This window comes from Flavobacterium sinopsychrotolerans, from assembly GCF_900110375.1.
GTDB lineage: Bacteria > Bacteroidota > Bacteroidia > Flavobacteriales > Flavobacteriaceae > Flavobacterium > Flavobacterium sinopsychrotolerans.
The window spans coordinates 1-57671 of the sequence record NZ_FODN01000002.1 but is presented as its reverse complement, the minus strand read 5'-3'; the positions used below and the strand labels follow the sequence as shown (position 1 = coordinate 57671).

Sequence of the window (57671 nt, the reverse complement as noted above, 5' to 3'; positions counted from 1 at the left end):
AACATTTAAACTAGAAAACGAGCCGAAAATTCAAACTGGATTTAAAATTCCAGAGAATTATTTTGATGATCTTTCCATAAAAATAATGGAACAATTGCCTGCGAGTGAACCTAAAGTAATTTCCATTTTCAAAAAAAGAAAAAGTTTAATTTTGATGGCTGCCGCAATTTTGATCCTTGCATTGATGATTCCAATTTTAAATAATTTATCTACAACCAAAAAAGAACTGGATTCAACAACTTTAGAAAATTATATAACATATCAATCTAATGTAAATCAATACGATTTGATTAGTGTATTGGAAACCGAAGACATTACAAACATGAATACCAGTATTGTTTTAGAAGATCAAGCAGTCGAAGACGTTTTATCTACAAATTCAAATTTAGAAAATCTTATTTTAGAATAAATAATAAACATGCTTTTAAGCTATAATTAAAAACAAACAAAATGAACATTAGAAAATTATTACCAATATTATTGCTGTTTTCTTCCTTTAACTTTTACGCTCAAAGCGAAAGTATGAAAGAGAAAAAAGAGCAAATAAAATCTTTAAAAGTAGCTTTTTTCACCACTGAACTAGACTTAACGACCAATGAAGCAGAAAAATTCTGGCCTCTCTACAATACCTTTGATGACAAACAATTTGAATTAAGACATCAAAAAATGAGAGCATTTATGAAAAGAATGCGTGATGGCTCTTTAGATCGGATAACCGAAAAAGAAGCTAATAATTTTTTAGCTCAAATGGAAGATACCGAAGAAGAATTATATCTACTTCGAAAAAAATTCATGCAAAATTTGAAAGTAATTTTTCCAGCCGTTAAAATCTTAAAACTTAGAAAAGCCGAAGAAGATTTCAATAGGAAATTACTACAACAATATCGTAACAAAGGTCAAAAAAAATAATACCTTTTATTTTATTAGTTCAAAAAAAAAGAGACTCTGTATTCAAAATTAATACAGAGTCTCTTTTTATTTAAAATTGATACACAATTAGCGTAATCGTTCTAAAATCTTTTTATTTATGGCTTTCACCAAAGCCGGACCTTCATAAATAAAACCAGTATACAACTGAATTAAACTTGCTCCAGCCTCTAATTTCTCTAGAGCATCTTCCGCAGAATGAATTCCTCCTACTCCAATAATCGGGAAGGCTTTATTGCTTTTTTCAGATAGAAATCGGATCACTTCAGTAGAACGATGTGTCAATGGTTTTCCAGATAATCCACCCATTTCTGTTTTATTATCAGATTGCAATCCTTCACGAGAAATCGTGGTATTAGTCGCAATAACTCCCGCAATTTTAGTTTCCTGAATAATATCAATAATATCAAATAACTGCTCATCTGTCAAATCTGGAGCAATTTTTAAGAGAATTGGCTTTTGCTTTGGCCTTGCCAAATTCTTATTTTGCAATGTTTGTAACAATTGTGTCAACGGTTCTTTGTCTTGTAACGCTCGGAGATTTGGCGTGTTTGGGGAACTTACATTCACCACAAAATAATCCACATAATCATATAATGCATCAAAACAAATTTCATAATCTGAAGTCGCTTCTTCGTTTGGTGTCAATTTATTTTTACCAATATTTCCGCCTATCAAAACACCTTTGTTTTGTTTCAAACGTTCCACCGCTTCCTGAACTCCGCCGTTATTGAAGCCCATTCTGTTGATAATTGCACTGTCTTCTTTGAGACGAAACAATCGTTTTTTAGGATTTCCTTCCTGACCTTTTGGAGTAAGCGTTCCTATTTCGATAAAACCAAAACCAAAATTAGACAATTCTTTATACAACTTGGCGTCCTTATCAAACCCGGCAGCAAGCCCAACCGGATTTCTAAATTTTAAACCAAAAACTTCAGTCTCTAATCGTGTATCTTTTACTTCGTAAAGCAATCTAAAAAGACTACTAAAACCTGGAATTTTGGACAAAAATCGAATTAATGAAAAAGTAAAATAATGAACTTTTTCCGGATCAAACAAAAATAGAAATGGACGAATGAATACTTTATACATGGTTGTAGTGTTGTTGGTACAAAAATAGAACTATCTAATCGATAATTAAATATTTCAAAAAAAAATTATACATCAACATTCGATTTGGCTGTAGCCAAAGAAGAAATAACATCAATAAACGGTAGTTAAATAAAGTACAAAACCTCCTAAACAACAAAACACAATTCATTAATTATCAATAATTTAAAACAAAAAATTGCCGTTTTAAATACCTGCGCACAATATAAGAAATAATTTTTTAAATGATTTTTCTTATCTTGTAATAAAATAAATTATTGTCAAACATAAATTTTCATCAACTTAAAACACACGGCTATGAATATAAAATTATTTTTCACTGTAGTATTGCTTTCTAGTTTTCAACTTTTCTTTGCCCAAGACATTAAATCTGAAACTATAAAGTTAGCCACAAAAACTACCATAACTACGGTTACAACAATTAAAGACACGATAAAAGTGGCTCCAGAAGTTGCTGTAAAATTAACGACCAATGCAGAGAAAGAAGCATTGAAAAAAGAAGCTAAAACTCTTAACGACAAAATAAAAGAGGAGAAAAAAGCACTAAGAGAAGCTAAGAAAATTGAAAAAGAGCAAAAAGATTTTGAAAAAAAACAAAAAGCTTTTGACAAACGACAAGACAAGATTCTTTCAAGTGAAAAATCAATTAGTAAAATAAAAACAAAAATTTCAAACGAAGAAAGAAATTTAATCAAACTCAAAGAAAAATTTGAGCAGAAAAAATCAAAAGGAAAGCTTGGTTCTACTGAAATTGAAAAAGAAAATATCAAAATCAGTAAGAGACAAATAAAAGTAAATAAGCTGGAAGGAGATCTAGATAAAGCGGAAGAAAAGCTGCATAAAATGAGAGATTAATTTGAACCACCTTCGGGTGGTTTTTTCATATAAAAAGGTTTATTACACTCCAAAAATAGTATTGTTTATTGAGACTCAAACAATGCAATTATTATTTTTAATTTGCAAAATTTAGTTACCGTTTAACTTCAATATGCTCCTGAAAAAATGTTTATATTTGCATAAAAACAAATTAAAATGCAACATATAATTGACCGTTTCATCAGTTACGTAACTATTGATACTGAATCTGATCACAAATCAGAAAGTACTCCAAGTACAGCAAAACAATGGGATTTAGCCAATAAACTGGTTGAAGAACTTAAAGCAATTGGAATGCAAGACGTGACAATTGATGAGAAATCATACATCATGGCTACTTTGCCAAGTAATGTAACTCATGAAGTTCCTGTAATTGGATTTATTTCTCACTTTGACACTTCCCCTGATTTTACCGGAGCCAATGTAAAACCTCAAATTGTATCGAACTATGATGGTAAAGACATTGTATTAAATGCAGAAAAAAATATTGTGTTATCACCAAGTTATTTCAAAGATTTATTGCTTTACAAAGGGCAAACTTTGATCACTACTGACGGAACAACACTACTAGGTGCCGATGACAAAGCCGGAATCACCGAGATTGTGACTGCAATGGAATTCCTGATCAACAATCCTGAAATCAAACACGGAAAAATCAGAGTTGGTTTTACACCAGACGAAGAAATTGGTCGTGGTGCACATCATTTTGATGTAGAGAAATTTGGAGCGGATTGGGCTTATACAATGGATGGCAGCCAGATAGGTGAATTAGAATATGAAAATTTTAATGCGGCTGGCGCCAAAATCACTTTCAAAGGTAAAAGCGTGCATCCTGGCTATGCCAAAGGAAAAATGATCAACTCTATGTTGATTGCAAATGCCTTTATTAACGAACTGCCCGCTGGAGAAACTCCTGAAGAAACTAAAGGATACGAAGGATTCTTTCACGTGCATCATTTGACTGGAAGTATTGAAGAAACCGTTTTGGAATTAATCATTCGCGATCATAACAAGAAAAAGTTCGAAAAACGCAAAGAACTAATCGAAAAAATCACCAGAAAAATCAATAAGAAATTTGCAAAACAATTTGGTGAAGATATCGTTATCACGGAGATTAAAGATCAATATTACAATATGAAAGAAAAGGTTCTGCCTGTGAAACATATTGTGGATATTGCTGAAAAAGCAATGAAAGAAATAGGAATAAAACCGCTTATAAAACCTATTCGTGGTGGAACTGATGGTTCTCAATTATCGTATAAAGGATTACCTTGCCCAAATATTTTTGCTGGCGGACACAATTTTCATGGAAAATATGAATATGTTCCGGTAGAAAGTATGCAAAAAGCGGTTGAAGTAATTGTAAAAATAGCGCAATTGACAGCTAGAGAAGATTCATCTAAAAAATAAGCTATTTGGAATCCTCAAAGACGACTCATTCTTGTGATAAAAACAACAGTTGGTCAGAAGAATTAGAACTTCTAAAATCAATTATTGTCAAAACGGAACTCGTGGAAACAACCAAATGGGGTGGTATTGTTTATGTCTTGAATGGTAAAAACGTACTCGGAATTGGAGAATTCAAAAATTATTTTACAATTTGGTTTTTTAATGGTGTTTTATTGCAAGATAAAAAAAAGACCTTAGTTAATGCACAGGAAGGCGTTACTAAATCGTTGCGACAATGGCGTTTTTCATCAAAAAAAGAATTCGATGAAGCAGCAGTTTTAGATTATATTAATGAAGCGATTGCCAATGAAAAACAAGGAAAGAATAGTAAGCCTCAGAAAAAAGAACCTATTCTTTCTGAACTTCTTCAAAAGAAATTTGATGCTGATGCCAATTTAGCAGATGCTTTTCTAAAATTCTCTCCTTACAAACAATATGAATTCTTAGAATATGTTGAAACTGCAAAACGAGAAGAAACCAAACGTTCTCGGATTGAAAAAATTAAACCGATGATAAAAGAAAACATTGGTTTAAATGATAAATATCGATAAAATTAAGTCCCAATTCTGAAGCTCAGAGTTGGGACTTTTTAATTAAACCACATTAGAATAATACATTCTACGTTCATAATTATTTATACAATTTCTTTATTTTAAAAATAAAATACTTCCTTCCTTGCATACTATTTGTTGTAAACAGAATAAATTACCTGATTCGTTTTGAAAAACTTAACATTGACCAGTATATTAAATCACTACATTTACTTACAAGCACCTAACAATTTAGTAACACCAGAACAACTATTCGTTTAATTGAATAAAAGCTAAAACTATAAATTATGATACAAAAGAAAGAAGCAGAAACTGATCCAGTATCTCCAGCAAAACCTGAAATTGACAAGCCAATTAGAGCTCCAAGAACTAAAGTAGTTAAACCTGTAGCGGAACCCGTTGAAATTATTCAACCTGTAATTGAAGAAGTCATAACAGAAACTATTGAGATTACTACTATTGATCTAGAAGACAATGATAATAGTGACGTTTCAAATCAGAAAAAAAGTAAAAATAAGACTAAAAACAAAGTAAAAATGAAAGACAAAGACAAGAAAAAGGCTAAAAAAGCCGATGCAAAAGAGAAAGCAAAACAAAAAGCGAAAGCAAAAGCCAAAAAGGCAAAAAAAGCCAAAAAGGATAAAGCTAAGAAAGCAAAAGTTAAAGCCAAGATAAAAGCTAAAAAAGCCAAAGCAAAATCAAAAAAAGCGAAGAAGAATAAAAAGAATAAAAAATAAGGATATTTTTTATCCAAAAAAAGTCCCAATCCGAATAATCGGTTGGGACTTTTTTAATTCATTAAAATGAGAATTATTTTTTGTTCAATACAGCACTCATTTCCATCGAAATAGCAGAACGCTCCATTTTCAATTTTCCTGACATCGTTTCAACAACAACAGTTGTATCCGCTAACTCAGAAACTTTTCCGTGAAGACCACTTTTAGTAATGATTTTATCGCCTACTTTCAAGGTGCTTTCAAATTCTTTTTCTTGTTTTGCTTTTTTCTGTTGTGGTCTGATCATAAAGAAATAGATCACCACAAACATTAATATAAACGGTGCAAATTGAGTTAATTGTTCCATAATTTAAATTCTTTTTTTATTGATTAATTACATTAAACCACGACCAGCTTTAATGATTCTTTTACTGGCTTCCAGTTCTTTTACTAAATTGTCTAAAATTCCGTTGATAAAAATACTACTTTTTGGCGTAGAATATTCTTTAGCAACTTCTAAATATTCGTTAAGAGTTACTTTTACGGGAATGGATGGAAATTTCAAAAATTCACAGATTGCCATTTTCAGGATAATTGTGTCAATTTCGGCAATTCTTTCAGTATCCCAGTTTGGTGTTTTATCAAGATATTCTTTAGCTAATTCCGTTTCGTTTAAGACTGTTTTTCGGAACAAATCTTTAACAAAATCCTTATCCTCATTGTCTTTATACAATTTTGGCACTCTAAAATTATCATCTTCACCAGATTTAATGGCTTTCAATTGCTTGATAATATGTGTATTCACTAATGGAATATCATCAACCCAAGTTAACTTATCATCCTCTAAATATTCATATAATTTCTCATTTGGAACAATTACCTCCATGAATAAATCAACGATAAACTGTCTGTCTTCTTCAAATGTATTTACTGGATTATTCATGTAATCCGCATACAATTTACTTGCTTTTACGTCATTTAGAAGCAATAAAATATAATCGTCGTTTAAAGACCAATTATTGATTTTACGGTTTTCCAGCGCAATACTTAATGAATTGTTTTCGGCAAGGATTTGAAAGATTCTGTTTTTGATGAACTTTTCGTTGGGTTTACGTTCCTCAGGAGTTGCAAGATGTTTCAAACTTGATTTATGTAAAAAGACAGTCTCTGTTTTACAAATTTCAATCAAGGAAGAAAGCATTATAAGGTATAAATCTTGAATATTGTCGATACTGTAAAAAAGGAATTTTTCTTCTTTTTCCAGATTATCTGAACCGCTTTGATGCATCGCATAAATGGATTGCATTACTTTAACGCGAATGTGTCTTCTATTTACCACCTTGTAAGAACTTTTATTAATTAGTCTGCAAAAATAAGTATTTCATTTTTTAAAATAAAATATATAATCGCTTATTTTAAAGTTTTCAATCGGCAGCATTCAGTGAATGATAATAAATTGTTCACTGAATACTGATAACTGAGCACTATTTTTTATTTTTTACTATTTTCTATTTTTCTTTGATTGATGCGATTTTGAGCAATTGTCAAAGCAGCATGATGTGTTGTCATCTTGTTCGCAATAGCAAAGTCAAATATTTCTAATGTTGTGTTGTAAATATTTTCTGTTTTACGCATGATTTCTGCTTTGTCATAATGCGCTAATTCAGCATACACATTGATGATTCCACCGGCATTAATCAAGAAATCCGGAGCATAAAGAATGCCTCTTTCTTGTAAAATTGCACCGTGAACATTCTCATCAGCTAATTGATTATTGGCAGCACCAGCAATTACTTTTGCTTTAATTTTATAAACAGTATTGTCATTTAACGTTGCTCCCATAGCGCAAGGCGCATAAATATCAACATCTGCACTGTACAAGTCTTCTCCTCTGAAAATTTCTGCATGGTACTTCGTTCCTACTTCATTCAGTTTTTCTTCATTGATATCAGCAATAGTAACGATTGCTCCTTCTTTGGTTAAATAATCAACTAAAGTTTCACCAACATGACCAATTCCTTGAACCAATACTTTCTTGCCACTCAAAACATCAGAACCAAATTGTTGTTTTGCAGCTGCTTTCATTCCTAAATATACTCCGTAAGCCGTAACTGGAGATGGATTTCCAGAACCACCTCTGGATTCAGAAATTCCGGTAACATAAGGGGTCACATCTCTAACGATATCCATATCTGCGGTTTCCATTCCTACATCTTCAGCAGTAATATATCTTCCGCTTAAACCGTGCACAAATTCACCAAATTTACGCATCAACTCCGGAGTTTTTTGCGTTTTAGCATCTCCAATAATAACTGCTTTCCCTCCGCCAATATTCAATCCTGTAATCGCTGCCTTATAAGTCATACCGCGAGAAAGACGCAATACATCGTTTAAAGCTTCCCATTCGTTTGCATAATTATACATTCGTGTACCACCCAAAGCAGGCCCCATAACCGAATTATGAATACCAATAATTGCTTTTAAACCTGTATCTTTGTCGTTGCAAAATACAATTTGTTCGTGATCATCAAATGATAATTGACCAAAAACGGGATCCATTTTTTGAAGTTCCTTTCCAGTTGTGAAAGCTGCATTCATAGTGTAAGTTTTTATAGTGATAAATTATGAATTCGTCAAAAAGACAATCCAAATTTAAACAAAAAACAAATATGCATTGTTTTTTTGTTTAAAAAATATCAAATCAGCAATTTAACTCGCTAATAATTTATCACGGAAATTATTAAAAAGTAAAATTATTTTAAAAAATAAAATCATTTCAACACAGAATATCATAAAAAAATGAAAGAATTACGTTATTTAAATAAATACTTCGTCAAATACAAATACAGTTTCTTACTGGGAATTATTTTTACCATTATTGCACAAATATTCATGCTTTTCACACCCAAGTTGATTAGCAAATCATTCAAGGTTATTGAGGCTTTCGCCAAAGATAAAACTATAGCCAAATCAGTTATACACGAAGAATTAATTTCGAATATCCTATTGATTATTGCTACCACAATTATTGCCGGGTTTCTTACTTTCTTAATGAGACAAACCTTAATTGTGATGTCACGCCACATAGAATTTGACTTAAAAAACGAAGTATTCCGTCAATATGAGAATCTTTCGCAGAACTTCTACAAGCAAAATCGTACGGGAGATTTAATGAACCGTATCAGCGAGGACGTTTCAAAAGTAAGAATGTATGTAGGTCCAGCGGTGATGTACACCATAAATACCGTCATTCGTTTTGCAATAGTAATTGTCTATATGTATAATGTATCGCCAATATTGACTTTATACACATTGCTTCCTTTACCGCTTTTATCATACGCCATTTTCAAACTGAGTTCCGAAATCAATGTAAGAAGTACCATTTTCCAACAATATTTATCTAAAGTTTCCAGTTTTTCACAAGAAATATTTTCAGGAATCCGAGTGATAAAAGCCTATTCTTTGGAAAACCAACATCAAAACAACATGGTGAGTTTAGCCAATGAAAGCAAAAGCAAAAGCTTAAATTTGGCCAAAGTCCAGTCCTTATTTGGACCTTTAATGTTGGCGCTAATAGGAATCAGTAATTTAGTAGTAATTTATTTTGGCGGTTTAATGTATATCAACGGTTCTATAAAAAGCATTGGAACTATCGCCGAATTTATTTTGTACGTGAATATGCTTACTTGGCCCGTAGCATCGTTAGGTTGGGTTTCTTCTATGGTTCAAGAGGCCGAAGCTTCACAGAAACGTCTCAATGAATTCCTTAAAATTGAACCCGAAATAAAAAATAAAAACCTGAATAAATCAGTGATTGAAGGATCTATTTCTTTCGAAAACGTAAGCTATACTTACGAGGATACTAATATCAAAGCGTTGCAAAACATCTCTTTCACCGTAAAAAAAGGAGAAACGTTAGCTATTCTAGGGAAAACAGGATCTGGAAAATCTACCATTTTATCCTTAATTTCCAGAATGTATGATGTAACCGATGGAAAAATAACCATTGACGGAAGCGAAATAAGCAACGTCAATCTTTTTGATTTGCGAAACAGCATTGGTATCGTTCCGCAAGATGCGTTTTTATTTTCAGACAGTATTAAGAATAATATTATGTTTGGTAAAGAGAATGCGAGCATGCAAGAAGTGGAATCAGCAGCAAAAAGTGCCGTTGTTCATGATAACATCATGGGCTTTAATAAACAATACGAAACCGTTCTGGGTGAAAGAGGAATTACACTTTCCGGAGGTCAAAAACAGAGAGTTTCCATTGCCAGAGCCATTATTAAAAACCCTCCTATTTTGCTTTTTGACGATTGTTTGTCAGCCGTTGATACGGAGACCGAAGAAGCAATATTGAACAACTTACATGAAATTTGTAAAGACAAAACAACAATAATAGTAAGTCACCGTGTATCATCAGCTAAAAATGCTGATAGAATTATAATTATTGAAAAAGGACAAATTATCCAACAAGGTTCTCATAATCAATTGATAAATCAAGAAGGGTATTATGCGGCTTTGTATTTGAAACAACTTTCAGAAAAAGAAATGCTATAATTGTTGTATAATACATATTTTTTATAGATTTTTGGATGCTAGTTAACAACCATAAATTGATAGAAAGGATTATGAGAGAACATGACATGTTAGAAAAAGAAGAGATATTTTCTAAAGTTTTAAGAGCTGGGAGAAGAACCTATTTCTTTGATGTGAGAGCGACAAAAGCAGATGATTATTACATTACCATTACCGAAAGCAAAAAATTTACTGAAGAAGATGGATCATTCCATTTCAAAAAACATAAAATCTATTTATACAAAGAAGATTTTGCTGCTTTTGCAGAAATTTTAGGAGAAATGACTTCTTATGTTTTGAACCACAAAGGCGAAGAAGTAATCTCAGAAAGACACCAAAAAGATTTCAAAAAAGAATATGCATCTGAAAAAACAGATGATGAAATTATACCGCAAACATCAACTTTTACAGATATAGAATTTGATGATATTTAATTTTTAGTTACTTACTTACCAATAAAAAAGTCCAAAAGTCATTTGATTTTTGGACTTTTTTTATAGAAAAATCAATTTATATTTGATTCTATTTATACAAATTTACAAACTATCCAATCCGCAATCCGTTTTCTATTTTAAAATCGGGAGCCAGTAAAATCACATCACCTTCGGCTCCAACGGCTCCTAAAACCAAGCACTCGCTCATAAATTTCCCAATTTGTTTTTTAGGAAAATTGACCACGGCTACGATTTGGCGGTCTAGCAAAGTTTCTTTCTGATAGCGTTTAGTTATCTGTGCAGAAGTTTTTCGAATACCAATTTCGGAACCAAAATCTATTGTGAGCTGATAAGCAGGGTTCCTAGCTTCGGGAAAATCATTGACTTCCAGAATAGTTCCTACACGCATCTCCACTTTTTCGAATTCAGTCCAGGATAGATCCATTTAATTTAAATTTTAGTTTTGAAATATAAAGTTACATTTTACAAAATAAAAAAATTACTTTTTACAGAAAGATGTTTACTAAAGAAAAGTAACACTAAACAAATCTGACATGTTAAATACACGTTAAACGTATTAGAACTCAAAAAAATGAGTGTATTTTTGCAGTGCGAAATTTAATATTCATGAAAATCTTTCCAAATATAACACCAACTTGCACCTCTCTTTTTAAAGAGATTTTTGTGCTTGGTGCTAAGTTTTCGCATTCAAAAGCCTTTGTTGATTAGACCTTCGTCTATATAAAAACAAACTACTACTTCGAGACGAAGGTTTTTCTTTACACCATTTATTTAATCTGAAATTTTAAAAATTCTCTTTTTAAAATTCAATCCTAATTTAAAAACATGTTTTTAAAAAAATTAGCTGCGCACCAAATTATTTGGGCGTCAACCCTTTCGTTTTTAGTAATCAGCAGTGTATTGATTTATTTCAATTATCTTGATTATTTATTTTTGGCTATTCCTCTATTATTACTCTATTTACTAGTTTCGGATACTTTTCAATCCAAACACACGGTTAAAAAAAATTACCCAATTGTGGGTCGATTCAGGTATTTCCTAGAATCTTTTCGTCCGGAAATGCGTCAATATTTCTTTGAAGGCGAATTAGACGGAAAACCATTTAATCGCAGACAACGCACAATCGTTTATCAAAGAGCCAAAAATGTAAAGCAAACTATCTCTTTCGGAATGCAGGATGATCCAAACAGAATTGGTTATGAATGGGCGGCGCATTCTATTTATCCAAAAAGAGCTGACAAACAATTTTTCAGGACTACTGTGGGCAACAGCCAGTGTTTGCAACCGTATAGCGCCAGTATTTATAACATTAGCGCCATGAGTTATGGCGCATTGAGCAAAACTGCTATTTCTTCTTTGAATAAAGGAGCTCAAAAAGGTGGTTTTGCGCATAACACTGGCGAAGGAGGAATCAGCGATTTTCACTTAGAAGGCGGTGATTTAATTTGGCAAATCGGAACAGGATATTTTGGATGCAGAAAAGATGATGGAACTTTTTCGGAAGAATTATTTACAGAAAAAGCCAACTTCCCACAAGTCAAAATGATTGAGTTAAAACTCTCTCAAGGAGCCAAACCTGGACACGGAGGATTATTACCCGGCGAAAAAAATACGCCTGAAATCGCTAAAATCAGAAATATCCAGTCTCATGTAGCAGTACATTCTCCTGCGGGACATACTGCTTTTTCAAACAGTACAGAATTATTGCTTTTTCTAAAGAAATTAAGACACTTATCAAATGGAAAGCCAGTGGGATTCAAAATTTGCATTGGTCGCCAAGATGAATTTATTGATATCATTAAAGCTATGAAAGAAACAGGAATTGTACCTGATTTTATAACTGTTGATGGTGCCGAAGGAGGTACTGGTGCAGCACCATTAGAATTTATTGATTATATGGGAATGGCACTTTCGGATGCTTTGATTTTTGTTTCCAAAACCTTGCAACAATTTGAACTCAGAGATGAAATTAAAATTATGGCTTCTGGGAAAATCATCACTGGTTTTGATATCGCCAAAGCAATATCACTTGGTGCCGATGCATGTTACAGCGCACGAGGAATGATGTTTGCATTGGGTTGTATTCAAGCGTTGCAATGCGACAGTGGTAAATGTCCTGTAGGTATTGCAACCCAAGATAAAGCATTATACAAAGGATTAGATATTACCGAAAAAAGTGTTCGCGTTGCTCATTTCCACAACAACACGTTAAAAGCTTTTGCAGAATTCATTGGAGCATGTGGATTTGATTCACCAAAAGCGATTACTCCAGATGTTTTTTACCGAAGAATTGATCACAAAACCAATGAAAGCTTTGCTTCTCTATTTTTTAATGATTTTCAAAATAAAACTAAAACCGAAAAAATAAACTTAAATTAAATCGATATGAAACCAATTCCAGTTTTAACAATTACCGATTATAACATTCTTCGCGAATTGGTAAAAAATGCAAAAGACAGTACGAATATTAGAGAGATAGCCTTGCTTACACAAGAATTAGACCGATCAATTGTCAATAAAGAAGGTCTTTTTGACCAAAGTATTGTTCGAATGAATTCACATGTAATCATCGAAGAAGTGAATACCAAACAGCAAATGAAAATTCAAATTGTCATGCCTTCACAATCCAATATAAAGGAAGGAAAAGTTTCTATTCTGGCACCATTATGTGTCGCAATAATTGGCTTTAAAGAAAATGACGAAGTGGAATGGCAATTACCATCTGGAATTAAGACTTTAAAAATAATTACCGTAACGAATACTACAAGCAACTAATTCTCAGTCTTTTTTAAACACCTCATTTTATGAAGGTGTTTTTTTTATCTCGTTTTCTCTTGACTGAAGTAGAACTGTAAAATACATTCTATTTTTCAAAACCTCATCTAAGTTCATCATCTATATTTAAAGTTGTAAATCAAATATTTTACTGACAAAAATTAGCGTTTTAAATCTAAAACCAAATCCTTTTGCTTAACTTTAAAGCTGAAACTTTAAACTGGAAAAACTTCAATGTCAAAAACTGCTTCTAAAATGGTGCCGCTGGGTACAACCGCTCCTGAATTTTATTTGAAAGACACCAACTCCTCTGAATGGTTTTCTTTTGCAGATTTAAAAGGCGAAAAAGGAACATTGGTCCTATTCATTTGCAATCACTGCCCTTTTGTACACCATGCTCTTGAAGAAATTTCTATGATAGCTAATGATTATCGAGTGCAAGGCATCGGAATTATTGCTATTTCCAGTAATGATGTCGTAAACTATCCGCAAGACGCTCCCGAATTGATGACAGAATTTGCCTTTGAAAATAATTTTGAGTTTCCCTATCTTTATGATGAAACACAGGATGTTGCCAAAGCGTATGGTGCAACATGTACGCCTGATTTTTTCCTATTTGACAATCTAGACAAATTAGTTTATCGCGGTCAACTCGATGACAGCCGGCCTGGAAATGGCATTCCTTTAAGTGGAAATGATTTGCGTGGCGCCATTGACGGCGTAGTTTACAATCGAATTATTAATCCGAATCAAAAACCAAGTATCGGATGCAGTATAAAATGGAAGTAAATTCAATTACACAAAAACAACCCTGATTCCCAGCAGAATACTTTCGCATTTCTTTAAAAAACAAAAAAAGTTATAACTATTTAAACGAATTTTGTAATACTCTTTTTATCAAATCCCTCTAAATTTACAAAAGATGAATACTAAATTCATCTGGTAAATAGTAACTATTATGGAAATGAGTCAAATAAACAACATCGAATCGAGAAAAGAAGATAATACTGGCATAGACATGTATATTGAGACAGCGCCAAATGTAAAATTATATGTGAAAGATTATGGTCAAGGAAAACCTGTAATTCTTATTCATGGTTGGCCTTTATCTAATGAAATGTGGGAATACCAAATTGATACTTTAGTTCAAAATAATTTTAGAGTTATTGCGTATGACCGTCGTGGTTTTGGGAAATCTTCACAACCTTGGAATGGGTATGATTATGACACTTTGGCTGACGATTTAAAGGCCATTATTGAGCAATTGGATTTAACAGAAGCTACACTTGTTGGATTTTCAATGGGCGGTGGAGAAGTGGTACGCTATTTCAGTCGACATGGCGGAAAAGGAGTTTCAAAAGCGGTACTTATCTCTTCAGTAACCCCTTTTCAACTGCAAACCGATTCGAATCCAAATGGTGTTCCACAAGAAAAATACGACGGGATGGCGGAACAAATTAAAGCCGACCGAATTGGTTTTCTGGATAATTTTGGAAAAACGTTTTTTGGGGTGAGCTTTATCAGTAAACCAATCAGTACTCCTTTATTGGATTATTATAGAATGTTGTGCTCTTTTGCTTCACCACGTGCTACTTTAGAATGTGCCATATCATTTTCAACAACCGATTTTCGTCGTGAAATGGCATCCGTAAATGTTCCTACATTAATTATTCATGGGGATGAAGACAAAACAGTCCCTATTGAAATTACTTCTGAGATAGCGACAAAATTAATTCCGGATAATAAATTCATCGTCTATGAAGGAGCACCACACGGGTTATTTTACATTGAAAAAGATAAATTAAACAAAGATTTGGTTGAATTTTTAAATTCATAAATAAGCAGCACATTGAATTTTCAAATGGCTACAGCTTTAATTTAATCCACAAAAAATCCCAAAACTCACGTTTTGGGATTTCTTAATTTTATAAGGACTGTGAATAGTTTAAACTATTTTACTTCCATTAATTCAACGTCAAAAATCAAAGTGGCATTTGGTGGAATTGCTCCTCCAGCACCGCGGGATCCATAACCTAAATGAGAAGGAATAACGAAACGTGCTTTGTCACCTACTCGCAACAAGGCAATTCCTTCGTCCCATCCTTCAATAACCTGACCTTGACCCAATCTGAATTCAATTGGTTTTTTTCTTGGATAAGAAGAATCAAAAACTTTCCCATTCTCTAGTGAACCTTCATAATGAACAGCAACCGTTTTTCCGCTTTCTGCTTTTTTACCCTCACCTCTTTGAATGAATTGGTAACGCAAACCGCTTTCTGTTTTTTCGAAACCAGCCGCTAATTTTTCCATTTCAGCTTCTGCTTCTGCTTTTAAAGCTGCATCGCGTTTGTTACGAGATCCCTTGAAAGTAATAAAAGCTTCTATTGCATTCCAATTTTTAGCTTCTTCACCTTCTCTGATAATTTCTAAAGACTCTAAAATATCTCCTTGCTCAACAGCATCTACAACATCCTGACCTTCTACAACATGACCAAAAACAGTATGTTTATTATCCAACCATTCTGTTGGGATATGGGTAATGTAGAATTGAGAACCGTTTGTTCCTGGTCCAGAATTGGCCATAGCCAAAACTCCCGGACGGTTGTGTTTTAAACTTGGGTGAAATTCATCATCAAATTTATACCCTGGATCTCCAGTTCCAGTTCCTTGTGGACAACCCCCTTGAATCATGAAATCAGGAATTACTCTGTGAAATTTTAATCCGTCATAAAATTTAACCCCTTGTAGTTTTACTTTATTTTCTAAGTTTCCTTCTGCCAATCCTACAAAGTTCCCAACTGTGCCCGGAGTCAAGTCGTGTGTAAGTTTTACTAAAATAGCACCTTTAGTGGTGTTGAATTTAGCATATATTCCGTTTTCCATTTTTTTTAATTTTTGTTAAAGCGCAAATTTACGAATTAAATTAGACAATTTGAAAATTCTCATTAAATGGATTCAGTTAATTGAAGACCATTTTTTAGTGATTGTACTGAGCCATTTTAGCAAAAAAGACTGTAAATAATTCCCTCTTCTATTTGTAAAAACTAATTGTGTTTTACCCAAATAAGTTCGGAAGTCTTGTAACCAAGATCTTTCGCCGTTTTTAAATATGCTTCTTTTACCTCTTGTGGCATTGTTTTATCCCGTGAAAGCAACCACAGATATTTCAGACTTTTACCTGCAACCAAAGCATATTTATAGTCTGAATCAAGTCCAATAATGTTATATCCCGAATAAAATGGTCCAAAAAAAGAAACTTTTAATTTCCCTTCCTTTGAATCACCTGCAAGCTTCACTTTGCCTGTAGATGCTACATCTTTGTTCTTTATGTAATTATACCCTCGATTTACCACCTTAATCGTTCCATCCTCGTTTAATGAATATTCAGCGGTTGTATTGTTCAAGTTTTTTTCGAAAATAAAATCCAGCCGTGCAATTTCGTACCAGTTGCCTAAGTATTTATCTTGATCAAAATCTTGAATTACCACAGCGCCCTTAGGTATAGAGCTGCAGGAATTCATAACCAACAGACTTGCAGAGAGCAGTGTTAGACTTCCTAAAACTCGAATTTTATTTTTCATCATCTTTCATTGAATATCAAAATTCAGAAATAAAAAATTGTAAATCAATACAATTTAGAATACTTTAAGATTTACTAAAACAATACAAATCTCTACATTAGTCATAGCAGCTTTTGTTTGTGGTGCTATGCTCCCTAAGTCTTTATAATAACGAAAATATTCTAATTCAACTAAACCCTAGCCCAGATTGAAACAACATCCTTTTCTTGCTTTCTTTAAGCAAGAAAAGATAGCGTGTAAAGCTGGAAATAGCTCCTAAAGAAAAGTTTAATCGTTGATTTGGTTATTTGGTTATTTGAAAACCTTGCCATCTTTGTACCTTTGCAACTTTCAAACTAAGATTTAAAATTATGCGCATCGATATTGTTACCGTTCTCCCAGAATTATTGCGAAGTCCGTTTGAGGCTTCGATTATGAAACGTGCTATTGACAAAGGATTGGTGGAAGTTCATTTTCATAATCTGCGGGACTATACGACCAACAGACAGAAAAGCGTGGATGATTATCCCTATGGCGGTGGTGCCGGAATGGTGATGACGGTACAACCTATTGATGCTTGTATTACGCATTTGAAAAGCGAAAGAACCTACGACGAAATCATTTATATGTCGCCGGATGGGGAAACCCTAAACCAGAAAATGGCGAACACGATGTCGATGTATGAGAATATCATTATCCTTTGCGGACATTATAAAGGGGTAGATCAACGCGTACGCGATCATTTTATTACCAAAGAAATATCAATTGGTGATTATGTATTGAGTGGCGGCGAATTAGGAGCTTTGGTATTATCAGATGCATTGATCCGATTGATTCCTGGCGTTTTGAGTGACGAAACCTCAGCATTGACGGATAGTTTTCAGGATGGATTATTATCAGGACCTATATACACACGCCCGGCGGATTACAACGGATGGAAAGTTCCGGAGGTTTTGACCAGCGGGAATTTTGCCAAAATTGACAAATGGCGCGAGGATATGGCATACGAACACACAAAGAACAGACGACCGGATTTGCTAGAAGATTAAAAATTTGTTTAAAGTTTAAAGTTGGTATTCAAGAACTTCTAAACTTTAAACAAGAAATACTTTAAAATTTAAACTTTTTTATTTACTTTTGCGCCCACATTAGTTCAACCTCTGGCGAGATCCGTGAATGTTGATTTAATACAACCCATAATTAAAAAATATCATGGCAGATTTAATGAAATTCGTTCAAGACGAATTCGTAACAAGAAAAGAATTCCCAGTTTTTGCAGCTGGAGATACTATCACCGTTTACTACGAAATTAGAGAGGGTGAAAAAACTAGAACACAGTTTTTCAAAGGAGTTGTTATCCAAAGAAGAGGTTCTGCTAATACAGAAACTTTCACAATTCGTAAAATGTCAGGTGCTATTGGAGTAGAGCGTATCTTCCCAGTAAACTTGCCAGCTTTACAAAAAATTGAAATCAACAAAAAAGGTGCAGTTCGTAGAGCTAGAATTTTCTACTTCAGAGAACTTACTGGTAAAAAAGCTAAGATTAAAGACAAAAGAAGATAGTCAAATATCTCTTTACTATAAAGGTCCCAACAGTGTTGGGACTTTTTTTTGGTTCAAAACCAAGGGATTTAATATTATTCTTTAAAATTTATAGGAATTAAAAGCATTTCAAGCGCTTTCTATTTGATAATTTATAAGGAATATCATTTTCATATTCTCAATTTGAACAAGCAAAAACAATAATTTAATAATTCAATTTATCCTACTAAAAACTTAATGAAAACGCATTTTCTTTTACGATATCGTTTTATTACCTTTGTAGCTAGGTTTAAAAATAAGAATTACATATATCCATACACTATGACAAAAATTAAAGTAGCCAATCCAGTGGTTGAATTGGATGGCGATGAAATGACACGAATTATTTGGTCCTTTATTAAAGAAAAATTAATTCTGCCTTATTTAGATTTAGATATTAAATATTATGATTTAGGAATGGAAAGCAGAGATGCAAGCAATGACCAAATCACTATTGACTCTGCTGAAGCAATAAAAAAATACAATGTTGGTATTAAATGTGCTACTATAACTCCAGATGAAGACCGCGTTAAAGAATTTGGTTTAAAAAAAATGTGGAAATCTCCAAACGGAACAATCCGTAATATTGTAGGTGGAACCGTTTTCCGTGAACCAATTATCATGAAAAATGTACCTCGTTTAGTTCCCGGATGGACTCAGCCTATCGTTATTGGTCGTCATGCTTTTGGAGATCAATACAAAGCAACGGATACTGTCATCAAAGGAAAAGGAAAACTAACCATGACTTTTGTACCTGAAGAAGGAGAAACTCAAACTTGGGAAGTATACGACTATAAAGGAGACGGAGTTGCAATGGCAATGTACAATACTGACGAAAGTATTTACGGTTTTGCACATTCATCATTCCAAATGGCTTTGACAAAAAAATGGCCTTTGTATCTTTCTACAAAAAATACTATTTTGAAAGCCTATGACGGACGTTTCAAAGATATTTTTGAAGAAGTATATCAATCTACTTACAAAGCTCAATTTGTTGAAGCAGGTATCGTTTACGAACACCGATTAATCGATGACATGGTTGCTTCTGCAATGAAATGGAGCGGTGGTTTTGTTTGGGCTTGTAAAAACTACGATGGCGATGTTCAATCAGACACTGTTGCACAAGGTTTTGGTTCATTAGGTTTAATGACTTCAGTATTGGTAACTCCTGATGGAAAAACGCTAGAAGCGGAAGCGGCTCACGGAACAGTTACACGTCACTACAGACAACACCAACAAGGAAAAGCAACTTCAACCAACCCAATTGCCTCTATTTTTGCATGGACAAGAGGATTGGAACACAGAGGTAAACTTGACGAAAACCAAGCATTAATTAATTTTTGTCATGCTCTAGAACAAGTATGTATTGATACTGTTGAAAGCGGGAAAATGACTAAAGATTTAGCGATGTTAGTAAAACCAGAAGGTTTAACTGCAGCGGATTACTTGACTACCGAAGCTTTCTTGGCAGCAATAAAAGAAAATCTAGATGCTAAACTAGCTTAATTCTTTTTCTACATTATATTCAAAAGGCAACCCGAAACGGTTGTCTTTTTTTTATATTAGCAATACCTTAACAGTTGTTATATGACAATTGCTATTCAATTTAGTGTACTTTGCGTTTTTTCATTTCGATAAAATATAAACAATGACTCCAAAGAAAATTATTACCTTTTTAGTTGTATTACTGTCCACGCTCTCGTCTTTCGGACAAGAAAAATTTACACTAAGCGGAACTATTATTGACGCCAACAGCAATGAAACTTTAATAGGTGTCAACGTCGTGATTCCAGAGTTAAAAACTGGCGTAACCACCAATGAATATGGATTTTACTCCATTACGATACCAAAAGGAAATTATACCATTCAAATAAGTTATTTGGGTTATCTGACCATTTCCGAATCGATATCTCTCAACCAAAATATAAAAAACAATTTTAATTTATTCAGTAATGAAACCGCTTTACAAGAAGTAATTATTACTGATAATAAAACAAAAATTGACATCAAAAAACCAGAAATGAGCGTTAATAAACTCTCCATTTCGGCTATCAAAAAAATGCCAGTTGTGCTGGGTGAAGTCGATGTTTTAAAATCTATTTTGTTACTTCCCGGAGTTACAAATGCTGGCGAAGGCGCTTCCGGTTTTAATGTTCGTGGTGGTGGAGCCGACCAGAATTTAATTTTATTAGACGAAGCAACTATCTTTAATTCATCACATGTTTTTGGATTTTTCTCTGTTTTTAATCCAGATGCTATAAAAGATTTAAAATTATATAAAGGGGGAATTCCGGCTCGCTACGGCGGAAGAGCCTCTTCTGTTTTGGATATTTATCAAAAAGACGGCAACAGCAAAGGATTTCATGTCAATGGAGGAATCGGATTGATTTCCAGCCGTATTTTGGCCGAAGGACCATTGGTAAAAGACAAAGGTTCGTTCCTTATTGGCGGTAGAAGTTCGTATGCACATTTATTTCTGAAGCTTTCCGAAGAACAAAAAGACAACTCGGCTTATTTCTATGATTTAAATATGAAACTCAGTTATAAATTAAATACTAATAACAGTCTTTATTTATCGGGTTATTTTGGTCGCGATGTTTTCAGTCTGAACAAAAGTTTTACCAATATCTATGGAAATGCCACTTTAAACTTGCGTTGGAATCACCTGTTCTCTGAAAAGCTATTTTCTAATTTATCTTTAATTTACAGCGATTATTATTACGGTTTAGATTTGGATTTTGTAGGTTTCCAATGGGATTCCGGCATTAGAAACTATAATATCAAATACGATTTCAAGAATTATATTTCGGATAAATTCAAATTGAATTACGGTGTAAACGGAATTTATTACGAATTCAATCCGGGAACCATCAAACCATCTGATGAAAACTCCGGAATAAATTTTGCTCAATTGGATAAAAAATATGCTTTCGAACCTGCACTTTACATCAATGCTGATCATGAAATTTCCAATAGAATAGCATTTTCTTACGGACTTCGTTACAGTATGTTTTACCGTTTAGGACAATCTACCGTGAATATTTATGCCGACAATAATCCTGTAACATTCAATTCCGAGTTACAGATTTATGAAAAAGCAACTACAATTGGCACTAAATTTTACGAAAGAAATAAAGTTATGCAAAGCTATAATTATTTGGAGCCGCGTTTTTCTGTGGCCTACCAAATCAATGACGACCAATCTGTAAAAGCGAGTTATAATAGAATGGTACAGTATTTACAATTGATTTCGAATACCTCATCGCCTACTCCGTTAGATGTTTGGACGCCAAGTGATAGTTTTATAAAACCACAAATTGCGGATCAGGTGGCTTTGGGTTACTTTAAAAACTTCAACGACGACATGTATTCTCTTGAAGTAGAAACCTATTACAAAGAAGTGCAAAACCGGTTGGATTATATTGACGGCGCTGATTTGATTGCCAATAAAGCCATTGAACAAGTAATCCTGAACGGGCAATTAAGATCGTACGGTTTAGAAATCATGTTCCGAAAAAACGAAGGAAAATTTAACGGCTGGATTTCGTATACCTTATCAAAATCTGAGCAACAAACTCCAGGAAGAACATCAGTAGAAACGGGAATCAACAACGGTCAATGGTACAATTCCGTTTATGATAAATTACATAATGTTGCGATAACCACATCCTATAATTTGAACGAAAAATGGTCTTTCGGAGCTAATTTTGCCCTGCAAACGGGACAACCGGTGACGTATCCTGTTGGACAATATGACTACTTAGGAATCAATGTTCCCAGTTATGGATTGAGAAATGAAAATCGTCTTCCGGCTTACCATCACTTAGATATCGCCGCAACATTAACTCCAAAAAGCAACAAAGACCGCCAGTGGAAAGGCGAATGGGTTTTCAGTATTTACAATTTGTACAATCGGAAAAATGCGGCTTCTATCAATTTCAGACAAAATACAGATACCGGAAGCAATGAAGCTGTAAAAACTTCGATTTTTGGTGTAGTTCCGGCAGTGAGTTATAACTTTAAATTTTAATGGTAGCATTCAATAAGAGCTCAAAATAAAAACATGAAATCATGAAAAAAATAACACTATATCTGGTACTTTTAATCGCTTTTTTTTCGGCAAGCTGTGAAGATGTTGTCGAAGTAGATTTAGACAATGCACCACCAAAACTGGTTATTGAAGCAGCAATCAATTGGAAAAAAGGAACAACCGGAAATCAACAGAGAATAAAACTAACCACTACAACCAGTTTTTACAGCACAGAAATTCCAAAAGTTTCCGGCGCAACAGTTTCCATAAAAAATAGCGCTAATGTATTTTTCAATTTTTCGGAAATTGCGAATACCGGCGAGTATACTTGTACTACTTTTATTCCTGTAATCAACGAAACCTATACGCTGACAGTTATCAACAATGGCAATACCTACACTGCTACTGAAACATTGAAACCCGTTACGCCAATAACAAAAATTATTCAAAACAATCAAGGTGGTTTTACTGGAACCGACATTGAAATTAAGACATTCTACCAAGATCCGGCAGGTGAAAGCAATTATTACCTTTACAAATATGTATACTCGAACCAAATAAAATCAAACTTTTATGTAGACCAAGATGAGTTTTTTAACGGAAACGAATTCTTTAGTATCTCACAAAATGATGATTTAAAAAAAGACAATAAAATTGAAGTCACGCACTTCGGAATTTCAAAAGCATACTACAATTACATGAGTGTTTTGGTGAGTATCGCAGGAAATAATGGTGGCGGACCGTTTCAATCTCCTCCCGCAACCGTAAGAGGAAACATTGTCAATACCACGGATGCGGCAAACTATCCTTTGGGCTATTTCTCCCTCAGCGAAGTCGATGTTAGAAATTACACGATTGAATAATTAGGAGCTAATCCAGCTGTTCACTACAACTAAAACAGGTTCTAAACAGTTTTCCAGTCCGTACAAGGAGCTTCCTTTGGTCGCTCTTCTACTGCCGGAAAACTAAAGTTTACAACCTGTTTTGGTTTTCATTGCCATCTGGGCTACTACACAAGGTATAAAACGAGAACTTTTATTTACTTTTACATCATAATTCATAACTTATAATCAACCATGTCTTCACATCATATCGTTCGCGACGACCAAGAACCCGCTTTAATCATTGCCAATGGCGCTTCCTGTAATCCGGAACTATTGGGTCAATTATTGGAATGGTCGCCGCTTGTAGTTGTATTAGATTCGGCTATGGTTCGCGTCATGGAATTAGACATCAAAGTAGATGTGCTTTTAGGAGATTTTGACAGAGGATTTGATCCTGAAATTTATAAAACATCTCAATACCCAATCGAAATTATTCATACGCCGGACCAGAATAAAACCGATTTAGAAAAAGCTTTTGACTATTTAATCGAAAGAAAAATTCCTGCCGTAAACGTCGTTTGGGCAACCGGACGCAGAGCCGATCATACGATTACCAATCTGACCAACATTACACGATACAGAAATCTATTAAAAATTGTTATTTTGGATGATCACTCTAGGGTATTTCTTTTGCCTAAGAAATTCGAAAAATGGTACACAGCGGACACTCCTATTTCATTAATCCCCATCGGTCACGTGACAGGAATTCATTCGGATAATTTATTTTATCCATTGAAAGATGATAGTCTCACTATTGGTTACAGAACCGGAAGCAGCAATCACGTCATCAAAGACGGAATCGTAACAATAGAACATGATGAAGGCGATTTATTGATGATGGAATGTTTGGATTAGGTATTTATTGAATATTCAACAAAGCGTTTCTCACAATCTCATAATGACTCCAGGGAATAAAATGATTCGCTTTTTTGATCGTTATTGTATCCAGTGACTTAGCATTGACAAACATTTTTTGCATAAAGGCAACATTACTGTACGGTACCAAAGCATCTTTTGTTCCATGAATAATGGTAACATCACAAGTAATCTTTTTCAGTTCTGGCTCTAAGTCCACCAAATCTTGTTTGAGCCACCATAACTCATCATTAGAAGGACGTAATGCTCCGGGAATTAAATATCGTAAAGGCGATGCCTTGATAACCGTTCTCCATTTTTCCGGATTTTCAGCTTTCGGGTCTAATGATCCTGCGAGTATCACCAATCGTTTGAGCCATGATGGATTATCAACGGCTAATTGCGCTACAACTGGCCCGCCAACGGAATGTCCTACTAAAATTAGCGGCTTTTTATTATCGATTTTTTTGATAAACTCCGATATTCTTTGCGATTGTACTTTTAAATTTTGAGCATCGCCAAAATCACTGTATCCAAAACCCGGTCGGTCAATAGCAATCATTCGGTATTTTTTAAGCAATAAAGAATCCTGAAGGTATTCCTTGAAAGCATTCCAACTGCCAGGTGAACCATGCACAAAAAACAAAGTCGGGTTTTCCGCATTTCCCGTTGCTACATAATGTATTTTATATCCTTCAAAAGCAATTGTATTATCCTGAAATTCTGTTTTAGAGACAGCAAAAAATTTTGTTGTTTCTTTATTCGAAAATCGCATCGTCATACAAGACTGACACATTACGATATACAAAAACATCAAACTGTAAACTATGTATCTCTTTTTGAAATGAAATGAAGCGGGCATAAAAGTCATGCTATTTGTATATTTTTTATAAATGTAACCGTTTTAAGTTCTCGAAAAATAAGTAACGTTATGATTTTATGATTTATTTTCCATCTGTTTAATGGTTAAAGTCGTCTTAACGCTTTTACAAAATAGTTATGACTATATTTGCATCGAAATAAAGAAAATGAAAGCGAAAACGATTACTGAAAAGACTAATTTACATCCACGAAATCTGGATAGATTTGGATATAATTTTGAGCAATTAAGCGATAAATCTCCTGAATTACAGCATTTTGTTTCTATCAATGAACATAATATCGAGACTATTGATTTTAGCAATCCCGATGCGGTAAAAGCGCTTAACAAAGCGTTGTTATTATCTCATTATGACATACAAAACTGGGATATTCCTAAAAATTATCTTTGCCCACCGATTCCCGGAAGAGCAGATTACATTCATTATATAGCAGATTTATTAGCCTCAGGTAATAACGGAATCATTCCTGAAGGCGAAACTGTTCAAGGTTTAGATATTGGTGTAGGTGCGAATTGCATTTATCCAATAATTGGTAATTCAGCATACGGATGGAGTTTTGTAGGAACCGATATCGATTTAAAAGCAATTGAAAACTGTAGCGCCATCATTGAGGAAAACCCAAAATTGATTGATGCCATCAGTTTGCAACAGCAAACGGAATCGCGTTTTATTTTTAAAAACATAATCACTCCCGAAGATAAATTTACGTTTACCATTTGCAATCCTCCTTTTCATGCCTCACAAGATGAAGCTACAAAAAGTACGGTTCGAAAAATCAATAATTTAGAATCCCGAAGCGCCACGAGCAAAGTAACTAAACCTGTTTTAAATTTTGGCGGTCATAACGCTGAATTGTGGTGTGAAGGCGGCGAATTAGGTTTCGTTACGCAAATGATTTATGAAAGTGCAAAATATCCGATGCAGTGTTTATGGTTCACAACTTTGGTTTCTAAAAAAGAAAATCTTTCCAGTCTTTACAAAACATTAAATAAGGTAAGTGCGGTCGAAATTAAAACGATTGATATGGCTCAAGGCCAAAAAACAAGCCGAATTGTAGCTTGGACTTTTTTAAGTGAAGCACAAAAAAAAGCCTGGAAGTTCGAATAAAAACTCTTTTACGTTTAAGTATTCAATCCCACCAATCATTCTTGATAGTCGGGAAAATCAATCTGTACCTATACTTTTCTCTATTATGTATTTAAAATGAAGCCCTTAAAAAACTTCATTATTAAATCAATAATTAAACTTCTAAAAATTTATTTTACCGAAAAAAAAATACTGTTATTCATAAATAGTTGTATTTCTTCTTAATTTTAAGAGTAAAAATAAATTTTAACATATAATTGCTTATGTTTGTTAATAAAACATTAAATTATTAAGGCGTGAATTCAATTTTAAATTTACTTCAAATTAGATTAAAAACAGCAATAAAATCCTATAATATTTCTCTTTACTTCTGGAAATATATGAGTTTAAATAATTCTATACTATAAAGTTAAGCATTCAAAAAGCTTAATTAGGACAGAAATAAATTCCGTTTAGAAGTTTAGTAAGATTGTTATTAATAAGTACTTTAATAAGGTAAAAGAAAGGGAAGTTTTTGTGTATTTAAAAAGTTGATCTAAGTAGTAAAAAAAGGCATTAATAACATTAATGTTAGACCTTCAAAAATATTTCAATAAAAACCTCAATAAAATTGTGTTTCAACATATTTGCACGGAAAAGAATTAATCTATCCTAACTAAATTATGAAAAGTCAAACATTATATATCGATACCCTTGATGAAACTGTCCTTTGGAGGAATCTAAAAGAGGGTGACGAAAAGGCTTTTTCGTTCCTTTTTGAAAAGTATTACGGGCATTTGGTGCGGTATGGAAATTCGTTTTCACCTTTTCCTGAAAAAGTACAAGATTGTGTGCAAGATGTTTTTACGGATGTTTGGGTTTACAGACAGTCACTAAATGATTCGGTTGTGGTAAAAGCTTATCTTCTGTCAAGTGTTCGTAAGAGAATCGCACGTCTGCAAGAGCGCGACCATATTTTTCGCAAAACTACTTCAATGGACTCGATTGAATTTCTCTTTGATTTCTCCGTTGAGCATCAACTAATTTCTGATGAAGCAACTGAAGAGAAAGTTTCACATCTCAATGAATTATTAAATAATTTACCTACTCGGCAAAAAGAAGCCTTGTACCTTCGCTACCATCAAGGCCTTAGTGTCGAACAAATTGCCGATATGCTCCAAGTGAATTATCAATCCGCAAACAATTTGTTACATCGTGCTGTAGTGAATCTTCGTAAAGAATGGAAGGGAGACCTTTCGCTTCTTTTCCTACTATCATCAAGTCTTTTTTAGTTTTTTTAAACAAACTCAAAAAAAAATCATAATTTAGTGAGTATCTATTAACAAAAGCGTCCTCTATGTATCTGTAACCCTTTTTTGATGCAAGAACGAAACAATTATACAGAAATAGAAGATTTTTTAGCCAATGAATCATTCCAAAGATGGATTCGATTCAAGAACGACCAACAAGGTTGGGAAGAATGGACCTTAGAAAATCCTAAACGCGCAAAACTAGTTGAGGAAGCTAGGTTATGGTTATTAGCTATGAAAGTAAATGATACATCGTTATCACCTATCGTTATTAAAACTGCATTACAAAGTACTTGGGCAAAAATTGATAAAAAAGAAAAACAAGAAGATCCTACAATTCGTATAGTAAAACTTTTGAAAAAGTATAGAGTAAATACAGCTGCTGCTGTTTTACTTTTCGCTCTTTTATCAACTTGGTTCTACAATAGTCTTTATATTCCTGAAAGTAACATCATCACCTACAACGAACTCATTAATGAAAATGGAGAAGGTCTTGTGGAGCAAACCAACAACTCAAATAAGGCGCAAATCATAACTTTATCTGACGGTAGTTCCGTTTTATTAAAACCTGACAGCAAGTTGAGTTATCCGAAAATATTTACTGGAAATGAACGAAAAGTATACCTATCAGGTGAAGGATTTTTTGAAATTAGTAAAAACCCAAAAAAACCATTTTTTGTCTATGCAAATGAAATAGTTACTAAGGTCGTAGGTACGAGTTTTAGAATAAAAGCGTACAATGATCAACCAAATGTTGAAGTTATTGTTCGTACAGGTAAGGTAAAAGTTAAATCAAGTCAATTAATTAAAGATTCTAAAGAAAAAGAAATTGTTTTACTTCCAAATCAAGCCCTTCGATTTATACGTAAAAAACTAATTTTTAATAAAATAACAGATATTACTCTGGACAAAAATTTGACACAAAACGAAGGTAATATTGAACAATTAAGTTTTGAATTCACGGATATTCCAATTAGCCAAATATTCAAAACTATCGAGCAAGCTTATTTAATTAAAATTGATTTCCCAGTAGAAAAATTAAAAAATTGCCATCTTACAACATCATTAAATGACCAACCTTTACCTGAAAAGCTAAAAATTATTTGTAAAAGCATCGGAAATGATACTAGTTACGAAATGAATGGAAACCAAATCATCATTACCTCTGATGGTTGCAACTAATGTGAAATTGCCTATGTAAAAAAAATACAATTAAAAAAAGCGCCGAAAATGCTGTAACAGTTTCGACGCCCTGAATAAATCAAAGTACACTCTGAAAAGTGCATTTTGTAATGTTCCTTAAAATACCCTTTAAACAATATTTATCAAAACAACCCAAAATTATGAAAAAACCTGTTGTCAAACAACGATTACTCTTTCGAATTATGAAAATAACTTTATTTCAATTAGTCTTAGCATTTGTTTTTTCAAGTGTCACGTTAGCCAATAGCGTGAAAGGACAGAAGAAATTAGACACAAAAGTTACTATTGAAGTTACTAACATCAGTTTAGACGATGCTTTGTCCAAACTTCAAAAGTCATCGAATATTAAGTTTTCATATAATTCACGAATTACTCAACAAAATAAAAAAGTAAGTATAGACGCCATTGATGAAAAATTATCAAGTATACTGAATCGAATTTTAAAACCATTTAACATTACCTTTTCCGAAGTAAGCAATCAAATTGTATTACAAAAAAAGAGTAATCAAATTGAAGGATTTACTGCAATAGAGGATCAAACTCCCCTTTTTGAAAGTTTATTAGCAGCCACAATTGTTAGAGGTAAAGTAATTGATGAAAAAGGCAATCCTTTATCTGGGGCTACTGTTATGGTAAAAGGAAGCAAAATAGCCGTTCTAACCGATTTTGATGGTAATTTCGCTATCGATATGCCACAAAACGCAACTAAATTAGTTGTTTCTTACGTTGGTATGGAGACCTTAGAAGTAACTACTGGAAATACTCCACTTACTATTGTTTTAAATGAAGTAGGACAAAAATTGAATGAAGTTGTTATTACAACAGGATATGAAAAAACTTCAAAACGTACTTTTACAGGTGCGATAAGTAAAATATCTGAAAAAGATCTAAAAGTAGAAGGAGTGATTGATATCAGTAGAATGATTGAAGGAAAAGCAGCTGGTGTGACGGTACAAAATGTTACTGGATCTTTTGGTGCAGCTCCTAAAATTACTGTACGTGGTTCCTCTTCAATTTTTGGTGATACAAAACCTTTATGGGTAATTGATGGTATTGTACAAGAAGACATCGTCAACCTCTCTTTTGCTGATCTAGCTTCTGGAAATTCAGAGACACTGTTAAGTTCATCAATAGCAGGATTGAATGCAAATGATGTTTTGAGTATTGAAATTTTGAAAGATGCTTCTGCTACATCAATTTATGGTTCGCGATCTTTGAATGGTGTAGTTGTAGTTACGACTAAACAAGGTAGAAGAGAATCTCCATTAAGTGTTACTTATTCACTGGAACAAACTGTGAGAAACGTCCCAACATATAATCAATACGACATTTTGAATTCTCAGGAGACCATGAGTGTTCTTAAAGAAATTGAAGCTAAAGGTTTTCTTGATTTGCCCTCAACTGCCCAAGGTCGTTATGGAGGAGTATACAATATTCTTGCAAATGCAATAAACACCTATGATCAAACTTCAGGAACATTTGGTGTAAAAAATGATACTCCAAGTAGAAATACTTTTTTAAGAAAATATGAACTTGCAAACACCGATTGGTTTAAAGCCTTATTTAGACCTTCTATTACTCAAAATCACTCGTTAAGTTTTTCGGGTGGTGGTAAAAACAATACATTTTATGCTTCTTTAGGTTATTATTCAGATCCGGGATGGACATTGGCAGACAATGTAAGCCAGCTTACTTCTAACATAAAGAACACTTTCTTTATCAATGACAAACTTAATTTAACACTTTCAACCCAAGCATCAATAAGAGATCAGGGAGCTCCTGGAAGTTACGACAGTCTTAAAGATGGAGTAAGTGGTAGTACAACCAGAGATTTTGATATCAATCCATTTAATTATGTATTAAATACAAATAGAGCTTTAAGACCTTATGATGATAATGGAAACCTAGAATATTACCGAAATAACTGGGCTCCTATAAACATTCTTAATGAGCTTGAAAATAACTATATGGAAATCAAAGTTAAGGACATCCGTTTTCAAGCTGACTTAGCGTATAAAATCAATCCAAATTTAACGTACAACCTTACGGCTAATGCGCGTTATGCAAATACTACCAGGGAACATAATATATTAGAGAACTCAAATATTGTAGGTGCTTATAACGCACAAGAAACTACAATTGTAAGAGATCAAAATATATTTTTATACCAAGATCCAGAAAATTTAACTGCTCCAAAAGTGGCTGTACTCCCTAATGGTGGTATTTTAAGAAAATTTTCTAATGAATTGACTTCTTATAATATTAGAAATAGTTTTAGCTATAAAAAGACATTCGAAGACAAGCACGAATTGGAAGGGTTATTTGGTCAGGAATTAAGATCTGTTGACAGGAGTAGTGATAACTTTACTGCATTTGGTTTACAATATGACAAAGGTTTAACTGCTTTTACTGACCCTCGCCTTTTAGAAAAATTAATTAATGGTGGAGAATCTTATTTTGGATTTAATGAAGAAAGAGAAAGAACTGTTGGTTTCTTCGGGAAAGTTGGTTATACATATGATCGTCGTTATACAGGTTCTGTTACGGGTCGTTATGATGGATCTAATAGACAAGGAAGAAGCGGCTCATCTAGATGGTTACCTACTTATACAGTAAGTGGTAAATGGAATATTATGGAGGAAGACTTCATGAAAAATGCAAATACAATCACTAATCTAAGCTTAAGAGGTTCTTACGGTTTAACGGCAACAGCTGGACCTGCAACTAACTCATTAGCTATTTATAAAAGCTTTATTACTAATCGATTAAACTTAGGCGATAGAGAATCCGGTTTAAATATCGAAGAATTACAAAATGGTGATTTAACTTGGGAAAAACAATTTGAAACTAATATTGGTTTGGATTTAGGCTTATTTGACAATCGCGTTCAATTTACCACAGATGTCTACAGCCGTAAAGCTTTTGATTTAGTTGATTTTGTTACAACTTCAGGTATTGGAGGACAAAAAATTAAACAAGGAAACAACGCTGACATGGAAACAAAAGGTATTGAAATGTCATTAACAACTAAAAACCTGAATAATACAAAACTAAAATGGTCAACCACTTTCAATTTCTCTGTATATAATCAAGAAATTGTTAAATTACAAAATAATCCAAGTGTATTAGGACTTGTTGATGGAACAGGTGGAAACACAGTAGGTCATCCTAGAAATGCATTGTACTCTTACCAATTTACAGGATTAAACAATCAAGGATTACCTACGTTTGTTATGGCTGACGGTGAGGAAGATAATATTGCTGGAGCTAACTTTCAAGATTCAGAAAATGTTACAAAATACTTAAAATATGAAGGTTCAATCGAACCGAACAAGTCAGCTGGTTTATCAAATACATTTACTTATGAAAACTGGTCATTAAATGTATTCATAGTTGCTGCTGGTGGTAACAAAGTGCGTTTAAACCCTATCTATTCTGATCAATATGATGATTTAACAGTATTCACAAAAGAATTTACAAACCGTTGGATAAATCCAGGAGACGAAGCATTTACAAATATTCCCGTTATTGCAGATAAAAGATTAATTGCAAATTATGCTGCTGAATCAAGAGATTTGACAAGAGCTTATAATGCTTACAATTTCTCTGATGAAAGAGTTGCTGATGGATCATTTGTAAGATTGAAAAACGTATCAATCTCTTATGAATTTCCAAAAGATCTAAAGAAAAAATTAGGACTTAATACATTTAATTTAAAAGCAATTAGCACCAATCCACTTTTAATCTATTCTGACAAAAAATTAAATGGGCAGGATCCAGAATTCTTCAGATCAGGAGGAGTTTCACTTCCTATAACAAGTCAATACACATTCGCTATCAACGTATCATTTTAATAAAATAAATATGAGAACTTTTAAAATAACCACTTTATTACTAATTGTACTTACAGTTAGTAGCAGTTGTGATGATTTCCTTTCGGAGATTCCTGACAACAGAACCCAACTTGATACTCCAGAAAAAATTTCTGAACTACTGGTAAATGCCTATCCAAATGCAAACTATATGGAGTTTGCAGAAACAATGACTGACAATGTTTTCGATAGTGGGGATCTTACATTGACTACAAATAAAAATAGTCAAAACTATAACTGGGAAATGCAAGAAGATATCCAACAGGATTCTCCCTCTGACTATTGGGATGCATGCTATTCGGCAATTGCACATGCTAACCAAGCTTTAGACGCAATAAATAAACTAGGAAATCCAGCCAACTTAAATCCTCAAAAAGGAGAAGCTTTATTGGCTAGAGCATATTCACACTTTATGTTAGTTACTTTTTGGTCGCAAAGATATAATCCTTCAACTGCTACAACTGATTTAGGTATTCCATATGTATTAGAGCCAGAAGAGGTTCTTGTTAAGAAATACACTCGTAATACTGTTGCAGAAGTTTTCAATTTTATTGAAAAAGATCTTGAAGAAGGACTAAAATATGTTAACAGCGACTACAAGTTACCTAAATTTCATTTTAATAAAGCAGCTGCAAAAGCTTTTGCTAGCCGATTTTATTTGATAAAAGGGGATTGGAATAAAGTTATTGAAGTATCTGATGAGTTAGGAAACAAGCCAGAAGGACAATTAAGAGATTATCAATCCTATCTAGATGTAGATTTTAATACTGGTCAAAGAAAATACTCTCAAGAAAGTGAATCTACAAACCTATTAATAGCATCAGTATCATCTGTATACTCTAGAAGTTTTTATTCTAATAGATTCCAATTAACTGGTGCAGATAGAGATATATTATTTGGAAACGGCGCTAATTTATTCAACAAAGAATGGTTATACAGACCTTTATCATACAATGGTCAAATAACAATTTTTGTTCCTAAATTTACTGAATATTTTAGAATAACTAATGCTAATGCGGGAATAGGACAGCCTTATGATGCAATTGTATTGCTAAGTAATGATGAATACTATTTAAATAGAATCGAAGCCCACGTTATGACAAATCAAATAGCTACCGCTAACGAGGAATTAGAATATTTTATCTCAAAACGTATCAAAGGCTATAATGCATCTACTGATAAAGTTACAGAATTAAAAATAGTTACTAAATATCCAGCTGTAGATGATGAATACACTCCTTTTTACAATTTGACTTCTGTACAAAAATCTTATATTAAAGCTATAGCTGAGCTACGAAGAAGAGAATTTATACATGAAGGATTGAGATGGATTGATATTAAACGTTTTGCTTTGAAAATCACACACAAATCTTATAATCAACCAGATAATATTTTGTTGAAAGATGACAAACGTAAGGCAATACAAATTCCATTACATGTTTCTAACACAGGTTTAGAAAAAAACCCTCGTTAATTAATTAATCTATAAGGTCAACAATATGAAATTAAAAACTCAATACAAGAAAATAATCCTTTTCTCTGCGATAGTATTATTAGGCGCATGTTCGGGCGAAGAAGCCTTAAAAGAAAGCCAGTTAGACGTTTCAATACCTGCTATGTCTACATTAGACAAATGGATTGAAACTAACTATGTAAACACTTACAATATTAAAGTACAATACAAATGGAACCAAAATGTGGTAGACAACAACCGTTTTCTATATCCACCTATACAAGGACAAGTACAACCTGCACTCGAAATAGTGCAAAAAATTTGGTTGGAAAGTTATTCAACTATAGGAGGCGCCGATTTTGTTAAAAAAATAGCACCTAGAGAATTTGTACTGGTTGGTGGTCGAAATTTAAATACTACAGGGACTATTACACTTGGGTTAGCAGAAGGTGGTCAAAGAATCACTTTATTTGAAACGGATTTAGTAGATAAGAAAAATCGCGATAATGTAAAACGTTTTGTTCATACTATTCAACATGAATACATTCATATCCTGAATCAATATAAACCTTTTGATGAAAAAACGTTATCAAAAATAACTCCTACTGGATATACTTCAAACTGGTATGCTACATCAACAACAGTGGCAAGAGAAGAAGGTTTTATTACTGATTATGCCAGATCAAACATAAATGAAGATTTTGCAGAAATGGCCTCTACTATGTTAGTAAATTCAAAAGCTGAATATGATGCTATTATAGCAGGAATAACTAGTGTAAAAGCAAAAGCTGATATCAAAGCAAAGGAAGCTGTCGTTGTGAAATATTTTAAAGATGCTTTTAATATCGATTTTTACAAACTTAGAGATGAAGCTGAAAAAAATACTTTAGCGGTGATTAATGGATAACTAACTAATGGAATAAATAATTTTAAAAAAAATATTCTATAATTCATATTTAAAATAAATTAAATATCATGAAATTAAAAAACATACTCAATTACCTTTTCATTGCTGTACTAGCAATGCAATTGGCTTCATGTGACAACAAGGAAGATGTAGATCCCATTTTTAATCAAACACCTACAGAAAGATTAAATGAGCAAAAAAAAGAACTGAATGATTTATTAGAATCTTCTGAATTTGGATGGAAAGCAGTTTATTTTACAGACACCACTCAATTAGGTGGTTTTACCCACCTATTCAAATTTAAAAGTGGCTCAGTGGATATGGCCTCTGACTTTGATAATGATACAGCAATAAATAAAAGTGAATACGGTATTGAATTAGGGAGTACTGTAAGTCTTGTTTTTACAACAAAAAACAAAATACATCTTTTATCGGATTCAAATAACTTTCCAGTTGCCTCTTTACGTGGTAAAGGATATAAAGGAGACTTCCAATTTTTGTATTACGGACAAGATAATGGACAAATCATTTTTAAAACAAATAGAAGTTTCGAGGAACTGCGTTTTGTAAAAGCAACCGCTCAAGACTGGACAAATTTGGCTCTAAATAGAGCAATGATTCCAAATGTAGTTGGAGCATCAACAAGACCCTTATTTCGATTATTAGAAACTAATGACGGGACAAAAACTAGTCAATTTGATTTTAATTTCACTGCACCTAGTAGATTCGCAATTGCTAATTCAATAGAGACTGGTTCAAGTGTAAGCTACAACATGGGAATAGCTTATACTCCTACCGGAATTATAGTAAGCCCTGCTGTAAAAGTTGGAACACAAAAACTTTCTGAGTTCACGTACGATGCAACAACGGGTAATTTTAATGCTACTGGAACTGCCGGCGTAACTGCCTCTATCAAGTATAGCAATAAACCATTGGTATTAACAGATGATTATAAAATTCTTCTGGAAGGAAAAGGAAATCCTCCTACTGGGTTTGCTTACATTGCAGCAAATTTAGCAACTGCTCCGTCTAATTCATTATTATTCAACACTATACTAAACCAAGTAAATGCAGGATTATCTTCTACACAAAAACTAAGTAGAATTCAATTTACTTTCAATAATCCTTCTTTTGGTAGTTATATTGAATACCGATTTAATGGAGGTAAAACAACAATCTATCATAATATAACAGTAACAGAAGATCCTGTAAATAAAACCCTAATATTAAATCATGTATCTTGGGAAAATAATTTAGGTGCAATTATTGCTGAACCTGCATTTCTTAAAGACTTAGATAAGCAACTATTGGACACAAAAGGATTGTATGTAAAAAGAGAATTATTTAAAATAGCTTTTTCTAATACTATCTACACTTTCACAAGCGCATCCAGTAATTTTAGATTTACAACTTACGCATTTCAATAAAATATAATAATTTTTTCATTAAAGCAGGCTCAATAAAAATTAGCCTGCTTTTTTTATGTTTGGTAACTAAATATTTGGCTTGAACTTTACTTTTAAATAAATCTAAAAAAAATAATAGTATGAATTGGAAGCAGTCCCATACTTGCCAATATTACCATCTTTACCATGGGCTGATAGGGAATAATATAGATCTTAAAAAAATAGAATATGAAAAAAGAAAGAAAAACTGGAATTATTAACACTTTATTTAGTGTAATTATTTTATTTTGTCTGTTTAGTTAGCATTTCTTACTTAAATATAAATTTAACAAAAATTGAGGGTGCTTTTGTAGAATTATTTACAATCCCATTGATGATTTTGAGTGTTTCTCTATATTGTTATAATTTTTACAAAATGTACAAAGAAGGTTGGAAATTAAAATCATATTATTACATTTCAATAATTATTCTAACGCTAGTTGTCATACTTTTAATTTTAGCTTCAGTATATAATATTTAATGGCTGATATCACCATGTATGTATACTCCAGAAACGTTTCTCAATTTGGTCAAAACGGTCGTTTCGTTTTTGCTCGATTAAGTTTCAGTTTTTAGAGAAACATTTTCATCGTATTGAAAACCATCCTGCCACATCGGGATGGTTTTTTTTGGCTTAAACTTTGGAAAAAAAAGAATCCAAACGTTGTACCTTTGTAACTCTAAATTTTTGCCCCTTAATACAAATGAATTTTCAAGTAGTATCCGATTACCAGCCTAAAGGCGACCAACCACAAGCAATTGAAAAATTGACTCAAGGCATTATTGATGGTGATAAATTCCAAACTTTATTAGGAGTTACCGGATCCGGAAAAACATTTACGGTGGCCAACGTGATTCAAGAAGTACAAAGACCAACTTTAGTTTTGGCACACAACAAAACTTTGGCAGCACAATTATACTCGGAATTCAAGCAGTTTTTCCCGAATAATGCCGTGGAATATTTCGTGTCCTATTACGATTATTACCAGCCCGAAGCTTTTATGCCTGTAACCGGCGTTTTCATCGAAAAGGATTTATCCATCAATGAAGAACTGGAAAAAATGAGAATGTCAACCACTGCCTCGTTGCTTTCCGGACGAAGAGATATTTTGGTAGTAGCATCAGTTTCCTGTTTATACGGTATTGGAAACCCTATAGAATTTCAGAAAAACTTGATTCCAATTGAAAAAGGACAAATCATTTCTCGTACGAAATTATTACATCAATTGGTGCAAAGTCTATATTCCAGAACGGAAGCCGATTTTAATCCAGGAAGTTTCAGAATAAAAGGAGATACTGTAGATGTCTATCCAAGTTATGCGGATGAAGCCTACAGAGTTCATTTCTTTGGCGATGAAATAGAAGAAATTGAAAGTTTTGACACCAAAAATTCTGAGGTTCTAGAAAAATTTGACAAACTGACGATTTATCCCGCCAATATGTTCGTGACTTCTCCAGATGTCTTGCAAGGTGCCATTTGGGAAATCCAACAAGATTTAGTAAAACAAGTCGATTATTTCAAGGAAATTGGAAAACATTTAGAAGCAAAAAGACTGGAAGAACGTACCAACTTTGATTTGGAGATGATTCGTGAACTCGGTTATTGCTCCGGAATTGAAAATTATTCTCGTTATCTGGATGGTCGTTTACCCGGCACCAGACCTTTCTGTTTGCTGGATTATTTCCCAAAAGATTATTTAATGGTGGTAGACGAAAGTCACGTAACACTTTCACAGGTTAGTGCTATGTATGGCGGAGACCGAAGCCGTAAAGAAAATTTAGTGGAATATGGTTTCCGACTTCCCGCTGCAATGGACAATCGTCCTTTGAAGTTTGAAGAGTTTGAAGCGATGCAAAATCAGGTAATTTATGTTTCGGCAACACCAGCGGATTACGAATTACAAAAAACGGAAGGCGTTGTTGTGGAACAAGTGATTCGTCCAACAGGATTATTGGATCCCATTATTGAAATCCGACCAAGTTTAAATCAAATCGATGATTTAATCGAGGAAATTCAAGTTCGGACCGAAATTGATGAGCGCGTTTTGGTGACGACTTTAACCAAAAGAATGGCGGAAGAATTAGCCAAATATTTAACCAAAGTTAATATTCGTTGTCGCTACATTCACTCCGAAGTTGATACTTTGGAACGAATAGAAATCATGCAAGATTTGCGAAAAGGGATTTTTGATGTATTAATTGGTGTGAATTTGCTTCGTGAAGGTTTGGATTTACCCGAAGTTTCTTTGGTAGCCATTTTAGATGCAGACAAAGAAGGCTTTCTAAGAAGTCATCGTTCGCTTACGCAAACAATTGGTCGTGCGGCAAGAAACTTAAATGGGAAAGCAATTATGTATGCCGATAAAATTACGGCCAGTATGCAAAAAACCATAGACGAAACGAATTATCGCAGAACCAAACAAATTAATTACAATACTGCAAATAATTTGGTTCCTCAGGCTTTAAATAAAAAAATTGAAAGTGCTTTTACTAAAAATCCTTTGGCCGATTATGAGTTAGGCTTAACTTTAGATGCTGCTGCAGAACCTGAAAATCTATACTTGCCAAAACCTGAAATTGAGAAACTCATTCGGGAAAAACGTAAATCAATGGAGAAAGCGGCAAAAGAATTGGATTTTATGCAAGCTGCCAAATTACGAGATGATATTAAACGACTACAAGGACAACTGACGTAGATAATTTTTAAATACAAGCTTCACTTAACACATTTTTTTTTAAGTTGAAACTTAAATTCATTTTTTTGGTGTAAAAACTTTTAAATCCAGTAAAGTTCTTTAAATTTGAGTGTAATTATTTTCTGATTTTTTCCTGAAAATTCACGCATTCAAATGAAATATCGCTTACTCATTTTTGTTTTATTCGGACTAATTTCATTTGCTTCAGCGCAATCTTCAAACGAGGATTTCATGAGCTTTGAAATAGAAAACACTTCGGATATTATAAAACCAAATCTGCTGTCCAATCACCCGCTGGGAATGTACATTTCCCGAATAAACCATAATTTCAAAGTTCGCACTCCTAAAAAATACTCATTTTCATTAGACGTTTCAAGTGGAAATGTGATGTTGCCTTATGTCAAATCTTATGAATTGTTAAATCCTGAAGATCGGGAATATGCTGCAAATTTTCCTTGGCATGACCGAGAATTCAAATTTGACCTCAATACGGTTCCTGCCCAAACCAAAGAATTCATCGCCGATGGAGTGATAAGATCTTACAAATTCACATTTTCCTTATCTTTAACTGTGCATCATGAACTTAATTTCAGCGTTCGTGCGTATTCATTAGATAAAGGAAAATATCCCTTTTCAGTATTTACTTCGGATGAATCTATTGAGTGGTTTCACAGTACTATTGCCGGAGGTGAAGATCCTTTCTCAAGACGATATTATGGATTAGACCAAGCGAAAATTTCTTATCGAGACGAAAATAATAATTTCATCACAATGAATAATGGCGACTTCAGAATACCGGGAATTGAGATAAATTATTTTTACTATCCGCAATTAGAGATGAATAAAAGCCATAAAATATACTTGAATTTCGGAACTCATTTAGGAATCAATATTTCGAGATATAATCCAGTAGCTGACATCGGAATTTCTTCATCGGCACTAAAAAAGATTGTTGTGAGAGACAAAAATATTTTAAGCGTAGGCGCAAGTACTGGTGCTTTGCGACAAAAAGTTATTCAGTTTGGCGACAGAGTAAACATAAGCAATCAAACTTTTCTGTATAGTTTTGAAGGACTAATTGATTATAAGAAGAAACTCCGAAACAACAATTCGATTTCGTATGGAATCAATTATGCTTTTCAGACATCTTTCAACAAAAAAAATAATTTTGACCACATCATTTTGACTGGAGAAAGAATTAAAACGCATTGGCAACAAACCTTCTCGCATTTGTATAAAAATCTGGAAGGATGGAATTTTATTTGTACCTACTCCGTTAAGCAATTCTCCTATTTTGTGTCTCTAAGAGAAGATCTTAGACTGGATAATGCTCCTGATTTACAGACTAGTTTTGGTGTGAAAATGACATTCAAAAGATAATTACACCAATAAAAAATAAAGATTCATGAATAAATTCTTCAAGAAAAACAACTAATTATGTTGTTCCTGAAAAACATTCAATAAAACTTCGCCATCAATTATCGCGTTTGGTGCTTCATTCATCAACTTAAGAATTCGTTTTGTAGCTACAGGATTAAGTCCCATTTCAAGTGATATTTGTTGGATTGCAATTGATTCTTTTTGGTGTAAAACTCCGTCACTATACATCAACAAAGCCAATCTATAAAACTGCTGAATACGTAAAAACTCGGATTTAATAGGGATTTGGGGTAGTTCCTGATGAAATAAATCTTTAAAAACATTCATCTCGAAACCCAGCTCATTAGCTACAATTGCCAAAAATTCATATTCTCTTTTATGCAAATGCCCATCAACAGTAGAAAAAGCAATCATCTCTAAAACTAAACTTCTTTTTTCTTCGAAAGTATTCATCAAATTATTATTTTTAGCTAAAATATTGTTTTTAAATCAAAACACAAAAACTAATAATGAATCGACTAAAGTTCCTACTCCTTCTCTTCTTTTTTACCATCGTAAAAATTACGGCTCAAGGCGAAGAGACAAAGAAGAGCAAGGATTCCAAACAAGTTTCTACTTTTACTATTGAAGCGCCGCAACTTCAAACCACAAAGAAAATTTGGATTTATTTGCCCGAAAATTATTTAACTTCAAAAAAGAAATTCTCCGTAATTTATATGCATGATGCGCAAAATTTGTTTGATGCTAAAACATCCTATTCGGGAGAATGGAATGTGGATGAAAAACTGGACAGTCTAAAAGCACAGGTTATTGTAGTAGGAATCGAACATGGAAATGACAAACGAATCGATGAATTAACGCCTTTTAAAAATGAAAAATATGGTGGTGGTAAAGCGGACAGTTATTTAGAATTTATCGTAAAAACATTAAAACCACACATTGACAAAACCTATCGAACAAAAACCAAAAAGAAAAATACTATTATCATGGGAAGCTCATTGGGAGGTTTGACTTCCTATTATGCGGTTTTAAAATATCCCACAATTTTTGGAAAAGCAGGTGTTTTTTCGCCTTCGTTTTGGTTTACCAAAGACATCTACACGCTGACAGAAAAATCCAAAAAGATAAAATCTAAAATATATTTTATGTGTGGCGATGCTGAAAGTGACGATATGGTTTCGGATTTGAACAAAATGGAATATTTACTGAATTCTAATCGATGTTACTGCCTTAATTTAAATAAAAAAACAATTGTAAAAGACGGAAAGCACAATGAAAAACTATGGCGCGACGGTTTTGTCGATGCAATTTTATGGCTTGGTTTCTAAAAAATCCAGTTTCAAACAAACACAACAAATAGTAAAATTAAACCCCAAATGGAAATAATCTTAAGAGAATACGAGCTCAAATTAAAACATACATTCACGATTTCGAGAGAATCGATTGACTCTCAGCCTTCTTTGATTGTGGAATTAAAAAGTGATGGTTATTCCGGTTTTGGCGAAGCAACTTCAAATCCTTATTACAAGACAACCGTTCCGGTAATGATGCAGGATTTAGAAAAAATTCGGACTATAATCGAAACCACTACAAATGAAACTCCTGAAGATTTCTGGGCAAAAATACACCCGTATTTAAAACACGATATGTTTGCGCTATGCGCTTTGGATATGGCATACAATGATTTATATGCGCGCAAAAAAGGAAAGAAATTATACGAATTGTGGAATTATACCACCGACAAAAATCCATTGACAGATTACACGATTGGAATTGCATCCATCGAAAAAATGGTGGCAAAAATGAAGGAACTGCCTTGGCCGATTTATAAAATAAAATTGGGAACCAAAGAAGATATTGCCATTGTCAAAGAACTTCGGAAACATACCGATGCCATTTTTCGAATTGATGCCAATTGTGGTTGGGGCGTAGAAGAAACTATTAATAATGCTGCGGAATTAAAAAAATTAGGTGTGGAATTTTTGGAACAACCCATGAAAGCCGACAATTGGGAAGGACACAAGGAAGTTTTTAAACATTCGGTTTTACCGATTATCGCTGACGAAAGTTGTATTATAGAAGAAGATGTAGCCAAATGTCATAATCATTTTCATGGTGTGAATGTGAAGTTGGTAAAATGTGGCGGACTGACGCCCGGAAGACGAATGATTCAGGAAGCCAAGAAATTAGGTTTAAAAACGATGTTGGGTTGTATGACTGAATCTACTGTTGGAATATCAGCCATTGCGCATTTATTGCCACAACTGGATTATGTAGATATGGACGGCGCATTGCTTTTGGCTGAAGATATTGCCACAGGAGTGAAAATCGATTTTGGAAAAATAAACTATTCAGAATTAAACGGAACGGGTGTAACTTTAATTTAGGATAAATGAAAGTCAACCAATTTCCGGATCGAACAATTGAAATCGAAAATGAAGAATATCTCTATTTTGGCGGAACTGCTTATTTAGGTTTACCAACGCATCCTGAATTCCAAAAGCTGATTATCAAAAATATCTTGCAATGGGGAACCGCATTTGGAAGTTCAAGAAGCGCTAATGTTCAATTGAGCGCATACGAAAAAGGAGAACGATTTTTAGCCAATTTCATCAAATCCGATGCCGCACTTACGGTTTCTTCCGGTATGCTAGCGGGGAAATTAGTTGTTGAAACATTAACTCCTGAAACCGATTTATTTTTTCATTTTCCGGATTCGCACGCGGCCATCAAAGTGCCAAATAGTTTACCAGTTTTTATCGGAGAAAAATTAAATCCTCGTTTGTTGGATAATAGAACTGAAAAAATTACGATTCTAACGGATTCGGTTCCTTCTTTTCATGTACAACCGGTCGATTTTACGATTCTAAGTTCTATTCCGTCTAATAAAGAAATCACTTTGGTTATCGACGAATCACATTCACTTGGAATTTTAGGAACAAATGGTTGCGGAATTATTTCGACAATCAATCTTTCTAATATTAAAAGGAAAATCATGGTATCATCTTTAGGTAAAGCGTTTGGATTAACGGGTGGAGTAATTGCAAGCGATTCTGAGTTTATTAATAATATGTCAACTCACGATACTTTTGTTTCCAGTGCTGGTATGAATGCAGCCTTTGTGCAAACCATGGCTGATGCAGCAGCGATTTATTTGCAACAGCATCTGAAATTAAACGACAATTTAAACTACATTAATGCTCATTTAATTAAAAACAAAGCAGTCCTTTTTGATCCCGAATATCCGCTCATTTATCCGGAAATCGAAGGAATAAATGAAATTTTCACGGCGAATAAAATTATTGTAACCAATTTTAAATATCCAACGGACACTAAAGATTTAAACAGAATTGTAATTACTGCCAATCATAAAAAAAAAGATTTGGATACCATAATTCACTTTCTGAACCAAAACCAATTCTGAATCTAAAATTGTGGTCCAATTGCTTTTAAACCGTACCTTTGTAAAAAATTAGAATATGATGACAAATAACGATATCTTTAAAAAACTTCGTGTAGCATTAATGTTGCGTGACGATCAAATAGTTGAAATATTAGAATTAGTAGATTTTAGAATCACTAAATCAGAATTGGGTGCTTTTTTCCGTGATGAAAAACATGAAAATTACATGGAATGTGGTGACCAAGTGTTGCGAAACTTCCTAAATGCATTGGTAATTCACTTGCGTGGAACGAAAGAAAATCCAAAAAACCCGAATGATGTTTTAGCCAAACATAAAGCTCAAATTCCTGTAAAAGAAGGAGCTTCGGAAAGAGCAGAATTCAAAGCAAAACCAAGAGACGAAGAAAGATCAAGAGGCGATGAAAGTCCTTCAAAATCGAAACCTGCTGCAAAGAAACCGTTCAAAAAACAATTCTCAAAAGGAACTCCAAAAGTTCAGGTTGTAGAGAAAGTGAAATTTAATTTCGGCAAAAATAAAAAATCATAACTGTGAAAACGGCATTAATTATTGGCAGCACCGGTTTAATAGGCTCAGAATTATTGAATTTACTTTTGGAAAGTTCACATTACGCTAAAGTAATCACTTTCGTAAAAAGAGATACAGGAATAAAGCATCCAAAATTGACGCAACACATCATTGATTTTGACAAGCCGGAAACCTATAAAAATTTAGTTGTTGGCGATGATTTCTTTTGCACGATTGGTACAACAATCAAAAAAGCGGGAAGTAAAAAAGATTTTAGAAAAGTAGATTTTGAATATCCTAGACAGTTTGCGGCTTTTGCTTTGCAGAATAAAGTTCAAAAATACTTGATTATTTCTTCTCTTAGCGCTGATGCAAATTCTGGAAATTTCTATTTGAAAACAAAAGGAGAAATTCAAGATTTTCTTAAAGATTGTAATTTCGAAAGCGTTGCTGTATTGCAACCTTCACTTCTTTTGGGAAACCGAACTGAATTCAGATTAGGAGAAAAAGTGGGCGCTTTCTTCATGAAAACACTTTCCTTCTTATTCCTTGGAAACTTGAAAAAGTACAAACCCATTGAAGGTAAAACAGTAGCTAAAGCACTTTTGAAAATTGCACAAAAAAACGATACAGGTTTCAAAATATATGAATCGGATGTGATTCAAGAAATTGGAAACTAATACAATATCAAAATCCTGAATGAGAGTTCAGGATTTTTTTATACAATTAAAAGTAATTTTCCATAAAAAGAATTTAAGAGCTACAACTTAACATTGAACATCCTACTTTATCTCTGGCCCAATCGGGTCTTTTGGCAAACCATTTTTGAAAATTTGGTTGTTCATCATACGGTTTTTTTAGCATTTCGAATAACTCGTTTAGCAAAGAATAATCTCCCTTATCCGCATCATCAATACACAATTGCGCCATGTAATTTCGCAGCACGTATTTTGGATTAACTAAATTCATCTGCTCTTTTCTTTCAGAATCAGAAAGTGCTTCTTCATTAATTCGAAGGCTGTACTTCTCTAACCAATCGTGCCAATCTTTCAAAATAGTTTGATCCAAATCCTTTTCATTATAGAAAGCATCCTTTATGGAATTGAAAGCGGTTGTTGCTGCATCAGCTTTGGATAAATTACTTAGATTTCTAAAGAAAATAGTCATGTCAGTTTCTACCTTTTCAAGCAATTGAGTCAAACTTTGAATCAAAATAATATCTTGTTCTTTTTTGATTTGTAACCCGAGCTTATTTTGCATCATATTCAAATACTCTTTTTCATAATCCGCACTAAAAGCATCTAAAATAGTTTCCAGCGGTTTCGCTTCCTGAATTAAAGGATACAACGCATTCGCCAATTGATACAGATTCCACAGCGCAATTTCAGGTTGATTGCCAAAACGGTATCTTTTATGTTGGTTATCGGTTGTATTTGGCGTCCAGCAGGAATTATAATCTTCCAACCAACCATAAGGTCCATAATCAATTGTGATACCGTGAATAGACATATTATCGGTATTCATAACGCCATGAACAAAACCTACGCGTTGCCAGTGCACAATCATATTCAGCGTTGTTTGAGTAACTTCTTGAAAAAACGCCAGATATTTTTCTACACCCTCTTTTTGAATATGAGAAAAATGATGTTTGATAGTAAAATCAGCCAGTAATTTGAGATTAACATGATCTTCACGCGAAGCAAATAATTCAAAACTACCGAAACGGATAAATGAAGGAGCCACTCTACAAACGATAGCGCCTTTTTCATAAGCAGGATTACCATTATACAAAACATCACGCAACACTTGATCGCCAGAAAGCATCAACGAAAGCGAACGCGTGGTAGGCACACCCAAATAATGCATCGCTTCGGCACATAAATGCTCTCGAATGGAAGAACGCAGTACGGCAAAACCATCTGCAGTTCTGGAATATGGTGTAGGCCCTGCTCCTTTTAGTTGTAATGTGTACGACTTATTTTCATGAACTACTTCAGTAAGATTGATAGCGCGACCATCTCCTAATTGTCCGGCCCAATTCCCAAATTGATGTCCAGCATAAGGCAAAGCATATGGTTTTGTGCCCGGAAAAATGGTGCTTCCTGAAAAAGTATTTAAAAAATCAGCGGAAAGTATATCTTCCTGAGAAAGACCAATCGCATTAGCTGCTTCAATTGAAGTATGAATTAGTGAAGGATTTGAAGGCTTTTTTGGTAATACAAACGAGTAGCAGGCCTGATGAACCTGTCTTGGAACATTGTTTTCATTAGAATCAGCAGGTAATTCGGCAGTAAAATTATTTTGTATCTGAAGTTTCATAATTACTAAAAAACATTAAAAACAAAGATAATCGTTGTAAACCAGAAAACTTTACACTTTCAATTATTATTATGATTTGTTATCTTTAAAATTGTCGCCGTTCCAAAAAAAAATCCTGTTCGCCGTAGCAAACAGGATTTTCAATATATAACAATTTTTCTAATTAAGAAAGTGCTGCTTTTACTTGATCGGCTGCTTCTTGGAATTCAACAGCTGATAAAATTGGCATTCCTGAATTATCAATTAATTCTTTTGCAATAGCTGCATTTGTACCTTGTAAACGAACAATGATTGGCACTTTAATTGCATCACCCATATTTTTGTAAGCATCAACTACTCCTTGCGCCACACGATCACAACGAACGATTCCACCAAAAATATTAATCAAAATTGCTTTTACGTTTTGATCTTTTAAGATAATACGGAAAGCAGTTTCAACACGTTTTGCATCAGCAGTTCCTCCTACGTCAAGAAAGTTAGCAGGCTCAAAACCAGCATACTTAATTAAATCCATGGTTGCCATTGCTAGACCAGCTCCGTTCACCATACATCCTACAGTACCGTCAAGATCTACATAGTTCAAACCAACTTCTTTTGCTTCCACTTCGATTGGGTTCTCCTCACGAATGTCACGCATATCAGCATATTTCTTTTGTCTGTATAAAGCATTATCATCGATATTTACTTTAGCATCTACAGCCATAATTTTATTGTCAGATGTTTTTAAAACCGGGTTGATTTCAAACATCGATGCATCAGATCCAATATAAGCATTGTATAAAGAATCGATGAATTTTACCATTTCTTTGAAAGCATTTCCAGAAAGACCTAAGTTAAAAGCAATTCTTCTTGCTTGAAAACCCTGTAATCCAACAGAAGGATCTACTTCTTCAGTAAAAATTAAATGAGGAGTGTGTTCTGCAACTTCTTCAATATCCATTCCACCTTCAGTAGAATACATAATCATGTTACGACCTGTAGCTCTATTTAATAAAACCGAAACATAAAACTCAGAAGTTTCACTTTCACCAGGATAATATACATCTTCAGCGATTAAAACTTTGTGTACTTTTTTACCTTCAGCAGAAGTTTGAGGTGTAATCAATTGCATTCCGATGATTTGCTCTGAAATCTCTTCAACTTGTTGTAAATTTTTGGCAAGTTTAACTCCACCACCTTTTCCACGTCCACCTGCATGAACTTGGGCTTTTACAACATACCAACTTGTACCAGTTTCGGCAGTTAATTGTTTTGCAGCAGCAACAGCTTCTACAGGGCTATTAGCAACGATTCCGCGCTGAATGCGAACTCCGTAGCTAGCTAAAATCTCTTTTCCTTGATATTCGTGTATGTTCATAATATAGAATTTGTCTGGCTTCTGAATTTCTTTCAGAATAAAAGTGCCACAAAAATAGCAAAATTAAACTTAACTGTTATTTTTTTTTTTAATTAAATATAGGTCAAAATAGAGATATTTTAAACAAAAACAGAACGCTCTCCTATTTTAAAAAAATATAAAAATTAATTACAAATTTGTTATAAATAATCACGATTAATGATTGGCAAAATATTTCTTTCAAAATCAACGCTTTAATCAGTATTTTGTCATTTCCATTTTATCGAAAAATCAAATCGGATGTGTTTAAATATCATTATTGAGATTTATTTAACCTTTTTCTATTAGAACTGTAAAAACAAGCCATTTTTAACCTTTACACCTATTATATGTTACTAAATCTTTAATTTTGTAGAAAAAAATTTAAGCATGAAAGTTAAAGAACAAGGCCTTTATTTGCCCGAATTTGAACACGACAATTGCGGAGCAGGATTCATTTGTAATTTAAATGGAATTAAGTCAAATGATATTATACACAAAGCACTGGATATTCTAATCAAATTAGAACACCGGGGCGCTGTGAGTTCAGATGGTAGAACTGGAGATGGAGCAGGAATATTATTTGATATCCCACATGATTTTTTTAAGAAAGTTTGTGAATTTGATATCCCGGAAACTAAGGAATATGCAGTAGGAATGGTTTTTATGCCAAAAAGTAAAAACCAAGTTGTTTTTTGTAAAACCACTTTTGAAACATCAATACGAGATCAAAATCTAGAAATATTAGGATGGAGAGACGTTCCGGTAGACGCATCAAATTTAGGACGAATTGCCGGCGAGAAAGAACCAACAGTTAAACAAGTATTCGTAGTTAAAAATGGTTTAGACCTAACAGAACAACAATTTAACGCTAAATTATTTGCAGCGAGAAAAATAGCAGAACATGCGATTCGAAATTCAAGAATCTCAGAAAGTCACATGTTTTATTTTTCCAGTTTCTCGACTACTACCATAATATACAAAGGTTTGTTGATGCCGGAAGATATCAGCAGGTATTATACGGATTTATTGGATGACGATCTGGTAACCCGATTAGCTTTGGTTCACCAACGATTTTCTACCAATACATTTCCATCTTGGGAATTGGCACAGCCGTTCCGTTATATGTGTCACAATGGTGAAATTAATACACTCCGTGGCAATATTAGCCGCATGCGTGCTCGTGAAGAACTGATGAAAAGTGACGTTTTTGGTGATGATATCAAGAAATTATTCCCAATTATTTTAGAAGGAAAATCAGATTCCGCTTCAATGGATATGGTAATTGAACTATTGTTGATGACTGGTCGTTCTTTACCGGAAGCAATGATGATGGTCGTTCCTGAAGCTTGGGAAAAACACCAAACGATGTCAGCCGACAAAAAAGCATTTTACGAATATAACGCTTGTATCATGGAGCCTTGGGATGGTCCGGCTTCTATTCCTTTTACTGACGGAAACGTTATTGGTGCTTTATTGGATAGAAATGGATTGCGTCCTTCACGTTATACATTGACTAAAAGTGGTTTCGTAATTATGTCTTCAGAAATTGGTGTTCTTGATATCAAACCAGAAGATGTAATTCAACACGGTCGTTTAGAACCGGGAAAAATGTTCCTTGTGGACATGAACGAAGGTCGAATTATTGAAGATGACGAAATCAAAAATGCTATTGTTACTAAACGTCCTTACAAACAATGGTTGGATGAAAATTTAGTACAATTAGCTCAAATACCGTACACTGACAATGCAATTCCTGTTGAAAACATAGATTTTGAAACAAGACAAAGACTCTTTGGATACACTTTAGAGGATTTAAAAACAATCATAAACCCGATGGGAGCTCAAGGCGCAGAAGCATTAAGTTCCATGGGAAATGACACTCCGTTAGCGGTTTTATCAGATCAACCACAGCTTTTATATAACTATTTCAAACAATTATTTGCTCAGGTTACCAATCCACCTTTGGATGGTATTCGTGAAGAAATTATTACTGATATCAGTTTAGCGATTGGTGGCGATTATAATATTTTTGACATTGTTCCAAAGCATTGTAAGAAACTAAAAATTCAAAATCCAGTAATTTCAAACGAGGATTTAGATAAAGTAAAAAACATTGATCATGCTGATTTCAAATCAGTCACTATTTCCACTTTATACGATATCGAAAAAGGAGTAAACGGATTAGAACGTGCTTTAGAAAGAGCCGTACAAGCAACTTTCAAAGCAGTTACGGAAGGTTGTAATATTGTTATTCTTTCAGATAGAGGAGTTAGTGAAAAAATGGCTCCAATACCAATGTTATTGGCGTGTTCTTACGTACATCATTCGCTTAACATTCTAAAAGTTCGTTCTAAATTTGGAATCATAATTGAATCCGCAGAACCTCGCGAACCACATCATTTTGCCTTATTATTTGGTTACGGAGCTAGCGCAATCAATCCTTACATGGTGAATGAAATAATTCATAACCAAGTAAACGAAGGTTTTATCACTGGTGTGAAAGCGGATTATGCCATCAAAAATTATAACAAAGCTATTGCAAAAGGGATTCTGAAAATCATGAATAAAATTGGCATCTCGACATTACATTCGTACAGAGCGGCACAAATTTTTGAAATTTTAGGATTAAATAAAACATTCACTTCTAAATATTTCCCTTACACTCCTTCCCGAATTGAAGGAATTGGTCTGATGGAAGTCGAAAAAGAAATCAAGAAGCGATACCAAAAAGCATTTCCAAATTCAAAAGTCAGTAATTTATTGCCTTTAGAAATTGGAGGAATTTACCGATGGAGAAGAAATGGGGAAAAACACATGTTTAACCCAACAACGATCTCTAAATTACAACAAGCAGTCCGTCTAAATAGCCCTGAAAGTTATAAGGAATATGCCAAAATGGTCAATGATCAAAGTGAAAACTTGATGACTATTAGAGGTTTATTTGAATTTAATAACTTAGATCCTATTTCAATTGACGAAGTGGAACCATGGACTGAAATTGTAAAAAAATTCAAAACTGGTGCCATGTCATATGGCTCCATAAGTCAGGAAGCTCATGAAAATCTGGCGATTGCCATGAACAGAATTGGTGGAAAAAGTAATTCTGGAGAAGGTGGAGAAGATCCAAAGCGTTTCCAAAAAGACTTAAATGGAGATTCTAGAAATAGTGCTATAAAGCAAGTTGCTTCTGGAAGATTTGGAGTTTCTATAAACTATTTGACCAATGCCAAAGAGATTCAAATAAAAATGGCTCAGGGTGCAAAACCTGGAGAAGGTGGACAATTACCTGGAGAAAAAGTAGTGCCTTGGATTGCTGAAGTTAGGAATTCAACACCTTACGTTGGATTAATTTCACCGCCGCCACACCACGACATTTACTCTATTGAAGATTTATCACAGTTAATTTTTGATTTAAAAAATGCCAATCGTGAAGCTAGAATTAATGTAAAATTAGTTTCTGAAGTAGGTGTTGGAACAATAGCTGCAGGTGTTGCTAAAGCAAAAGCCGACGTGATTTTGATTTCAGGATACGACGGAGGAACCGGAGCAGCGCCGTTAACTTCACTACAACATACGGGTATTCCTTGGGAACTTGGACTTGCCGAAGCGCAACAAACATTAATCTTAAATGATTTAAGAAGTCGCGTAGTTTTAGAATGTGACGGACAATTAAAAACAGGACGTGATGTCGCTATTGCTGCATTACTTGGAGCTGAAGAATTTGGTTTTGCAACCGCTCCTTTAGTAGCATCTGGTTGTATCATGATGAGAGCATGTCACTTGAATACGTGTCCAGTTGGTATTGCAACGCAAGATCCTGAATTGAGAAAAAATTTCAAAGGAACGCCGGAACACATCATCAACTTCATGTATTTTATTGCTGAGGAGTTGAGAGAAATCATGGCACAATTAGGGTTCAGAACATTAAAAGAAATGGTAGGACAATCTCAAAAATTGAATGTCAATAAAGCCATCAAGCATTATAAAGCAAGTGGATTAGATTTATCTACAATCTTATATAAGCCAGAAAAAGCTAAAGAAGTTCCAAACCATAATACAACTACACAAGACCATGCTTTAGACCATGTACTTGATTTTGAAATTATAAAAGCGGCTATTCCTTCTATTTATAGAAAAGAAAAAACAAGAGTCACTTTTAATATTAAAAATACGGATCGTTCCGTTGGAGCTATATTGAGTAATGAAATTTCAAAAATTTACGGCGCTCAAGGATTGCCTGAGGACACCATATTAGTTGATTTTGAAGGTTCTGCCGGACAAAGTTTTGGTGCTTTTGCAACTAATGGTCTATCCTTCAAGATACATGGAAACTGTAATGATTATTTAGGAAAAGGACTTTCCGGAGGTAAATTAATTATCAAAGTCCCACCTGCTGCCACTTTCAAACCAGAAGAAAATATCATCATTGGTAACGTTGCACTTTATGGAGCAATCACTGGTGAAGCGTATATAAATGGTATGGCTGGAGAACGTTTTTGTGTGAGAAATTCTGGAGCAACAGCTGTTGTAGAAGGGATTGGAGATCATGGATGCGAATACATGACCGGAGGAACTGTAGTGGTTTTAGGAAAAACAGGAAGAAATTTTGCTGCAGGAATGAGCGGTGGTATTGCTTATGTTTTTGATCCAAATAAAAAATTCGATGCCACATTATGTAATATGGAAATGGTCGCTTTTGAAACATTAGAAGAGGATGATTTTACTAAACTGAGACGTTTGATAAAAAATCATTCTATGTATACTAATAGTCCTTTGGCAAAAAGGATTTTAGAAGATTGGGAAAACCAACGCAACCATTTTATCAAAGTAATGCCTACAGATTACAAAAAAGCATTGCAAAGATTAGCCGAAGAAAAACAAATTGAAGAACTACTAGCACTATAGTCATGGGAAAGATAGGAGGATTTAAAGAATATACTAGAACCGACGAAAGTAATGTTGCTGTTCCAGAAAGAGTATCGAATTATAATGAATTTACAATTCCGTTAACCAAAGATAAAATCAAAGAACAAGGATCCAGATGTATGGATTGTGGGATTCCATTTTGCCACAGCGCTTGTCCATTAGGAAATTTGATTCCAGATTTTAATGATATGGTGCATCAGGAAGAATGGGAAAGCGCCTTGGAAATATTACAATCAACCAATAACTTTCCAGAATTTACAGGCCGTTTATGCCCTGCTCCATGTGAAAAATCATGTGTGTTAGGAATTATCAGCGAGCCGGTAGCAATCGAAAATATTGAAAAAAATATTATCGAAAGAGGTTTTGCTGAAGGTTGGATCAAACCACAAACACCAGAAGTCAGAACAGGGAAAACTGTAGCTGTAATAGGTTCTGGTCCTGCTGGTTTAGCGGCTGCACAACAATTAAATCGTGCTGGACATACTGTTACTGTTTTTGAAAGAGACAATGCCATTGGTGGATTATTGCGTTATGGAATTCCAAATTTCAAATTGGAAAAAGGAATTATTGACAGACGCGTTGCTGTTTTAGAAGCTGAAGGAATCACTTTTAAAACGAATGTAAATGTTGGCGTAAACTATAGTATTGAAGAATTGAACACTTTTGATTCTATAGTATTATGTGGTGGCTCAACCGAACGAAGAAGTTTGCCTACTAAAGGAATAGAAAGTAAAGGAGTTGTTCAAGCAATGACTTTCTTGACACAACAAACAAAATCACTATATGGTGAGGTAGTTGCTGATCAAATAGTGGCGACCGGTAAAGATGTGATCGTTATTGGTGGTGGAGATACTGGTTCTGATTGTGTGGGAACATCAAACAGACATGGAGCCAAATCGGTTACTAATTTTGAAATTTTACCAAAACCACCAGTTGGAAGAAGTGAAACTACACCTTGGCCATTTTGGCCATTGCAATTAAAAACTTCCTCTTCACATGAAGAAGGTTGTAATAGAAACTGGTTAATCAACACCAAAGAATTCATTTCTAATGAAAAAGGAGAACTTGTAGGTTTAAAAACCGTTGAAGTGGCCTGGAAAATGACACCGGGACAAAGACCTGAATTGATAGAAAAAGAAGGTTCAGAAAAAATATGGCCTTGTGATTTAGCCTTATTGGCACTTGGATTTACAGGCCCAGAGAAAACATTAAGTGATCAATTAGGGTTAGAAATTGATATGAGAAGCAACTATAAAGCGACCAATTATCAAACGAATGTTTCTCATATTTTTACTGCGGGCGACATGCGAAGAGGACAATCATTAATTGTTTGGGCAATATCTGAAGGCCGTGAAGCTGCCAGAGAAGTCGATAAATACTTGATGGGATATACCAATTTACCAACCAAAGGAAATGGCGATTTACCCAACTTGTAGTGCTGAATACCATTTTATAACCCTTGATAAAAAAATTTGTCAAGGGTTATTTTTTTTATAAAATTTCAAATAAATGTTTAATTTATAACTTTTTGTTAGAATTTGTTAGAATTCATTCATTAGCTTGTGGGACTAAATAAAGAGTAATAAATTTGCTCAAAATTAATAATCATGCAATCAAAAGACTTAGTACAATTAGCAGAACAATTTGGCAGTCCATTATACGTTTATGATGCCGAAAAAATACAATCTCAATACAACAGATTAACGAAAGCTTTTTCAAAGGTAGATAAGTTGCGCATCAATTATGCAATGAAGGCTTTGTCGAATGTTGCTATACTTCAGTTATTAAAAGAAATGGGGTCAGGATTAGATACTGTTTCCATTCAAGAAGTATTATTAGGACTTCATGCCGGCTACGACCCAGACAAAATATTTTACACTCCTAATGGTGTTTCTCTTGAAGAAATTGAAGAAGTATCGGCGATGGGAGTTCAAATAAATATTGACAACTTATCCATATTAGAGCAATTTGGTACAAAATATCCAAATGTTCCAGTATGTATTAGAATAAATCCGCACGTAATGGCTGGTGGAAATGCAAATATATCTGTTGGTCATATTGATAGTAAATTTGGTATTTCGGTACACCAATTGCCTCATTTAGTTCGTATTGTTGAAAACACTAAAATGAACATTGTGGGTATCCATATGCATACCGGTTCTGATATTTTAGATATCGAAGTATTTTTGTATGCTGCAGAAATATTATTTGATGCCGCAAGAAACTTCAAAAACCTTGAATTCCTAGACTTCGGAAGTGGATTTAAAGTACCTTATAAAAAAGACGATATCGAAACTGACATTGAAGAATTAGGTAAAAAATTATCCAAAAGATTCAATGCCTTTTGTACCGAATATGGAAAAGAATTAACCTTGATATTTGAACCAGGGAAATTTTTAGTAAGTGAAGCAGGTTTCTTTTTGGCTAAAGTAAATGTAGTTAAACAAACTACTTCAACAGTTTTCGCAGGTATAGACAGTGGTTTTAATCATTTAATTAGACCAATGTTTTATGGTTCACAACATCATATCGAAAATATATCACATCCAAAAGGGAAAGAGCGTTTCTACTCCGTGGTAGGATATATTTGCGAAACCGATACTTTTGCCAATAACAGAAAAATTGCAGAAATAAAAGAAGGTGATATTTTATCTTTTAGAAATGCAGGAGCCTATTGTTTCTCCATGGCTTCCAATTATAACTCGAGATACAAGCCCGCCGAAGTTTTATGGATGAATGGTGAAGGCCATTTAATCAGAGCACATGAAACCTTTGAAGATATTCTTAAAAATCAAATTCCGTTACCAGTAGCTGTAACAACAAAATAAACTAAATAATCCCATTTACCACCGTGAATGGGATTGTTTTTTACATTAAAAACCAATCTCTTTGTAAAATTATTTTATTCCAAAAAATAATCAATCCTTAACATACTCAGTGAAAGAGTTTCTTTATTTTTGAACTTCTTACAAAAAAACTAACAATGAATAGACGGAAATTTTTCAAGAACGGTTCTTTATTTGCTATTGGTGCTACACTCCTAAATCCTTTTGAAGGTAGTGCGAACAAGCTAGATTTTGACACTTTAAAAAAAAATAAAAAAGCAAAAAATATAATTGTAATCGTTAGTGACGGAATGAGCATTGGTACACTCAACATGGCTGATATCTATCTAAATAGAAAAACAGGTAAAGGGAGTAATTGGATCCAATTGTATAAAGACAACAAAGTAACACAAGCATTGATGGACATGGCATCAGCATCATCAATTGTTACAGATTCCGCTGCAGCAAGTTCTTGGATATGCAAATAAAAACTGCACATTAAGTTAAGCTACATTTTTGTAATTAATTTGATTATTAAATTCTTCAATAGTTGCATAATTCAAAGCAGAATGTCTCCTTTTTCTATTGTACCAAATTTCAATGTATTCAAAGATTTCTAGTTTCATTTGTTCTTTAGAAATCAGTTTGTTCCCATAAATCAATTCCGTTTTCAAAGATTTGAAGAAGCTTTCCGCCACAGCATTATCCCAGCAATTTCCTTTACGGCTCATACTGCGGGTTATTTTTTTATAGGAATCAAGAACATTTACAAACTTTTTACTGGCATATTGAACACCTCTGTCAGAATGAAAAATCAAACCTTCATCAATATCTCGGTTTTTAACCGCCATTTTCCAAGCTCCAAGCGTAGTTTCTTCTGTACTCATTCCGTCACTCAAACTCCAACCGATAATTTTTCTGTCGTATAAATCCATAATAGTGGTCAGATATACAAACCCCTCTTTAGTTTGGATATATGTAATATCCGAAACCCAAACTTTTGAAGGCATTTTTACAATAAACTCTCTGTTTAATACATTTTCGACAACTAAATAATTATGATTTGAGTTGGTTGTAACTTTGAACTTCTTGCTTAATTTGCTCCGTAAGCCAAGTTCTTTCATATATTTTGCAACTGTAATTCGTGAAACTTTATAACCTAAATACTGTAATTCCAATGTTATTCTAGGACTTCCATATCTTTGCTTGGCTGCAAAATAAATCAATGTTATCTGTTCCTTTATGGTAATTTTTAGTTGTTGTCTTGCTGTGATTGCTTGTTTTTTCCATCGGTAATAACTTCCGCTGCTCACTTGTAGAACTTTGCACATTTTTTCAATCGGGAATAGTTGTTCATTGCTTTTTATGAAACTATAAATCATCGAACGCTCTTGGAAAAAATGCCGATTGCTTTTTTTAATATATCACGTTCTAACTCGGCATCTTTGAGTCTTTTCTCCAGTTCGTGGATTTTTTCTTGCTCGGGAGTGAGTTTTAAATTTCCTTTCCCAGGAAAACTTCCTTCTCCAAATTCCTCAAACTCTTTACGCCATTTATACAACTGTGGTGCTGTGACTCCCAACTCTCTGGCGAGTTCTGATACATTTGTTCTATCATAACTCAATTGAACGGCTTTTCCTTTAAAAGCTTTGTCATAAATTTTGCGGACTTGTTTCATAGGCTAAAATTAAGATTATTTCTTAACTTTCTGTGATGGCTAAGTTAGCATGTCCAA

The 57671-nt window shown here is 33.7% G+C and carries 48 protein-coding genes (1 of these 48 running past the window's edge); 36 read left to right on the top strand and 12 right to left on the bottom strand.

The window, feature by feature from the left end; genetic code table 11:
- Together BMX64_RS04555 and BMX64_RS04550 are read left to right on the top strand one after the other, a co-directional pair.
- Positions 1-409: the 3' portion of a hypothetical protein gene (locus tag BMX64_RS04555; protein WP_091166611.1), read on the top strand. It extends 5 nt beyond the left edge of the window; only the last 409 of its 414 coding nucleotides appear in the window; its start codon lies off the left edge, out of view; the stop codon is at positions 407-409.
- A 113-nt stretch (positions 410-522) separates the two neighbouring features.
- On the top strand, positions 523-909 hold the full coding sequence (locus BMX64_RS04550) for a sensor of ECF-type sigma factor (protein ID WP_317614707.1): 387 nt from the start codon (positions 523-525) through the stop codon (positions 907-909).
- Between the two features lie 87 nt (positions 910-996).
- On the opposite strand, the gene BMX64_RS04545 is transcribed toward BMX64_RS04550, so the two are convergent.
- The gene (locus tag BMX64_RS04545; RefSeq protein WP_091166607.1) at positions 997-2019 is read right to left on the bottom strand and encodes a quinone-dependent dihydroorotate dehydrogenase; all 1023 of its coding nucleotides are present in this window, start codon (positions 2017-2019) and stop codon (positions 997-999) included.
- 315 nt (positions 2020-2334) lie between these two features.
- On the opposite strand from BMX64_RS04545, the gene BMX64_RS04540 reads away from it, so the two are divergent.
- The 4 genes from BMX64_RS04540 (at position 2335) to BMX64_RS15765 (ending at position 5650) form a co-directional block, all read left to right on the top strand.
- On the top strand, positions 2335-2892 hold the full coding sequence (locus tag BMX64_RS04540) for a hypothetical protein (protein WP_091166605.1): 558 nt from the start codon (positions 2335-2337) through the stop codon (positions 2890-2892).
- A gap of 177 nt (positions 2893-3069) precedes the next feature.
- A complete protein-coding gene (gene pepT / locus BMX64_RS04535; RefSeq protein ID WP_091166603.1) occupies positions 3070-4323 on the top strand; it encodes a peptidase T in 1254 nt (417 codons plus the stop codon).
- 5 nt (positions 4324-4328) lie between these two features.
- Positions 4329-4913 (top strand): YdeI/OmpD-associated family protein, encoded by a 585-nt coding sequence (locus BMX64_RS04530; RefSeq protein ID WP_091166601.1) that lies wholly within the window; start codon positions 4329-4331, stop codon positions 4911-4913.
- Between the two features lie 287 nt (positions 4914-5200).
- The gene (locus BMX64_RS15765) at positions 5201-5650 is read left to right on the top strand and encodes a hypothetical protein (protein WP_208858957.1); all 450 of its coding nucleotides are present in this window, start codon (positions 5201-5203) and stop codon (positions 5648-5650) included.
- 73 nt (positions 5651-5723) lie between these two features.
- Here BMX64_RS15765 and yajC read toward each other — a convergent pair whose 3' ends face one another.
- The 3 genes from yajC to BMX64_RS04510 form a co-directional block, all read right to left on the bottom strand.
- Positions 5724-5996 carry a preprotein translocase subunit YajC gene (gene yajC, locus BMX64_RS04520; protein WP_091166599.1) on the bottom strand — a complete coding sequence of 91 codons (273 nt, stop codon included), beginning with the start codon at positions 5994-5996 and terminating at the stop codon, positions 5724-5726.
- Between the two features lie 27 nt (positions 5997-6023).
- Positions 6024-6935: a transcription antitermination factor NusB gene (nusB, locus tag BMX64_RS04515; protein ID WP_091168972.1), complete on the bottom strand. Its 912-nt coding sequence runs from the start codon at positions 6933-6935 to the stop codon at positions 6024-6026.
- A 185-nt stretch (positions 6936-7120) separates the two neighbouring features.
- Complete coding sequence (locus BMX64_RS04510) at positions 7121-8227, bottom strand: Glu/Leu/Phe/Val family dehydrogenase (RefSeq protein WP_091166598.1); 1107 nt, start codon at positions 8225-8227, stop codon at positions 7121-7123.
- A 201-nt stretch (positions 8228-8428) separates the two neighbouring features.
- Between BMX64_RS04510 and BMX64_RS04505 the strand changes: the two genes are divergently transcribed.
- Complete coding sequence (locus BMX64_RS04505) at positions 8429-10189, top strand: ABC transporter ATP-binding protein (RefSeq protein ID WP_091166596.1); 1761 nt, start codon at positions 8429-8431, stop codon at positions 10187-10189.
- A gap of 71 nt (positions 10190-10260) precedes the next feature.
- The gene (locus tag BMX64_RS04500) at positions 10261-10641 is read left to right on the top strand and encodes a PUR family DNA/RNA-binding protein (RefSeq protein ID WP_091168969.1); all 381 of its coding nucleotides are present in this window, start codon (positions 10261-10263) and stop codon (positions 10639-10641) included.
- A 109-nt stretch (positions 10642-10750) separates the two neighbouring features.
- Here BMX64_RS04500 and BMX64_RS04495 read toward each other — a convergent pair whose 3' ends face one another.
- Positions 10751-11086, bottom strand: coding sequence for a tRNA-binding protein (locus BMX64_RS04495; RefSeq protein WP_091166594.1), 336 nt, complete (start codon positions 11084-11086; stop codon positions 10751-10753).
- A 401-nt stretch (positions 11087-11487) separates the two neighbouring features.
- Here BMX64_RS04495 and BMX64_RS04490 point away from each other — a divergent pair, with 401 nt between their 5' ends.
- The 4 genes from BMX64_RS04490 (at position 11488) to BMX64_RS04475 (ending at position 15274) form a co-directional block, all read left to right on the top strand.
- On the top strand, positions 11488-13041 hold the full coding sequence (locus BMX64_RS04490; RefSeq protein WP_091166592.1) for an FMN-binding glutamate synthase family protein: 1554 nt from the start codon (positions 11488-11490) through the stop codon (positions 13039-13041).
- Positions 13042-13047: 6 nt separating this feature from the next.
- Positions 13048-13437 carry a GreA/GreB family elongation factor gene (locus tag BMX64_RS04485; protein ID WP_091166591.1) on the top strand — a complete coding sequence of 130 codons (390 nt, stop codon included), beginning with the start codon at positions 13048-13050 and terminating at the stop codon, positions 13435-13437.
- 234 nt (positions 13438-13671) lie between these two features.
- On the top strand, positions 13672-14226 hold the full coding sequence (locus tag BMX64_RS04480) for a thioredoxin family protein (RefSeq protein WP_091166590.1): 555 nt from the start codon (positions 13672-13674) through the stop codon (positions 14224-14226).
- A gap of 175 nt (positions 14227-14401) precedes the next feature.
- The gene (locus BMX64_RS04475; protein ID WP_317614706.1) at positions 14402-15274 is read left to right on the top strand and encodes an alpha/beta fold hydrolase; all 873 of its coding nucleotides are present in this window, start codon (positions 14402-14404) and stop codon (positions 15272-15274) included.
- Positions 15275-15387: 113 nt separating this feature from the next.
- Here the strand turns inward: BMX64_RS04475 and BMX64_RS04470 are convergent, their stop codons facing one another.
- Together BMX64_RS04470 and BMX64_RS04465 are read right to left on the bottom strand one after the other, a co-directional pair.
- Positions 15388-16320: a peptidylprolyl isomerase gene (locus BMX64_RS04470; RefSeq protein WP_091166588.1), complete on the bottom strand. Its 933-nt coding sequence runs from the start codon at positions 16318-16320 to the stop codon at positions 15388-15390.
- Between the two features lie 161 nt (positions 16321-16481).
- Positions 16482-17018, bottom strand: a complete 537-nt coding sequence (locus BMX64_RS04465; protein ID WP_091168966.1) for a lipocalin family protein — start codon at positions 17016-17018, stop codon at positions 16482-16484.
- Between the two features lie 350 nt (positions 17019-17368).
- Between BMX64_RS04465 and trmD the strand changes: the two genes are divergently transcribed.
- The 6 genes from trmD to BMX64_RS04435 all read left to right on the top strand — a co-directional run bounded on the left by trmD (position 17369) and on the right by BMX64_RS04435 (position 24347).
- Positions 17369-18046 carry a tRNA (guanosine(37)-N1)-methyltransferase TrmD gene (gene trmD, locus BMX64_RS04460; RefSeq protein WP_091166587.1) on the top strand — a complete coding sequence of 226 codons (678 nt, stop codon included), beginning with the start codon at positions 17369-17371 and terminating at the stop codon, positions 18044-18046.
- A gap of 163 nt (positions 18047-18209) precedes the next feature.
- On the top strand, positions 18210-18560 hold the full coding sequence (gene rplS, locus BMX64_RS04455; RefSeq protein ID WP_073354306.1) for a 50S ribosomal protein L19: 351 nt from the start codon (positions 18210-18212) through the stop codon (positions 18558-18560).
- Between the two features lie 300 nt (positions 18561-18860).
- Entirely contained in the window at positions 18861-20084 is a 1224-nt protein-coding gene (locus tag BMX64_RS04450) for an isocitrate dehydrogenase (NADP(+)) (RefSeq protein WP_091166586.1), read from the top strand.
- A 142-nt stretch (positions 20085-20226) separates the two neighbouring features.
- Positions 20227-22608: a TonB-dependent receptor gene (locus BMX64_RS04445; RefSeq protein ID WP_091166585.1), complete on the top strand. Its 2382-nt coding sequence runs from the start codon at positions 20227-20229 to the stop codon at positions 22606-22608.
- 41 nt (positions 22609-22649) lie between these two features.
- Positions 22650-23471: a DUF4249 domain-containing protein gene (locus BMX64_RS04440; protein WP_091166584.1), complete on the top strand. Its 822-nt coding sequence runs from the start codon at positions 22650-22652 to the stop codon at positions 23469-23471.
- 213 nt (positions 23472-23684) lie between these two features.
- The gene (locus BMX64_RS04435) at positions 23685-24347 is read left to right on the top strand and encodes a thiamine diphosphokinase (protein ID WP_091166583.1); all 663 of its coding nucleotides are present in this window, start codon (positions 23685-23687) and stop codon (positions 24345-24347) included.
- Positions 24348-24351: 4 nt separating this feature from the next.
- Here the strand turns inward: BMX64_RS04435 and BMX64_RS04430 are convergent, their stop codons facing one another.
- A complete protein-coding gene (locus BMX64_RS04430; protein WP_091166582.1) occupies positions 24352-25218 on the bottom strand; it encodes an alpha/beta fold hydrolase in 867 nt (288 codons plus the stop codon).
- 157 nt (positions 25219-25375) lie between these two features.
- Here BMX64_RS04430 and rlmF point away from each other — a divergent pair, with 157 nt between their 5' ends.
- From rlmF to BMX64_RS04385, 9 genes are all read left to right on the top strand, one after another.
- A complete protein-coding gene (gene rlmF / locus BMX64_RS04425) occupies positions 25376-26335 on the top strand; it encodes a 23S rRNA (adenine(1618)-N(6))-methyltransferase RlmF (protein ID WP_091166581.1) in 960 nt (319 codons plus the stop codon).
- A gap of 641 nt (positions 26336-26976) precedes the next feature.
- Positions 26977-27585 (top strand): RNA polymerase sigma factor, encoded by a 609-nt coding sequence (locus BMX64_RS04420; RefSeq protein WP_091166580.1) that lies wholly within the window; start codon positions 26977-26979, stop codon positions 27583-27585.
- Between the two features lie 87 nt (positions 27586-27672).
- Positions 27673-28785, top strand: a complete 1113-nt coding sequence (locus tag BMX64_RS04415; RefSeq protein ID WP_091166579.1) for a FecR family protein — start codon at positions 27673-27675, stop codon at positions 28783-28785.
- 161 nt (positions 28786-28946) lie between these two features.
- Positions 28947-32660: a SusC/RagA family TonB-linked outer membrane protein gene (locus BMX64_RS04410; protein ID WP_091168962.1), complete on the top strand. Its 3714-nt coding sequence runs from the start codon at positions 28947-28949 to the stop codon at positions 32658-32660.
- Between the two features lie 10 nt (positions 32661-32670).
- Entirely contained in the window at positions 32671-34152 is a 1482-nt protein-coding gene (locus BMX64_RS04405) for a RagB/SusD family nutrient uptake outer membrane protein (RefSeq protein ID WP_091166578.1), read from the top strand.
- Between the two features lie 25 nt (positions 34153-34177).
- Positions 34178-35038: a zinc-binding metallopeptidase gene (locus BMX64_RS04400; protein ID WP_091166577.1), complete on the top strand. Its 861-nt coding sequence runs from the start codon at positions 34178-34180 to the stop codon at positions 35036-35038.
- A gap of 68 nt (positions 35039-35106) precedes the next feature.
- The gene (locus BMX64_RS04395) at positions 35107-36465 is read left to right on the top strand and encodes a DUF4302 domain-containing protein (RefSeq protein ID WP_091166576.1); all 1359 of its coding nucleotides are present in this window, start codon (positions 35107-35109) and stop codon (positions 36463-36465) included.
- Between the two features lie 722 nt (positions 36466-37187).
- A complete protein-coding gene (gene uvrB, locus BMX64_RS04390; RefSeq protein WP_091166575.1) occupies positions 37188-39179 on the top strand; it encodes an excinuclease ABC subunit UvrB in 1992 nt (663 codons plus the stop codon).
- 231 nt (positions 39180-39410) lie between these two features.
- Positions 39411-40559, top strand: coding sequence for a hypothetical protein (locus tag BMX64_RS04385; RefSeq protein WP_244273225.1), 1149 nt, complete (start codon positions 39411-39413; stop codon positions 40557-40559).
- Between the two features lie 51 nt (positions 40560-40610).
- Here BMX64_RS04385 and BMX64_RS04380 read toward each other — a convergent pair whose 3' ends face one another.
- On the bottom strand, positions 40611-41012 hold the full coding sequence (locus BMX64_RS04380) for an excinuclease ABC subunit B (RefSeq protein ID WP_091166573.1): 402 nt from the start codon (positions 41010-41012) through the stop codon (positions 40611-40613).
- 56 nt (positions 41013-41068) lie between these two features.
- On the opposite strand from BMX64_RS04380, the gene BMX64_RS04375 reads away from it, so the two are divergent.
- Genes BMX64_RS04375 through BMX64_RS04355 form a run of 5 tightly spaced genes read left to right on the top strand, consistent with a single transcriptional unit; the run spans position 41069 to position 45168 of the window.
- Positions 41069-41887 (top strand): alpha/beta hydrolase, encoded by an 819-nt coding sequence (locus BMX64_RS04375; protein WP_091166572.1) that lies wholly within the window; start codon positions 41069-41071, stop codon positions 41885-41887.
- A 48-nt stretch (positions 41888-41935) separates the two neighbouring features.
- On the top strand, positions 41936-42946 hold the full coding sequence (locus BMX64_RS04370; RefSeq protein ID WP_091166571.1) for a dipeptide epimerase: 1011 nt from the start codon (positions 41936-41938) through the stop codon (positions 42944-42946).
- A gap of 5 nt (positions 42947-42951) precedes the next feature.
- Entirely contained in the window at positions 42952-43983 is a 1032-nt protein-coding gene (locus tag BMX64_RS04365) for an aminotransferase class I/II-fold pyridoxal phosphate-dependent enzyme (RefSeq protein WP_091166570.1), read from the top strand.
- A 58-nt stretch (positions 43984-44041) separates the two neighbouring features.
- The gene (locus BMX64_RS04360) at positions 44042-44509 is read left to right on the top strand and encodes a DUF1456 family protein (RefSeq protein WP_091166569.1); all 468 of its coding nucleotides are present in this window, start codon (positions 44042-44044) and stop codon (positions 44507-44509) included.
- A gap of 2 nt (positions 44510-44511) precedes the next feature.
- The gene (locus BMX64_RS04355; RefSeq protein WP_091166568.1) at positions 44512-45168 is read left to right on the top strand and encodes a Rossmann-fold NAD(P)-binding domain-containing protein; all 657 of its coding nucleotides are present in this window, start codon (positions 44512-44514) and stop codon (positions 45166-45168) included.
- Positions 45169-45241: 73 nt separating this feature from the next.
- Here the strand turns inward: BMX64_RS04355 and BMX64_RS04350 are convergent, their stop codons facing one another.
- Both BMX64_RS04350 and sucC read right to left on the bottom strand, forming a co-directional pair.
- Positions 45242-46810: a protein adenylyltransferase SelO gene (locus BMX64_RS04350; RefSeq protein ID WP_208858960.1), complete on the bottom strand. Its 1569-nt coding sequence runs from the start codon at positions 46808-46810 to the stop codon at positions 45242-45244.
- Between the two features lie 160 nt (positions 46811-46970).
- Entirely contained in the window at positions 46971-48164 is a 1194-nt protein-coding gene (gene sucC, locus BMX64_RS04345) for an ADP-forming succinate--CoA ligase subunit beta (protein WP_091166566.1), read from the bottom strand.
- Positions 48165-48572: 408 nt separating this feature from the next.
- Between sucC and gltB the strand changes: the two genes are divergently transcribed.
- From gltB to BMX64_RS04325, 4 genes are all read left to right on the top strand, one after another.
- Positions 48573-53090 carry a glutamate synthase large subunit gene (gene gltB, locus BMX64_RS04340; RefSeq protein WP_091166565.1) on the top strand — a complete coding sequence of 1506 codons (4518 nt, stop codon included), beginning with the start codon at positions 48573-48575 and terminating at the stop codon, positions 53088-53090.
- 2 nt (positions 53091-53092) lie between these two features.
- On the top strand, positions 53093-54547 hold the full coding sequence (locus BMX64_RS04335) for a glutamate synthase subunit beta (RefSeq protein ID WP_091166564.1): 1455 nt from the start codon (positions 53093-53095) through the stop codon (positions 54545-54547).
- A gap of 171 nt (positions 54548-54718) precedes the next feature.
- A complete protein-coding gene (gene lysA / locus BMX64_RS04330) occupies positions 54719-55939 on the top strand; it encodes a diaminopimelate decarboxylase (protein ID WP_091166563.1) in 1221 nt (406 codons plus the stop codon).
- Positions 55940-56094: 155 nt separating this feature from the next.
- Positions 56095-56424: an alkaline phosphatase gene (locus tag BMX64_RS04325; RefSeq protein ID WP_143056054.1), complete on the top strand. Its 330-nt coding sequence runs from the start codon at positions 56095-56097 to the stop codon at positions 56422-56424.
- 15 nt (positions 56425-56439) lie between these two features.
- On the opposite strand, the gene BMX64_RS04320 is transcribed toward BMX64_RS04325, so the two are convergent.
- Positions 56440-57614, bottom strand: a protein-coding gene (locus BMX64_RS04320; RefSeq protein WP_244273223.1) for an IS3 family transposase whose coding sequence is annotated in 2 segments (ribosomal slippage) — positions 56440-57347 and positions 57347-57614 — 1176 coding nt in all. Because the reading frame shifts where the segments join, the coding sequence is not laid out codon by codon here.
- Positions 57615-57671: the final 57 nt, after the last annotated feature.

Coding starts and splice junctions, on each gene's coding strand:
- BMX64_RS04375 (WP_091166572.1), top strand. CDS start 41,069: ATGAATCGACTAAAGTTCCTACTCCTTCTCTTCTTTTTTACCATCGTA.
- BMX64_RS04325 (WP_143056054.1), top strand. CDS start 56,095: ATGAATAGACGGAAATTTTTCAAGAACGGTTCTTTATTTGCTATTGGT.
- nusB (WP_091168972.1), bottom strand. CDS start 6,935: ATGCAATCCATTTATGCGATGCATCAAAGCGGTTCAGATAATCTGGAA.
- BMX64_RS04540 (WP_091166605.1), top strand. CDS start 2,335: ATGAATATAAAATTATTTTTCACTGTAGTATTGCTTTCTAGTTTTCAA.
- BMX64_RS04435 (WP_091166583.1), top strand. CDS start 23,685: ATGTCTTCACATCATATCGTTCGCGACGACCAAGAACCCGCTTTAATC.
- BMX64_RS04385 (WP_244273225.1), top strand. CDS start 39,411: ATGAGCTTTGAAATAGAAAACACTTCGGATATTATAAAACCAAATCTG.
- yajC (WP_091166599.1), bottom strand. CDS start 5,996: ATGGAACAATTAACTCAATTTGCACCGTTTATATTAATGTTTGTGGTG.
- BMX64_RS04370 (WP_091166571.1), top strand. CDS start 41,936: ATGGAAATAATCTTAAGAGAATACGAGCTCAAATTAAAACATACATTC.
- BMX64_RS04380 (WP_091166573.1), bottom strand. CDS start 41,012: ATGAATACTTTCGAAGAAAAAAGAAGTTTAGTTTTAGAGATGATTGCT.
- BMX64_RS04450 (WP_091166586.1), top strand. CDS start 18,861: ATGACAAAAATTAAAGTAGCCAATCCAGTGGTTGAATTGGATGGCGAT.
- BMX64_RS04485 (WP_091166591.1), top strand. CDS start 13,048: ATGAAACCAATTCCAGTTTTAACAATTACCGATTATAACATTCTTCGC.
- BMX64_RS15765 (WP_208858957.1), top strand. CDS start 5,201: ATGATACAAAAGAAAGAAGCAGAAACTGATCCAGTATCTCCAGCAAAA.
- BMX64_RS04465 (WP_091168966.1), bottom strand. CDS start 17,018: ATGAAAAATAAAATTCGAGTTTTAGGAAGTCTAACACTGCTCTCTGCA.
- BMX64_RS04480 (WP_091166590.1), top strand. CDS start 13,672: ATGTCAAAAACTGCTTCTAAAATGGTGCCGCTGGGTACAACCGCTCCT.
- rlmF (WP_091166581.1), top strand. CDS start 25,376: ATGAAAGCGAAAACGATTACTGAAAAGACTAATTTACATCCACGAAAT.
- sucC (WP_091166566.1), bottom strand. CDS start 48,164: ATGAACATACACGAATATCAAGGAAAAGAGATTTTAGCTAGCTACGGA.
- BMX64_RS04470 (WP_091166588.1), bottom strand. CDS start 16,320: ATGGAAAACGGAATATATGCTAAATTCAACACCACTAAAGGTGCTATT.
- BMX64_RS04405 (WP_091166578.1), top strand. CDS start 32,671: ATGAGAACTTTTAAAATAACCACTTTATTACTAATTGTACTTACAGTT.
- BMX64_RS04440 (WP_091166584.1), top strand. CDS start 22,650: ATGAAAAAAATAACACTATATCTGGTACTTTTAATCGCTTTTTTTTCG.
- gltB (WP_091166565.1), top strand. CDS start 48,573: ATGAAAGTTAAAGAACAAGGCCTTTATTTGCCCGAATTTGAACACGAC.
- BMX64_RS04420 (WP_091166580.1), top strand. CDS start 26,977: ATGAAAAGTCAAACATTATATATCGATACCCTTGATGAAACTGTCCTT.
- BMX64_RS04500 (WP_091168969.1), top strand. CDS start 10,261: ATGAGAGAACATGACATGTTAGAAAAAGAAGAGATATTTTCTAAAGTT.
- BMX64_RS04445 (WP_091166585.1), top strand. CDS start 20,227: ATGACTCCAAAGAAAATTATTACCTTTTTAGTTGTATTACTGTCCACG.
- BMX64_RS04475 (WP_317614706.1), top strand. CDS start 14,402: ATGAGTCAAATAAACAACATCGAATCGAGAAAAGAAGATAATACTGGC.
- BMX64_RS04410 (WP_091168962.1), top strand. CDS start 28,947: ATGAAAAAACCTGTTGTCAAACAACGATTACTCTTTCGAATTATGAAA.
- BMX64_RS04400 (WP_091166577.1), top strand. CDS start 34,178: ATGAAATTAAAAACTCAATACAAGAAAATAATCCTTTTCTCTGCGATA.
- BMX64_RS04545 (WP_091166607.1), bottom strand. CDS start 2,019: ATGTATAAAGTATTCATTCGTCCATTTCTATTTTTGTTTGATCCGGAA.
- uvrB (WP_091166575.1), top strand. CDS start 37,188: ATGAATTTTCAAGTAGTATCCGATTACCAGCCTAAAGGCGACCAACCA.
- BMX64_RS04365 (WP_091166570.1), top strand. CDS start 42,952: ATGAAAGTCAACCAATTTCCGGATCGAACAATTGAAATCGAAAATGAA.
- BMX64_RS04430 (WP_091166582.1), bottom strand. CDS start 25,218: ATGACTTTTATGCCCGCTTCATTTCATTTCAAAAAGAGATACATAGTT.
- BMX64_RS04395 (WP_091166576.1), top strand. CDS start 35,107: ATGAAATTAAAAAACATACTCAATTACCTTTTCATTGCTGTACTAGCA.
- BMX64_RS04490 (WP_091166592.1), top strand. CDS start 11,488: ATGTTTTTAAAAAAATTAGCTGCGCACCAAATTATTTGGGCGTCAACC.
- BMX64_RS04360 (WP_091166569.1), top strand. CDS start 44,042: ATGACAAATAACGATATCTTTAAAAAACTTCGTGTAGCATTAATGTTG.
- trmD (WP_091166587.1), top strand. CDS start 17,369: ATGCGCATCGATATTGTTACCGTTCTCCCAGAATTATTGCGAAGTCCG.
- BMX64_RS04550 (WP_317614707.1), top strand. CDS start 523: ATGAAAGAGAAAAAAGAGCAAATAAAATCTTTAAAAGTAGCTTTTTTC.
- BMX64_RS04510 (WP_091166598.1), bottom strand. CDS start 8,227: ATGAATGCAGCTTTCACAACTGGAAAGGAACTTCAAAAAATGGATCCC.
- rplS (WP_073354306.1), top strand. CDS start 18,210: ATGGCAGATTTAATGAAATTCGTTCAAGACGAATTCGTAACAAGAAAA.
- BMX64_RS04495 (WP_091166594.1), bottom strand. CDS start 11,086: ATGGATCTATCCTGGACTGAATTCGAAAAAGTGGAGATGCGTGTAGGA.
- lysA (WP_091166563.1), top strand. CDS start 54,719: ATGCAATCAAAAGACTTAGTACAATTAGCAGAACAATTTGGCAGTCCA.
- pepT (WP_091166603.1), top strand. CDS start 3,070: ATGCAACATATAATTGACCGTTTCATCAGTTACGTAACTATTGATACT.
- BMX64_RS04415 (WP_091166579.1), top strand. CDS start 27,673: ATGCAAGAACGAAACAATTATACAGAAATAGAAGATTTTTTAGCCAAT.
- BMX64_RS04335 (WP_091166564.1), top strand. CDS start 53,093: ATGGGAAAGATAGGAGGATTTAAAGAATATACTAGAACCGACGAAAGT.
- BMX64_RS04505 (WP_091166596.1), top strand. CDS start 8,429: ATGAAAGAATTACGTTATTTAAATAAATACTTCGTCAAATACAAATAC.